The 55,639-nt window shown below is 64.1% G+C and carries 51 protein-coding genes and 5 pseudogenes (1 of these 56 cut by a window edge); 34 read left to right on the top strand and 22 right to left on the bottom strand.

What is annotated here, in order from left to right; translation table 11 throughout:
• The 3 genes in view from ubiU to ubiT are tightly spaced (at most 14 nt apart) and all read left to right on the top strand, a layout consistent with a single transcriptional unit that may run on beyond the window.
• Positions 1-772, top strand: the 3' portion of a protein-coding gene (gene ubiU, locus IN820_RS14115) for a ubiquinone anaerobic biosynthesis protein UbiU (protein WP_193681566.1). The gene continues 224 nt to the left of window position 1, outside the view; the window shows 772 of its 996 coding nt (coding positions 225-996); the start codon falls outside the window, past its left edge; its stop codon occupies positions 770-772.
• 14 nt (positions 773-786) lie between these two features.
• Positions 787-1,677 carry a U32 family peptidase gene (locus IN820_RS14110; protein ID WP_193681565.1) on the top strand — a complete coding sequence of 297 codons (891 nt, stop codon included), beginning with the start codon at positions 787-789 and terminating at the stop codon, positions 1,675-1,677.
• On the top strand, positions 1,671-2,165 hold the full coding sequence (gene ubiT / locus IN820_RS14105) for a ubiquinone anaerobic biosynthesis accessory factor UbiT (RefSeq protein ID WP_193681564.1): 495 nt from the start codon (positions 1,671-1,673) through the stop codon (positions 2,163-2,165). The genes IN820_RS14110 and ubiT overlap by 7 nt, the downstream gene beginning before the upstream one ends.
• A 194-nt stretch (positions 2,166-2,359) precedes the next feature.
• Here the strand turns inward: ubiT and IN820_RS14100 are convergent, their stop codons facing one another.
• Together IN820_RS14100 and IN820_RS14095 are read right to left on the bottom strand one after the other, a co-directional pair.
• A complete protein-coding gene (locus IN820_RS14100) occupies positions 2,360-2,746 on the bottom strand; it encodes a putative zinc-binding protein (protein WP_193681563.1) in 387 nt (128 codons plus the stop codon).
• Between the two features lie 99 nt (positions 2,747-2,845).
• Positions 2,846-3,523 carry a Crp/Fnr family transcriptional regulator gene (locus tag IN820_RS14095; protein WP_193681562.1) on the bottom strand — a complete coding sequence of 226 codons (678 nt, stop codon included), beginning with the start codon at positions 3,521-3,523 and terminating at the stop codon, positions 2,846-2,848.
• A 219-nt stretch (positions 3,524-3,742) separates the two neighbouring features.
• Here IN820_RS14095 and IN820_RS14090 point away from each other — a divergent pair.
• Together IN820_RS14090 and IN820_RS14080 are read left to right on the top strand one after the other, a co-directional pair.
• Positions 3,743-5,968 (top strand): annotated as a pseudogene (locus tag IN820_RS14090) (ribonucleoside triphosphate reductase).
• Entirely contained in the window at positions 5,965-6,660 is a 696-nt protein-coding gene (locus tag IN820_RS14080) for an anaerobic ribonucleoside-triphosphate reductase activating protein (protein WP_193681559.1), read from the top strand. Before IN820_RS14090 ends, IN820_RS14080 begins: the two are co-directional and overlap by 4 nt.
• A 130-nt stretch (positions 6,661-6,790) precedes the next feature.
• Here IN820_RS14080 and IN820_RS14075 read toward each other — a convergent pair whose 3' ends face one another.
• Genes IN820_RS14075 through IN820_RS14060 form a run of 4 tightly spaced genes read right to left on the bottom strand, consistent with a single transcriptional unit; the run spans position 6,791 to position 9,911 of the window.
• The gene (locus IN820_RS14075) at positions 6,791-8,167 is read right to left on the bottom strand and encodes a 4Fe-4S binding protein (RefSeq protein ID WP_193681644.1); all 1,377 of its coding nucleotides are present in this window, start codon (positions 8,165-8,167) and stop codon (positions 6,791-6,793) included.
• Positions 8,164-9,021 (bottom strand): FTR1 family iron permease, encoded by an 858-nt coding sequence (locus tag IN820_RS14070; protein ID WP_193681558.1) that lies wholly within the window; start codon positions 9,019-9,021, stop codon positions 8,164-8,166. The genes IN820_RS14075 and IN820_RS14070 overlap by 4 nt, the downstream gene beginning before the upstream one ends.
• Positions 9,022-9,039: 18 nt before the next feature.
• On the bottom strand, positions 9,040-9,378 hold the full coding sequence (locus IN820_RS14065; protein ID WP_193681557.1) for a cupredoxin domain-containing protein: 339 nt from the start codon (positions 9,376-9,378) through the stop codon (positions 9,040-9,042).
• Entirely contained in the window at positions 9,378-9,911 is a 534-nt protein-coding gene (locus IN820_RS14060; RefSeq protein ID WP_193681556.1) for an iron transporter, read from the bottom strand. The genes IN820_RS14065 and IN820_RS14060 overlap by 1 nt, the downstream gene beginning before the upstream one ends.
• A 257-nt stretch (positions 9,912-10,168) precedes the next feature.
• Here IN820_RS14060 and mdtD point away from each other — a divergent pair, with 257 nt between their 5' ends.
• From mdtD to IN820_RS14040, 4 genes are all read left to right on the top strand, one after another.
• Positions 10,169-11,593 (top strand): multidrug transporter subunit MdtD, encoded by a 1,425-nt coding sequence (gene mdtD, locus IN820_RS14055; protein WP_193681555.1) that lies wholly within the window; start codon positions 10,169-10,171, stop codon positions 11,591-11,593.
• A 147-nt stretch (positions 11,594-11,740) separates the two neighbouring features.
• Positions 11,741-12,061 carry a quaternary ammonium compound efflux SMR transporter SugE gene (gene sugE, locus IN820_RS14050; protein ID WP_193681554.1) on the top strand — a complete coding sequence of 107 codons (321 nt, stop codon included), beginning with the start codon at positions 11,741-11,743 and terminating at the stop codon, positions 12,059-12,061.
• Positions 12,062-12,290: 229 nt separating this feature from the next.
• Positions 12,291-12,728 (top strand): CBS domain-containing protein, encoded by a 438-nt coding sequence (locus IN820_RS14045; protein WP_193681553.1) that lies wholly within the window; start codon positions 12,291-12,293, stop codon positions 12,726-12,728.
• Between the two features lie 136 nt (positions 12,729-12,864).
• The gene (locus IN820_RS14040) at positions 12,865-14,937 is read left to right on the top strand and encodes an AsmA family protein (protein ID WP_193681552.1); all 2,073 of its coding nucleotides are present in this window, start codon (positions 12,865-12,867) and stop codon (positions 14,935-14,937) included.
• A 310-nt stretch (positions 14,938-15,247) separates the two neighbouring features.
• Here IN820_RS14040 and IN820_RS14035 read toward each other — a convergent pair whose 3' ends face one another.
• Positions 15,248-15,952, bottom strand: coding sequence for a pirin family protein (locus tag IN820_RS14035; RefSeq protein ID WP_193681551.1), 705 nt, complete (start codon positions 15,950-15,952; stop codon positions 15,248-15,250).
• A gap of 54 nt (positions 15,953-16,006) precedes the next feature.
• Between IN820_RS14035 and IN820_RS14030 the strand changes: the two genes are divergently transcribed.
• Together IN820_RS14030 and IN820_RS22680 are read left to right on the top strand one after the other, a co-directional pair.
• Positions 16,007-17,050, top strand: coding sequence for a LysR family transcriptional regulator (locus IN820_RS14030; RefSeq protein ID WP_328822104.1), 1,044 nt, complete (start codon positions 16,007-16,009; stop codon positions 17,048-17,050).
• Between the two features lie 271 nt (positions 17,051-17,321).
• A pseudogene (locus IN820_RS22680) lies at positions 17,322-17,524 on the top strand (IS630 family transposase); the annotation flags it as partial.
• Here IN820_RS22680 and IN820_RS14025 read toward each other — a convergent pair.
• The gene (locus IN820_RS14025; protein WP_193681550.1) at positions 17,490-18,446 is read right to left on the bottom strand and encodes an AraC family transcriptional regulator; all 957 of its coding nucleotides are present in this window, start codon (positions 18,444-18,446) and stop codon (positions 17,490-17,492) included. The pseudogene IN820_RS22680 and the gene IN820_RS14025 overlap by 35 nt on opposite strands.
• A gap of 139 nt (positions 18,447-18,585) precedes the next feature.
• Between IN820_RS14025 and IN820_RS14020 the strand changes: the two genes are divergently transcribed.
• The 4 genes from IN820_RS14020 (at position 18,586) to IN820_RS14005 (ending at position 21,489) form a co-directional block, all read left to right on the top strand.
• Positions 18,586-19,329, top strand: a complete 744-nt coding sequence (locus tag IN820_RS14020) for an SDR family NAD(P)-dependent oxidoreductase (protein ID WP_193681549.1) — start codon at positions 18,586-18,588, stop codon at positions 19,327-19,329.
• Between the two features lie 16 nt (positions 19,330-19,345).
• Entirely contained in the window at positions 19,346-19,747 is a 402-nt protein-coding gene (locus IN820_RS14015) for a VOC family protein (RefSeq protein ID WP_193681548.1), read from the top strand.
• Positions 19,744-20,721 carry a saccharopine dehydrogenase family protein gene (locus IN820_RS14010; protein ID WP_193681547.1) on the top strand — a complete coding sequence of 326 codons (978 nt, stop codon included), beginning with the start codon at positions 19,744-19,746 and terminating at the stop codon, positions 20,719-20,721. Before IN820_RS14015 ends, IN820_RS14010 begins: the two co-directional genes overlap by 4 nt.
• A 357-nt stretch (positions 20,722-21,078) precedes the next feature.
• A complete protein-coding gene (locus IN820_RS14005; protein WP_193681546.1) occupies positions 21,079-21,489 on the top strand; it encodes a VOC family protein in 411 nt (136 codons plus the stop codon).
• Between the two features lie 173 nt (positions 21,490-21,662).
• Here IN820_RS14005 and IN820_RS14000 read toward each other — a convergent pair.
• A pseudogene (locus tag IN820_RS14000) lies at positions 21,663-22,367 on the bottom strand (IS3 family transposase); the annotation flags it as partial.
• On the opposite strand from IN820_RS14000, the pseudogene tnpC reads away from it, so the two are divergent.
• Positions 22,362-23,099 (top strand): annotated as a pseudogene (tnpC, locus tag IN820_RS13995) (IS66 family transposase); the annotation flags it as partial. The pseudogenes IN820_RS14000 and tnpC sit on opposite strands and share 6 nt — an antisense overlap.
• A gap of 95 nt (positions 23,100-23,194) precedes the next feature.
• A complete protein-coding gene (locus IN820_RS13990; protein ID WP_193681545.1) occupies positions 23,195-24,193 on the top strand; it encodes an alpha/beta fold hydrolase in 999 nt (332 codons plus the stop codon).
• A gap of 30 nt (positions 24,194-24,223) precedes the next feature.
• Here IN820_RS13990 and IN820_RS13985 read toward each other — a convergent pair whose 3' ends face one another.
• Positions 24,224-25,159, bottom strand: coding sequence for a LysR family transcriptional regulator (locus IN820_RS13985; RefSeq protein WP_193681544.1), 936 nt, complete (start codon positions 25,157-25,159; stop codon positions 24,224-24,226).
• A gap of 190 nt (positions 25,160-25,349) precedes the next feature.
• Between IN820_RS13985 and IN820_RS13980 the strand changes: the two genes are divergently transcribed.
• The 3 genes from IN820_RS13980 (at position 25,350) to IN820_RS13970 (ending at position 29,513) form a co-directional block, all read left to right on the top strand.
• A complete protein-coding gene (locus IN820_RS13980; protein WP_193681543.1) occupies positions 25,350-26,489 on the top strand; it encodes an NAD(P)-dependent alcohol dehydrogenase in 1,140 nt (379 codons plus the stop codon).
• Positions 26,490-26,532: 43 nt separating this feature from the next.
• Positions 26,533-27,984, top strand: coding sequence for an aldehyde dehydrogenase (locus IN820_RS13975; protein WP_193681542.1), 1,452 nt, complete (start codon positions 26,533-26,535; stop codon positions 27,982-27,984).
• Positions 27,985-28,211: 227 nt separating this feature from the next.
• On the top strand, positions 28,212-29,513 hold the full coding sequence (locus IN820_RS13970) for an NAD(P)/FAD-dependent oxidoreductase (protein ID WP_193681541.1): 1,302 nt from the start codon (positions 28,212-28,214) through the stop codon (positions 29,511-29,513).
• 183 nt (positions 29,514-29,696) lie between these two features.
• Here IN820_RS13970 and IN820_RS13965 read toward each other — a convergent pair whose 3' ends face one another.
• The 5 genes from IN820_RS13965 to IN820_RS13945 form a co-directional block, all read right to left on the bottom strand.
• The gene (locus IN820_RS13965) at positions 29,697-30,434 is read right to left on the bottom strand and encodes an SDR family oxidoreductase (RefSeq protein ID WP_235989160.1); all 738 of its coding nucleotides are present in this window, start codon (positions 30,432-30,434) and stop codon (positions 29,697-29,699) included.
• A 90-nt stretch (positions 30,435-30,524) separates the two neighbouring features.
• Positions 30,525-30,845 carry a DUF190 domain-containing protein gene (locus IN820_RS13960; protein ID WP_193681539.1) on the bottom strand — a complete coding sequence of 107 codons (321 nt, stop codon included), beginning with the start codon at positions 30,843-30,845 and terminating at the stop codon, positions 30,525-30,527.
• 28 nt (positions 30,846-30,873) lie between these two features.
• Positions 30,874-31,917, bottom strand: a complete 1,044-nt coding sequence (locus tag IN820_RS13955) for an HlyD family secretion protein (protein ID WP_193681538.1) — start codon at positions 31,915-31,917, stop codon at positions 30,874-30,876.
• Between the two features lie 20 nt (positions 31,918-31,937).
• On the bottom strand, positions 31,938-33,503 hold the full coding sequence (locus IN820_RS13950) for an MFS transporter (protein WP_193681537.1): 1,566 nt from the start codon (positions 33,501-33,503) through the stop codon (positions 31,938-31,940).
• Positions 33,500-34,972, bottom strand: a complete 1,473-nt coding sequence (locus IN820_RS13945; protein ID WP_193681536.1) for an efflux transporter outer membrane subunit — start codon at positions 34,970-34,972, stop codon at positions 33,500-33,502. The genes IN820_RS13950 and IN820_RS13945 overlap by 4 nt, the downstream gene beginning before the upstream one ends.
• Before the next feature lie 210 nt (positions 34,973-35,182).
• Here IN820_RS13945 and IN820_RS13940 point away from each other — a divergent pair, with 210 nt between their 5' ends.
• Together IN820_RS13940 and IN820_RS13935 are read left to right on the top strand one after the other, a co-directional pair.
• Positions 35,183-35,803: a TetR/AcrR family transcriptional regulator gene (locus IN820_RS13940; RefSeq protein WP_193681535.1), complete on the top strand. Its 621-nt coding sequence runs from the start codon at positions 35,183-35,185 to the stop codon at positions 35,801-35,803.
• Between the two features lie 332 nt (positions 35,804-36,135).
• Positions 36,136-37,332 carry an MFS transporter gene (locus IN820_RS13935; RefSeq protein WP_193681534.1) on the top strand — a complete coding sequence of 399 codons (1,197 nt, stop codon included), beginning with the start codon at positions 36,136-36,138 and terminating at the stop codon, positions 37,330-37,332.
• Positions 37,333-37,451: 119 nt separating this feature from the next.
• Here the strand turns inward: IN820_RS13935 and IN820_RS13930 are convergent, their stop codons facing one another.
• Complete coding sequence (locus IN820_RS13930; RefSeq protein WP_193681533.1) at positions 37,452-38,351, bottom strand: LysR substrate-binding domain-containing protein; 900 nt, start codon at positions 38,349-38,351, stop codon at positions 37,452-37,454.
• A gap of 147 nt (positions 38,352-38,498) precedes the next feature.
• Between IN820_RS13930 and IN820_RS13925 the strand changes: the two genes are divergently transcribed.
• Positions 38,499-38,855: a putative quinol monooxygenase gene (locus tag IN820_RS13925; protein WP_193681532.1), complete on the top strand. Its 357-nt coding sequence runs from the start codon at positions 38,499-38,501 to the stop codon at positions 38,853-38,855.
• A gap of 12 nt (positions 38,856-38,867) precedes the next feature.
• Positions 38,868-38,951 (top strand): annotated as a pseudogene (locus tag IN820_RS22980) (oxidoreductase); the annotation flags it as partial.
• A 65-nt stretch (positions 38,952-39,016) separates the two neighbouring features.
• Here IN820_RS22980 and IN820_RS13915 read toward each other — a convergent pair.
• The 4 genes from IN820_RS13915 to IN820_RS13900 are packed head-to-tail and all read right to left on the bottom strand — an operon-like array spanning position 39,017 to position 42,713.
• Positions 39,017-40,003, bottom strand: a complete 987-nt coding sequence (locus IN820_RS13915; RefSeq protein WP_193681531.1) for an LLM class flavin-dependent oxidoreductase — start codon at positions 40,001-40,003, stop codon at positions 39,017-39,019.
• Between the two features lie 58 nt (positions 40,004-40,061).
• Positions 40,062-40,871 carry a sugar phosphate isomerase/epimerase family protein gene (locus tag IN820_RS13910; protein WP_193681530.1) on the bottom strand — a complete coding sequence of 270 codons (810 nt, stop codon included), beginning with the start codon at positions 40,869-40,871 and terminating at the stop codon, positions 40,062-40,064.
• A gap of 23 nt (positions 40,872-40,894) precedes the next feature.
• Positions 40,895-41,695, bottom strand: coding sequence for a sugar phosphate isomerase/epimerase family protein (locus IN820_RS13905; protein WP_193681529.1), 801 nt, complete (start codon positions 41,693-41,695; stop codon positions 40,895-40,897).
• Between the two features lies 1 nt (position 41,696).
• The gene (locus IN820_RS13900; RefSeq protein ID WP_193681528.1) at positions 41,697-42,713 is read right to left on the bottom strand and encodes an LLM class oxidoreductase; all 1,017 of its coding nucleotides are present in this window, start codon (positions 42,711-42,713) and stop codon (positions 41,697-41,699) included.
• Positions 42,714-42,859: 146 nt separating this feature from the next.
• On the opposite strand from IN820_RS13900, the gene IN820_RS13895 reads away from it, so the two are divergent.
• Positions 42,860-43,753 carry a LysR family transcriptional regulator gene (locus IN820_RS13895; protein ID WP_193681642.1) on the top strand — a complete coding sequence of 298 codons (894 nt, stop codon included), beginning with the start codon at positions 42,860-42,862 and terminating at the stop codon, positions 43,751-43,753.
• A gap of 14 nt (positions 43,754-43,767) precedes the next feature.
• On the opposite strand, the gene IN820_RS13890 is transcribed toward IN820_RS13895, so the two are convergent.
• A complete protein-coding gene (locus tag IN820_RS13890) occupies positions 43,768-44,922 on the bottom strand; it encodes an acyl-CoA dehydrogenase family protein (protein WP_193681527.1) in 1,155 nt (384 codons plus the stop codon).
• Between the two features lie 64 nt (positions 44,923-44,986).
• Entirely contained in the window at positions 44,987-45,835 is an 849-nt protein-coding gene (locus tag IN820_RS13885; protein WP_193681526.1) for an IclR family transcriptional regulator, read from the bottom strand.
• 249 nt (positions 45,836-46,084) lie between these two features.
• On the opposite strand from IN820_RS13885, the gene IN820_RS13880 reads away from it, so the two are divergent.
• The 9 genes from IN820_RS13880 to IN820_RS13840 form a co-directional block, all read left to right on the top strand.
• Positions 46,085-46,870 carry an enoyl-CoA hydratase gene (locus IN820_RS13880; protein ID WP_193681525.1) on the top strand — a complete coding sequence of 262 codons (786 nt, stop codon included), beginning with the start codon at positions 46,085-46,087 and terminating at the stop codon, positions 46,868-46,870.
• Between the two features lie 2 nt (positions 46,871-46,872).
• Positions 46,873-48,402, top strand: coding sequence for a 3-hydroxyacyl-CoA dehydrogenase (locus IN820_RS13875; RefSeq protein WP_193681524.1), 1,530 nt, complete (start codon positions 46,873-46,875; stop codon positions 48,400-48,402).
• A gap of 23 nt (positions 48,403-48,425) precedes the next feature.
• Complete coding sequence (locus IN820_RS13870; protein WP_193681523.1) at positions 48,426-49,628, top strand: 3-oxoadipyl-CoA thiolase; 1,203 nt, start codon at positions 48,426-48,428, stop codon at positions 49,626-49,628.
• A gap of 71 nt (positions 49,629-49,699) precedes the next feature.
• Positions 49,700-50,932 (top strand): CaiB/BaiF CoA transferase family protein, encoded by a 1,233-nt coding sequence (locus IN820_RS13865; protein ID WP_193681522.1) that lies wholly within the window; start codon positions 49,700-49,702, stop codon positions 50,930-50,932.
• A gap of 103 nt (positions 50,933-51,035) precedes the next feature.
• The gene (locus tag IN820_RS13860) at positions 51,036-52,019 is read left to right on the top strand and encodes a Bug family tripartite tricarboxylate transporter substrate binding protein (RefSeq protein WP_193681521.1); all 984 of its coding nucleotides are present in this window, start codon (positions 51,036-51,038) and stop codon (positions 52,017-52,019) included.
• Positions 52,020-52,077: 58 nt separating this feature from the next.
• Entirely contained in the window at positions 52,078-52,584 is a 507-nt protein-coding gene (locus tag IN820_RS13855; protein WP_193681520.1) for a tripartite tricarboxylate transporter TctB family protein, read from the top strand.
• 24 nt (positions 52,585-52,608) lie between these two features.
• Positions 52,609-54,084: a tripartite tricarboxylate transporter permease gene (locus IN820_RS13850; protein ID WP_193681519.1), complete on the top strand. Its 1,476-nt coding sequence runs from the start codon at positions 52,609-52,611 to the stop codon at positions 54,082-54,084.
• Positions 54,085-54,122: 38 nt separating this feature from the next.
• Entirely contained in the window at positions 54,123-54,872 is a 750-nt protein-coding gene (locus tag IN820_RS13845) for an electron transfer flavoprotein subunit beta/FixA family protein (protein WP_193681518.1), read from the top strand.
• The coding region (locus tag IN820_RS13840; RefSeq protein WP_193679831.1) for an electron transfer flavoprotein subunit alpha/FixB family protein at positions 54,873-55,639 on the top strand (767 nt) is incomplete at its 3' end. It lies immediately after the preceding gene.

The raw sequence follows: 55,639 nt of genomic DNA, 5'->3' as shown, positions 1-55,639 counted from the left end.
TCGCTGGCAGCGTGCCGTGGACCAGGCCGCCGACCTCGGCGTCGATGCGCTGATCGCCGCCGACCCCGGTGTGCTCGGCTACGCCAGCAAGCGCCATCCCAGGCTCAATCTGCACCTTTCGGTACAGGGCTCGGCGACCAACGCCGCGGCGCTGGCGTTCTATCAGGAGCGCTACGGCATCAACCGTGCCGTGCTGCCGCGGGTACTCTCGCTCAAGCAGGTCAAGCAGGTCGCGGCGAGCAGCCCGGTGCCGATCGAAGTATTCGCCTTCGGCAGCCTGTGCATCATGGCCGAGGGCCGTTGCCACCTGTCTTCCTATCTCACCGGTGAGTCGCCGAACCTCTGCGGCGTCTGCTCGCCGGCCAAGGCGGTGCGCTGGAGCGAGGAACCCGAGGGGCTGACCTCGCGGCTGAACGACGTGCTGATCGACCGCTACGCCGAGGGCGAGTCGGCCGGCTACCCGACGCTGTGCAAGGGTCGCTTCATGGTCAACGGCCAGCGTTTTCACGCGCTGGAAGAGCCGACCAGCCTGAACACCTTGGATCTGATTCCCGAACTCGCCGCCATCGGCGTCACCGCGATGAAGATCGAGGGCCGCCAGCGCAGCCCGGCTTACGTCGAACAGGTCACCCGCGTCTGGCGCGCCGCGCTGGACAGCTACCTGAAGGCGCCGCAGCGCTATGCGGTCGAACCCGGCTGGCGGCAGGTGCTGGACGGCCTTTCCGAAGGCTCGCAAACCACCCTGGGTGCCTATCACCGGGCCTGGCAATGAACGAGGAGTCACCCATGAAACTTTCTCTGGGCCCGGTGCTGTTCTACTGGGATCGCCAGCAGACGCTGGACTTCTACGCCAACATGGCCAGCCAGCCGCTGGATGTGATCTACCTCGGTGAGACCGTCTGTTCCAAGCGCCGCGCCATGATGCTCGACGACTGGCTGGGGCTGGCCCGCGACCTGGCCGAAGCCTCGTCGGCGCAACTGGTGCTGTCCGGCCTGACCCTGGTCGAGGCCGCTTCCGAGCTGTCCAGCCTGCGTCGCCTGTGCGACAACGGCGAGCTGCTGGTGGAAGCCAACGACATGGGTGCGGTGCAACTGATGTCCGAGCGCAAGTTGCCCTTCGTCGGCGGGCCGGCGTTGAACCTCTACAACGGCCACGCGCTGGCCGAACTGGTGGCCAGCGGCATGACCCGCTGGGTGCCGCCGGTGGAGGCTTCCGGTGCGCTGATCAGGAGTGCCCGCGCGCAGCTGCAGGAACTGGACGTCACGCTGCCGGAAATCGAGGTCTTCGCCTACGGCCACCTGCCGCTGGCCTATTCGGCGCGCTGCTTCACCGCCCGCGCCGAGAACCGGCCGAAGGACGACTGCCAGTTCTGCTGCCAGAACTATCCCGAGGGCATCCCGCTACTCAGCCAGGAGGGCGAGGCGCTGTTCACCATCAACGGTATCCAGACCATGTCCGCCACGGTCAGCAACCTGCTGTCCGACTACCCGGGCCTGGTCGATAGCGGCGCCGACCTGCTGCGCCTGAGCCCGCGTGCGGCCGGCATGGAAGAGGTGATCGGCGCCTTCGATGCGGTGCGCAAGGGCGCGCTGCCGCCGCTGGCGGTGGACGGCTGCAATGGGTATTGGCATGGTCGGCCGGGCATGCTGCGTGCCGAGGAGGCCGGATTATGCTGAACCCGCGCGCCCATCTGGTGAGCCTCGGCGGGCGGCTGCTGCCACTTGCGGCCAAGACGCCATTCCTGCTCCAGCGCCTGACGCTGGAGCGCAGCCTCAACCAGGTATTCGCCGAAGCACTGAGCGACGGTGCCTTCGACGTGCTTGACGGCCACTGGATGAAGCTCGAAGTCGCCGACCTCGGCCTGGCCTGGTGCCTGACCTGCGAGCGCGAGAGGCTGCGCATCGCGGCGCAGGCGCCGGTCGAGGTGACCATCCGCGGCAACTGGCGCGAGTTCCTGTTGCTGGCCAGCCGTCAGGAAGACCCGGACACGCTGTTCTTCCGCCGCCGCTTGGTCATCGAGGGCGACACCGAACTGGGCCTGGCGATCAAGAACCTGATCGACAGCCTCGACCCCGACACCCTGCCGAGCTGGCTGTGGAAGCTGCTGCAGGGAGCGGGGGAAGAAGTGGCCGCGGCCAGTCGGGCGCAGGCGGCCAGGGCCTGATCGAGGGAAATGCCGAGCGCGCGCTACTGGTGAAGCTCTGTGTCGCAGGGCGCATCACCTCGGTCTAGGTTCCCACGCGGGAGCGTGGGAACCATCGGCGCTTCTTTTCCTTTGGTTCGCCCGGTGGGCTGAAGCCCACCAGGAAGATTCGCACTTCTCTGAGTGCATCGGACCGCCGTCAACTTCGATGGATGTCACCCCACACGCAGCTGCATCCGGTCGCTGGCGATGATGTCCTTCATGTCCTCGAACAGCGCGCTGATCTCTTCCTCGCTGCAGTCTTCCCGGTAGCGTTTGCGCAGGCCGTAGCTGCTGAGGGTGATATGTACGTCCGGGCTGACGCCGTGCTGCGCCAGGCAGGCGCGCGCGCAGTGCATCGGGCAGCCGTCGATGGCGAGAATCGGGCGCCTGGAATTGGCCTTTCTTACCAGCGCGGCGACCCGGCCGCCGACGCCGGCGATGCAGGACATTTCCGCGAATCCGGCGCGGTCGAGGCGCACCGCCAGGGTGTTGGCCAACTGGGCGACGTTCGAACAACCGGAGCAGGAATAGACCAAGGGCAGGCGTGTGGTGGCGGTCATTGCAGGTTCCAGGCGGGCTCGTGACGCGGGCCATTGTCCAAAGCACGGCGCTGACCGGCTTTGACAGTAATCAAGAACGCTGGGGCGTTTCGCCGTAGATCATTCGTCATAGGCGGCGAGCTTGCGGTTGTCGAGAATCTCGATGCGCCGTCGCTGTACCGAGATGGTCCCGGCATCGATCAGCCGATGCAGGATGCGCGAGAAGGTTTCCGGTTGGATGCCCAGCTTCGAGGCGATCAGCCGCTTGGGCACGTCGAGCATGATCACCCCGCTGTCGTCGTGCTGCGACTGGGCGAGAAAGCGCACCACGCGGTGGCTGGCATTGGCCAGGGTGAGGGTGTCGATCTCGGTCATGCGCTGGTGCAGGCGGATGCTCAGGGTCGCGAGGATGTCCAGGCAGATGTCCGGATGCTGTTCGAGCAGGCGCCGATAGTGCGGGCCGTTCAGGCTCGCCACCAGGCTGGCCTTGAGTGCGGTGGCGCTCACCGGGTAGCAGGGCGTGCCCTTGAACAGCAGGGCTTCGGCGAACGACTCGCCGGCGCGCATCACCTCCACCAGCTTCTCCTGGCCGTCGCAGACCACGCGATGCAGTTTGATCTGGCCGCTGAAGAGGAAGTAGAAGCGGTCGGCCCTGTCCCCTTGGTGAAACAGCGAGGCGCCCGTTGGCAGGCGTTTCAGGTTGGCCGAGGCACACACCTCCTGTAACGCCGCCTCCGGCAGCCGGCTGAACAGATGGTGGCGGCGTAGCTCGGCGACAAGGGATTTTTCGGTGAGCATGATTCCTCCCCGGGGGTGCGCAACCGGGTCTATTGAGGCTGCATCCTAGGAGGCGGGGGCCTACGGGTTCCTTGACCACAGACAAGTCCGGCCATCTTGGGGCTGCCGTCCGTTCGATTGCCGATTGCTTTGGCGAGCTTGACTCCGGTCAATTCGATATTCGTCGTCAGCGCCTAAAGTCACACCATATTGTGTTATCGATATTTAATTTAACTACATATGGTGGTGGAGGCTGCGATGCCCTGGCAGGCTGAAATGAATCGACCGGCTTCGCTGCGCAAGCGCGACGGGCGCCTGGTAACGTTCGAGCTGGACAAGATCAGCCGCGCGATCGAGGCGGCGGGCGCGGCTACCGGCGAGTTCGGCGCCGCCGCCGCCCGGAGGCTGACCGACGCGGTGCTGGCGCAACTGGCCGACCAGCGGGTGGTCGAGGTCGAACAGGTGCAGGACCGGGTCGAGCACGTCCTGATGCAGGCCGGCCACTACGATACCGCGCGCGCCTACATCGTCTACCGCGAGCGCCACGGCCGCCTGCGCCGCGACCGCAAGACGCTGGTGGACGTCGCCGCCTCGATGAACGAATACCTGTCGCGCGAGGACTGGCGGGTGCGCGCCAATGCCAACCAGGGCTACTCGCTGGGTGGACTGATCCTCAACGTGTCCGGCAAGGTCACCGCCAACTACTGGCTGGACGAGGTCTACAGCCAGGCGATTGGCGCGGCGCACCGCGAAGGCGACCTGCATATCCACGATCTGGACATGCTCGCCGGCTATTGCGCGGGCTGGTCGCTGCGCACGCTGCTCAATGAGGGTTTCAACGGCATTCCCGGACGGGTCGAGGCGGGGCCGCCCAGGCACCTGTCCAGCGCGCTGGGGCAGATGGTCAACTTCCTCGGCACGCTGCAGAACGAGTGGGCCGGTGCCCAGGCGTTCAGCAGCTTCGATACCTACCTCGCGCCGTTCGTGCGCAAGGACCGCCTCGGTTTTGACGAGGTGCGCCAGGCGATCCAGGAGTTCATCTACAACCTCAACGTGCCGTCGCGCTGGGGCACGCAGACGCCGTTCACCAACCTGACCTTCGACTGGGTCTGCCCCGAGGACCTGCGCGAGCAGATCCCCTATATCGGCGGCGAGGAAATGCCCTTCGCCTACGGCGAGCTGCAGGCCGAGATGGAGTTGATCAACCGTGCCTACATCGAGGTGATGCAGGCCGGTGACGGCCTCGGTCGGGTGTTCACCTTCCCGATCCCGACCTACAACATCACCCACGACTTCCCCTGGGACAGCGAGAACGCCGAGCGCCTGTTCGAGATGACCGCGCGCTACGGCCTGCCGTACTTCCAGAACTTCCTCAACTCGGACATGCAGCCCAACCAGGTGCGCTCGATGTGCTGCCGCCTGCAGCTGGACGTGCGCGAGCTGCTCAAGCGTGGCGGCGGCTTGTTCGGCTCGGCCGAGCAGACCGGCTCGCTCGGCGTGGTGACCATCAACTGCGCACGCCTGGGCTATCTGCATCAGGACGATAAGGGCGCGCTGCTGGAGCATCTGGATGCGTTGCTGGAGCTGGCCCGGCAGAGCCTGGAAGTCAAGCGCAAGGTCATCCAGCAGCATATGGATGCCGGGCTCTATCCCTATACCAAGCGCTACCTCGGCACCCTGCGCAACCACTTCTCCACCATCGGTGTGAACGGCCTGCACGAGATGGTGCGCAACTTCACCGACGACAGCGAGGGACTGCACACGGCGGCCGGCCGGGCGCTGGCGATCGAGCTGCTCGACCATGTGCGGGCGCGGCTGGTGCAGTTCCAGGAAGACACCGGGCATCTCTACAACCTCGAGGCGACGCCGGCCGAGGGCACCACCTACCGTTTCGCCAGGGAAGACAGGAAGCGCTTTCCCGGCATTCTCCAGGCCGGTACGCCGGAGGCGCCGTACTACACCAACTCGTCGCAACTGCCGGTGGGCTACACCGACGACCCCTTCGAGGCGCTGCAGCTGCAGGACGAACTGCAGTGCAAGTACACCGGCGGCACCGTGCTGCACCTGTACATGGCCGAACGGGTTTCCTCGGCGCAGGCCTGCAAGACGCTGGTGCGCAACGCCCTCGGCCGTTTCCGCCTGCCGTACCTGACGGTGACGCCGACCTTCTCGATCTGCCCGGTGCACGGCTACCTGGCCGGCGAGCACGAGTTCTGCCCGAAATGCGACGAGGCGCTGCTGCAAAAACAACAGGGCTGCTGCGCCTGATCGCCTACGACTGTTCTTCCACCCCAGCAACGGAGCGACACCATGAGCCAAGCGACCCAACTGCCCGAAGGCCAACGCCAGCGCTGCGAAGTCTGGACCCGCGTGATGGGCTATCACCGCCCGGTCGCCGCGTTCAATCCGGGCAAGCAGTCCGAGCACCGCGAGCGTCAGCATTTCACCGAAGCGGCGGCGCGGTGACCGCAGCACTACGGGTCGGGGGGCTGGTCCCCCTGACCACCCTGGACTATCCCGATCATCTGGCCTGCGTGCTGTTCTGCCAGGGCTGCGGCTGGCGCTGTCGCTACTGTCACAACCCGCAACTGATCCCCGCCTGCGGCAGCGGGGAAAAGCCCTGGGCGGAGATTCTCGCCTTCCTCGAGCAGCGCGTCGGCCTGCTCGAAGCGGTGGTGTTCAGTGGTGGCGAGCCGACCCTGCAGACCGCTTTGCCGGAGGCGATCGCCCAGGTGCGCGCGCTGGGCTTCAAGGTCGGCCTGCACAGCGCCGGGATCAAGCCGAAGCTGTTCCGGCAGATTCTGCCGCTGGTGGACTGGGTGGGATTCGACGTCAAGGCACTGCCTGAGCACTGCACGGCGATCACCGGTGTGCAGGGCAGTGGCGAGGCCAACTGGAAAAGCCTGGAGGCCTTGTTGGAAAGCGGCGTGGATCACGAATGCCGCACCACCGTGCACTGGCAGCTATTGGATACCGAGCGCCTCTGGGACATGGCGCAGCGGTTGCGCAAGCGGGGCGTAGAACGCTTTGCCGTGCAGTGCGTGCGGACGGCAAAGATGCTCGACGACGCCCTGGCCGAAAACCGCGCGCCTTACGACCAGCAGAAGCTCTGGGACCGACTGGGGCGACTGTTTCCCTTGTTCGTGCTGCGCGGCTGAGGCGCGAGCCGACCCGCATGGCTGGCAGTCGGTGCGACCCGGTAGCGGTTTTCGGTGGGCTGAAGCCCACCCTACAGGTGGTTGCGGAGCGGGGAGGTAGGGTGGGCTTCAGCCCACCACTCGTAACGAATCAGCTCCAGCCCCAGAACTGCAGCCACCAGCCGTAGCCCACCAGCGCGCAGCCGGTGCCGACGCAGGCGAATGCCAGCAGGCGGCGCAGGCCGTTGGCGCCGTGGCGGCCGATCACGTTCCAGGCCAGATACAGGCTCCAGGCGATGGCGCCGAGCAGCAGCGCGGCGCGCGCCGGCTGCGCCCAGGCCAGCAGGAAGCCTTCGTAGCGCAGCAATTTCACCGTGGTGGCGGAAAGGCCGAGGAACAGCCCGGCGCCGCCGAGCGGGGTCAATGCCAGTGCCAGGTGCTGGAAGACGTTGTCGCCTCGGCGCAGCAGACGCACCGCCCCGCGCAGCAGCAGCCACAGCGTGCCGCCGATCAGCAGAGAGGCGCCGAAGATGTAGCCGAGGATCACCGCCCCGTCGAGCCAGGTGAAGGCGTCGTTGGCCTGCGGATAGTGGGTCAGCAGCCACCAGGGCGCGTTGGCCTCCAGCGGCCAGAAGATGTCGCGCTCCACCAGCCACTCCGCCGCCGTCTGCTTGAGGGCGATGAACCAGGGGCTGACGGTCCACTGGAAGGCGCCCATGGCCAGGCCGATCATGCCGAACAGCAGCAGGGTGCTGTCCCAGTGACCGCTTTGCTGTTGACCGCCGACGATGAGGATTTCTGCGTTGGGCGAACGCGGGCTCAACTGCACCGCGCCGCGCTGGCCGCTGCAGCGGCCGCAGGCGTGGCAGTCGCTGTTGCCCTGCATGCGGCGGATGTCGATCAGTGGCGCACAGTTGGGCGTCGGCAGGTGCGGCTCGCGGTTCTCCTGCCAGCGCTGCTCGTCGACCTTGTAATGCACCGGCGCCAGCCGGGCGAGCAAGGCGAACACGCCGCTGACCGGGCACAGGTGCCGGCACCAGACGCGCTTGCCGCGGCCATAGAGAAAGCCCACCAGCATCGCCGCGACGGTGGAGCCGCCGAGAATCAGCAATGCCGCTTGGGCATAGTCGTAGACGCTGATCAACTGGCCGTAGACGGTGGTCAGGATGAACGCCACGGTAGGCCAGCCGCTCCAGCGAATCCAGCGGGGCGTGCCCCTGTTCAGCCCGCGCCAGCTGATCCACTCGCTGAGCGAGCCTTCGGGGCAGAGTACGCCGCACCACAGTCGACCGAAGAAGATCATCGACAGCAGCACGAAGGGCCACCACAGGCCCCAGAAGATGAACTGCGCCAGTACCGTCAGGTTGTCGAGCATGCCGGCCTGGGCCGGCGGCAGGTCGAGAAAGGCAGGGATCACCAGCAGCGTCAGGTAGAAGCCCACCACCAGCCACTGCAGCATGCGAATGGCCTTCGCATGCTGACGCAGCAGATCGCCGAGTCGCGCCAGCCACGGCGCCTGGGCGATCACGCCGGCCTCGCAGCGAGCTGCACCTGTGCCCGGGGTTTGAGCCAGGCCCATGCCGCGAGCCAATACAACCCCAGAATCACCACGGCGGCCAGCGAGGGCATGGCGCGATAGCCGGTGAGGCCGGCGAGGGTGCCGCCCAGTGCGCTGCCGTCATCCAGCAGGGCCGACGTGTCCCAGAGCGGGTCGCCGAATACGCTGTAGAGCACTTCCGGCACGTCCATGCCCATCAGCTGGCCGCTGAAACGGTCCAGCGCGGCCATCAGCAGGGCGCCACCGAGCAGCAGCAACATCACCTCGCTGACCTGGAAGAACCGTCGCCAGCTGAAGTAGCGGCTGCCGGCCTGCAGGGCGGCGTAACTGAGCAGGGCGAGGACGAAGCCCAGCACGCCGCCGATGACGAAGCGGGTGAGGTCCTGGCCTTGCTGCTGGTTGCCGATGCCGTAGAGGAACACCACCGTCTCGCTGCCTTCGCGGCCGACCGCGAGCATGGCGAGCAACAGCAGACCGAAGCCGCTGCCCTGGCCGAGCTTTTCCGCGGCGCTGTTCTGCAGGCTGGTCTTCAGCGTGCGGCCATGCTGATGCATCCAGCCGACCATCTGCAGGATCAGCAGGCTGGCGACCAGCAGCATGGCGCACTGGAACCACTCGCCGCCGCTGCCGGCGAGCCAGTCCCCGGCCTGCAGGATGCCCCAGCCCAGCGCGACCGCCAGCCCCAGGCCAGCGGCCACGCCGGCCCAGAGCATGCGCAGGGCCTTGCCGGCGCCCGGTTGCTGACGCAGCCAGGCATGCAGGATGCCGATGACCAACAGGGCCTCGACGCTTTCGCGCCAGACGATGAACATGGATTGGCCCACGATGATGTGCTCCTCTTACTACTTGGCGACGATCTCGCCCTCGGGAAGATCCAGGTGGAACTCGTCGAAGAACGGATAGCGCCCCGGTTTCAACGGATGGATCACGACGAAGGAGGTCACGCCCGGTGACAGCACCTTCTCGACGCGCAGCGGCGTGCTTTCGAACTCGGTCGGCCCGCTGCCGGCGTTGTGCACGATGATCTTGAAGCGCTGACGGGCCGGAACCTCGAGGGTGGCGGGCTCGAAATGGCCGTCACGGATGGTCAGCTCGTACGTCGGCAGCGCTGCCTGAGCCGGGCCCGCTAGCCCGGCGAGCAGCGGCAGGACGCCGAGCAGCGAGCGCCCGGCGCGGCGCATCAGTAGCCACCCTTCTTGCCGATGCCGGCATAGGTGAACTCGTAGTTCAGTTCGCAGCCTTCGAACCAGGGCGCGACGCCGGTTTCCTTGTCGGTATGGCGGCCGAACATGGTGTGACCCGAGCCCGGCGGCAGGATCTTGTAGGTCAGCTGGTATTTGCCGGGGCCGAGCAGCTTGACGTTGTCGCCGTAGTGCGGTCCGTCGTTGGCCACCATCGGGTGGAAGTCGCCTTCGATCACTTCGTCCGAACCATTCTTGCGCAGCGCGTAGTGGATGCTCAGGTAGGGAACGAAGCTGCCTTCCTGCCAGCCGTTGCGATTGTCCTCGGTCGCGGCGATGTCAGCCTCCAGATGCACGTCGGATTCCGCCGCGGCGCGCATCATGCCGGGTGGGTCCATTTCGACCGGCTGCAGGTACACTGCGCCGACCTCCATGCCGCCGCACTGTTGCGGCTCGCCGATGGGATATTCCTTCGCCTGGGCGAGCGGGGTGAGCAGCAGCGAGGTGATGGCCAGGGTAGCGGGGATGCGCATTGGAGCCTCCGGAAAAGTGGGAATGACGGGGCGAGGGTCGCACTTGCGCCGCAGAATGATAATGATTCTCGTCAATTTTGAAAGAAATATTTTGTTACGCGTGCTCCGGGAGATGCTCCGTTTGCTGCCAGCGTCCGCTATGGTGGGCTCTGCACGCGGGGCGCGGCCTGTTGTCGCAGGTGCGCGCCGCCGCCGCTTCGGCGAACTCGGTGGCGCCGGTTCCTCTAAGCTATTGATCTTTTGCATCCGGGGACTCCATGCAACCGCCCGTTCCGCTTGACCCCCGCACCGCCCGCATTCTGCCGTGGCTGGTGGCCGTCGCGTTCTTCATGCAGACGCTGGACGGCACCATTCTCAACACCGCACTGCCGGCGATGGCACGCGACCTCGCCGAGGACCCGCTGCGCATGCAGGGTGTGGTCATCGCCTACATGCTCACCGTCGCCCTGCTCATTCCGGCCTCTGGCTGGATCGCCGATCGCTTCGGCAGCCGCCGCATCTTCGTCGCCGCCATCGTGCTGTTCTCCCTGGGCTCGCTGTTCTGCGCGCTGTCGGGCACCTTCAACCAACTGGTGGCGTCGCGGGTGCTGCAGGCCCTCGGTGGCGCGCTGATGCTGCCGGTGGGGCGGCTGGTGGTGCTGCGTGCCTATCCGCGCAGCGAGTTCGTACGGATCATGGCCTTCATCGCGCTGCCCGGGCTGGTCGGCCCGTTGCTGGGGCCGACCCTCGGTGGCTGGCTGGTGGAATACGCCTCCTGGCACTGGATATTCCTGACCAACCTGCCGGTGGGCGTGATCGGCTGCATCGCCGCGTTCCGTTTCATGCCGGACCTGAAAGGCGCCGAGCGGGTGCGCTTCGATACCTTGGGCTTCCTGCTGTTCGGCGCGGCGATGGTGCTCATCACCATTGCCCTGGAAGGGCTCGGCGAGATGCACATGCCGCATGCGCGGGTCACCCTGCTGCTGTTCGGCGGCGTGGCCTGCATGGCCGCCTACTGGCTGCGTGCCGGGCGCATCGACGCACCGCTGTTCAGCCCGGCGCTGTTCCATACGCGCAGCTTCGCGGTGGGCATCTTCGGCAATCTGTTCGCGCGGCTCGGCGGCGGGGCGCTGCCGTTCCTGCTGCCGCTGCTGCTGCAGGTGGCGCTGGGGTATTCGCCGGCGCAGGCGGGCATGAGCATGATTCCGCTGGCATTGGGGGCCATGGCGGTGAAGTCGCTGGCCAAGCCGATCATCGATCGCATCGGTTATCGCCGGCTGCTGATCGGCAATACGCTGCTGCTCGGCAGCCTCATCGCCAGCCTGGCGACGATCGATGCGCAGACCCCGACGCTGCTCCTGCTGCTGCACCTGGGCCTGATCGGCATGGTCAACTCGATGCAGTTCACTGCGATGAACACCGTCACCCTGATCGGCCTCAGCAATGCCGACGCCAGCAGCGGCAACAGCCTGCTCTCGGTGGTGGTGCAACTGTCGATGAGCCTGGGCGTGGCCACGGCCGGCGCGCTGCTCGGTGGGTTCACGGTGAGCGGGGCGCAAGGCGACGAGGTGCTCAGGGCCTTCCAGCTGACCTTCCTCAGCGTTGGCGCCATGGCCATGCTGGCGGCTGCGCTGTTCCTGCAGCTGGACAGCCGCGACCCCAGCCATTCCGAAGAGGAGGCCCCCGTCGACGTGAGCGAATGACGAGGCGTCGAATGATCGGAGTGGACGCTGCGTCAGCCGCTCTGAAAAGCTGCCGGCTGTGCTAAGGTGCCGCGACCTCTCCGTTGGGACGACCCATCGGATGCCTGATTGACGTGGGACGACCTGCCTTTTCGTGGAGCAAAAACCATGAATACGGCCTGGTTCATGCTTTTGATCGCCGGCCTGCTCGAAGTCGCCTGGGCCATCGGCCTCAAGGCCTCCGACGGCTTTACCCGTCCACTTCCCAGCCTCCTCACCCTTGTCGCCATGGCCGCCAGCTTCTACCTGCTCGCCGCGGCGATGAGGGTGCTGCCGGTCGGGACCGCCTACGCCATCTGGGTCGGCATCGGTGCGCTCGGCACCGTGCTGCTTGGCATCGCCTTCTTCGGCGAAAGCGCCTCGCCCGCCCGGTTGATCAGCGTGGGGCTGGTGCTGGCGGGGTTGGTGGGGCTCAAGCTGGCGTCCTGATCGCCCACGATCCGAATTCACCCCGCCTCGTGGGTGGATGGCTTTGTCACCGTGGTTGATCGTTTTCGCTGGCCGGCGTGGAAGTTGTCCGCGGACAAGGTTCGCCGCCGTCGAGAAAAATACGCTTTGGCCACTGGCCGCAACGCTATATCTTCTGGCTTCGGCTGGCTCGGCAAGGAAACGCCCAGCGCCGGTTTTCCGCTACGGCCAACAAGAAAGGAGCTGTCCCATGAAAACGGTTGCGCAGGTAATCAGTACCAAGCAGATGCAGGGGCTGGTGGTGATCGCCCCAGAGGACTCGGTGCTCGATGCACTGAAGCTGATGGCCGAGAAGAACGTCGGCGCCCTGCCGGTCGCGGATGGCTCGGGCCGGCTGGTCGGCATCGTCAGCGAGCGCGACTATGCCCGCAAGATGGTGCTCAAGGGGCGCTCCTCGTTCGCCACCCCGGTCAGCGCCATCATGACCACTACGGTCATCACCGTCGAACCGCGGCAGACCGTTCGCGAGTGCATGCAAATCATGACCGAGAAGCATCTGCGCCATCTGCCCGTGATCGACGAGGGCCGTACCGTCGGACTGCTCTCCATCGGCGACGTGGTCAAGGAAACGATGGCCGAACAGGACAGCCTGATCCAGCAGCTCAAGCAGTACATCCGCGGAGAATAGGCGCGGGCAGCCATCCGCTGCCGATGTTGACAGGGCTGGCGGGCTCATCGCATGGGCAATCGCCAGGCCGCTGGGGAGTCGATCGGGGCTCATGCCAGTCGAAGAAAGACGAACACAGCGCAACAGCGAGAGACCGATGAGCCGAGCCCGTGGCATTCTCCTGTGGTTCCTGGCAATCGTGGCGGTGCTGGCCGTGGCGCTGGTGGTGCTGCTGGCCACCTTCGACTGGAACCTGCTCAGGCCCACCCTCAACGAACGGGTGTCAGATACCCTTGGCCGGCCGTTCGCCATCCAGGGCGAGCTCGACGTGCGCTGGCAGCGCGACCGCGAACTGCCCGGCTGGCGCGCCTGGTTCCCGCATCCGACCCTGACCGCCGAAGACATCACCCTGGGCAATGCCGAGTGGGGCCAGGCACCTTATTTCATCCACCTGGACAGCGTCGCGGCGGACCTGCGCCCGCTGGCACTGCTGGGCAAGCGCGTGAGCATCCCGGCCATCACCCTCGGCGGGCCGTCGGCACACATCGAACGGCTCGCCGACGGCCGCGCCAACTGGACCTTCGAAAACCTGGCCGCCAGCGACGAAGCGGAAGAGGAGAAACCCTCCGCCTGGGTGCTGGACATCGGCACCATCGGTTTCGACCAGGGCCGCGTCAGCCTCGACGATCAGGTGACACGCGCCGAAGTGAAACTCGACGTCACGCCGCTGGGCGAGCCGATGCCTTACAGCCAGATTCTCGGTGCGGCCCAAGGCGGGGGAGGCGAAGAGAACGAGTTGCAGGGCGCGGCGACCCAGGATTACGCCTTCGCCTGGAATGCCGAAGGGCGCTATGGTGGCCAGCCGGTGTCCGGCGAAGGCCGGGTGGGCGGCCTGCTGGCGCTGCAGGACGCGGCGCTGCCGTTCCCGCTGCAGGTCGACCTGCGCGCCGGCAAGACCCGGGTGACGGTGGAAGGCACCCTGACCGATCCGCGCAACCTCGGCGCGCTGGACCTGCGTTTGCGCCTGTCCGGCGACAGCCTGGGCAACCTCTACCCGCTGATCGGCGTGACCCTGCCCGACACCGGCGCCTATTCCACCGATGGCCGCCTGCGCGCCGACCTGCAGGACCCGGACGGCGCCTCGTTCCACTACCAGGGGTTCAACGGCCGTATCGGCGGCAGCGACATCCAGGGCGACCTCCGCTACGTCGCTGGTGAGCCGCGCCCGCGGCTGAGCGGCGAGCTGACGTCCAACCAGCTGCGTTTCTCCGACCTGGCGCCGCTGATCGGCGCCGATTCCGAGCAATCCCGCCAGGCACGCGGTGCAACCAGCCGGCAGCCGGCGGACAAGGCGCTGCCAGTCGAGGAATTCCGTACCGAGCGCTGGCGCGACATGGACGCCGACGTGCGTTTCGTCGGCAAGCGCATCGTTCACGACGAGGCCCTGCCCATCCAGGACCTCAACGCCCACGTGGTGCTCGCCGATGGCGTGCTGAGCCTGCAGCCGCTGAGCTTCGGCCTGGCCGGCGGGCGCCTGGAAACCGACGTGCACCTGGACGGCCAGCGCACGCCGCTGGCCGGTCGGGTGCGGCTGGAGGCCCGTTCGCTCAAACTGCGGCAACTGTTCGCCAACGTCGAGAGCATGCACAAGAGCCTGGGCGAACTGAACGGCAAGGCCGATATCCAGGGCACCGGCAACTCCGTCGCCGCCCTGCTCGGCAGCGCCAACGGCGAACTGCGTCTGCTGATGAACGATGGCACCGTGAGCCGCGGGCTGATGGAGCTGGCCGGGCTCAACGTCGGCAACTACCTGGTCGGCCGCCTGTTCGGTGATGAAGAGGTGCAGATCAATTGCGCGGTGCTCGACCTGGGGATGAAGAATGGCCTGGCCGAGCCCCGGCTGTTCGTGCTGGATACCGAGAATGCGGTGATCAACGTCACCGGCCAGGTCAACTTCAGGACCGAAAACATCGACATGAACATCGTGCCGCGCTCCAAGGGCATCCGCATCATTTCGCTGCGCTCGCCGCTGTACGTCCGGGGCACCCTGAAGAGCCCGCGCCCGGGCGTCCACGCCGGCCCGCTGGCGCTGCGTGGCGCGGGGATGATCGTACTGGGCGCCACCGTCGGCCCGGTGGCCGGCCTGCTGGCCCTGGTCGCACCCAGTGGCGGCCAGGCGGACCAGTGCGGGCCGTTGCTGGAGCAGGTGAAAAAACTGCCGGCCCGATAGCGCTGGCCGCCGCGAGGCTCCAGCGCGGCCGCGAATGAACGGCAACAGCCAGGCCTATGCCCGTCCTTCGCTCGGATGGTTGAACGCCAGCAAATGCCGCGCCACCGGGCGTCCTTCGGCCCGATGGAAACGCAGCACTTCGCTCTGGACGTCGGCATCCGCGTTGACAACCGGGGTACATACCACTTTCTCGAGTTCGCCTTCCATCTGCGCTGGCATGTCGGGCCGCGGCTGGCGGACGTGCGAGCGCCACCGATTCCCGGCCCGGTGCAGGAGATGCCGCAAACCCCTGCACCCTGAGTATTGCCGCCTAGCCGGCGGCGTCCACCAGCACCAGTTCGGCATCCTCACTGGCGGTGATGCGGATGAGTTCCTCGCCGTGGATCGCGGCGCCGTCGCGCGTCTCCAGCGCCATGCCGTTGACCTCGACCGTGCCCTTGGCCGGCACCAGGTAGCCATAGCGGCTGGCGTCGGCGAAGTGGTACTCGAGCGTTTCGCCGGCCTTCAGCGTCGCGCCCAGTACCCGTGCGTCGGTGCGGATCGGCAGTGCGTCCTCGTCGCCGTCCACCCCGCTGGCCAGGGCCAGGAACTGGCCGGAACGGTCGCCCTTGGGGAAGGGCTTGGAGCCCCAGGCCGGCGGCTCGCCGCGGCGGTCGGGAACGATCCAGATCTGGAAGATCCGCGTGATGCCCGGCTCGAGGTTGTACTCGGAGTGACGAATGCCGGTGCCGGCACTCATCACCTGCACGTCACCCGCCACGGTGCGGCCCTTGTTGCCGAGGTTGTCCTCGTGGGTGATCGCCCCTTCGCGCACATAGGTGATGATTTCCATGTCCGCGTGCGGATGCGGCGGGAAGCCCGTGTCGGGGGCGATGGTGTCGTCGTTCCAGACCCGCAGCGCACCCCAGTTCACGCGCTCCGGGTCGCGGTAACCGGCGAAGGAAAAGTGATGTTTGGCATCGAGCCAGCCGTGGTGGGCTCCACCGAGGCTGTCGAAGGGGCGACGTTCGATCATGCTGTCCTCCAGGTCGAGTACGTTTCGATGGCGTCACTATAGGCAGGCGCACGAATGCTGAGAATGGAATTGATGGAAAACCATCCTTTCCATTTTCGTTGTGCTGTGTGGCAGGCTTCATGCCGATTAGGGAGAATCCTATGGGATCGATGTGATCGGATCATTTCCAGGACCGCCATGAAGAAATTGCCGGATCTCGAAGCCTGGGCGATCTTCGCCAAGGTGGCGGAAACGGGCTCCTTCGCCCGCGCCGCGGGCGAACTCGGCCTGTCGCAGGCCACCGTTTCCAAAGCCATCACGCGCCTGGAAGGGCGCATGAAAACCATGCTGTTCCATCGGACCTCGCGGCGAATGTCGCTCACCGAAAGCGGCCATGCCGCGCTGGAGCGCGCCGCCCGCATCCTGGCCGAGGGCGAGGCGGTGGAGGCCGAGGTGACCGAGCAGTCGACCAGCCTGCGCGGGCCCATCCGGATCGCGGCGCCGATGTCGTTCGGCGTCTCGCACCTGGCGCCGGTGCTGCCGGAATTCATGGCGCGCCACCCCGACGTGGTGCTCGACGTTCATTTCAGCGACGAGCTGATCGACCTGGTCGCCCAGGGCTTCGACATGGCCCTGCGCATCTCGACCCTGGCCGATTCCAGCCTGCTGGCCCGGCGCCTGTGCACCGTGCGCATCCTGCTGGTCGGCGCGCCGGCCTATTTTGAGCGCCACGGGCGCCCCGGCCACCCGCGCGACCTGGCCGCGCATCGCACACTGCAATACAGCTATTCGCGCGGCAGCGGCTGGCGTTTCCGCCACAAGCGGCATGGCGAATTCGCCCAGGCGATACCCGCATCGCTGCTGGCCAACAATGCCGAGGCCCTGGCACCGGCCTTGCGGGCGGGGCTTGGCCTCGCGCTACAGCCGGAATTCCTGGCCTGGAAGGACCTGCAATCGGGCGCGCTGGAGACGGCGATGGACGACTGGCAGGTGGAGCCGATCGCGCTGCACATCGTGACCCCCCCGGGCCGCAGCCGCCCAATCCGCGTGCAGGCGCTGATCGACTACCTGGCCGAACGCTTCGCCGCCGCGCCGTGGGCACGGGCCAGTGAAGAGTGATTCTGGACTCGACTCACAGAACTGCGGGCGTCAGCGAATGGCTGGAGAAACATCCCCGTTTCAAGCTGCATTTCACGCCGACTAGCGGACTGTCCCTTGGCGGTTCGTTTATCCCTGCGTTGCCGCGACGCGGGAGAAGCGCAAGAGCCTTTCGAACGTAGGAGCTGGAGGACGCCAGGTCCTTGCTGGTGATCCCGAGCACCATTGCCGATGATCGCCAGCAAGCTGGCTCCTACAACATAATGCCCAGTGGCTAACCAGACAGGACCCTAGCGCTTCATGGCTGAACGCCGTGGAAGGGGGCTCAACTGGAAAGATGGGCACTGTGTCGCGATGCTTCAGCAGCATGGCTGATCTGGAAATGGCTATCCGCCATTTTATCGAGGTTCATAACCAATATTTCGCCAAGCGGTTCCGATGGGCAAAACGGCTGAACCTATCATCCGGTCCGTGCATCGCGCGACGTTGGCTGCAACGCCACCGCCATCGGTTGATTATTTGGCTGTGATCTTCCGTTTCTTATCTCCCCCAGCATTCTTGCCGCATCTCGGCCAGGAGGAAGGCCGAATGCGCGCGCGTAGTCACGGCTGAACTGTGTCGCGCTCTCATAGCCGACCGCAAAGGCAGCGCTAGTGACGCTTTTGGCTCCGGCCACCAAAAGCGTCCGAGCCTGCAGCAATCGAACACGTTTTTGATACTGCAACGGACTCAATGTGGTCACAGCTTTGAAGTGACGATGAAATGCCGACACGCTCATTGCGGCTTTGAGGGCGAGGGTTTCCACCCTGATAGGCTCGGCGAAGTCCTGACGGATCCGCTGAATGGCCTGACTCACACGCGCCATGGCAGTATCCGGCGCCGCAATCTCACGCAGCATCCAGCCATGGGGCCCCTGCAAGACGCGGTACAGGATCTCGCGTTCGTAAACCGGTGCCAAAGCCGTGATCGCCTCGGGATTGTCCATCAGCCGCATCATGCGCACCCAGGCATCCATCAGCTCGGACGTAACGGAAGCAACCGAAAACCCAGGGGCGTTCTCGTAACGCCCGGCAGGTTTGGGAAGATCAGCCAACAGGGTCGTCAACACCGACGGGTCGAGTGTCAGGCTAACCGCCAGGTAGGGCTCGCCGGAATCGGCAGGATGCACGGAACCCACCGCTGGCAATTCGATGGACATGACGAAATAGGTCGCCGGGTCGTAGCGCAGCGTGCGGTCGCCGACGGTCATCGATTTGCTGCCCTGCAGGATCAGGTTGATCATCGGGTCGTAGACGGCCGCCAGTAAATGTTCAGGAATCTCACCCTGGACCATGGCCACGCGTGGGATGCCCGTTTCCGTGCGGCGGTTCTGTGCCCTGCACGTTAGTGAGCGAAGCTCGTTCAATTGGTCATTCATGACGAGCATGCTGATCCCGGCGGCATATCGGCGGCAAGCAAAAAGCAGAAATAGGCAGGATTGGGGTAGGAACGGCCGAGTGTGTGCTAGACGCGAAGTTTACTGTGGCGGCTCATCTGACTGACAGTGGAGCACCATAATGAGCGTCATCGTCATTACCGGAGGCAGCCGTGGAATCGGTGCCAGTGCCGCAGAATGCTGCGCCGGGCGTGGTATGGGGGTCATCCTCACTTATAAAAGCAATCCGGGCGCAGCCGAATCGGTGGTACGGCGTATCGAGGGGGCAGGCGGTAAAGCCGTTGCGCTCAAGCTCGACGTCGCGGACGTCGGCAGTTTCGGTAATTTTCGGGAAACGGTTCTGCTAACACTGAAGACCACTTGGGGCACGACCGCGCTCGGCGGTTTGGTCAACAACGCCGGCTATGGCCTGTTCAATCGTCTTGAGACGGTCACCGAAGCGCAGTTCGATGGCCTGCTGAGCGTCCACCTCAAGGGTCCGTTCTTCCTGACGCAGGCGTTGCTGCCGTTGCTGGCAGAGGGCGCCAGCATCGTCAGTCTGACCAGCGCCACCACCCGCGTGGCGACCGCCGGCGTCGCTCCCTACGCGGCCTTCAAGGGCGGGCTGGAGGTGCTGACCCGCTACATGGCAAAGGAATTTGGCGAGCGGCGTATCCGGGCCAATTCCGTCTCGCCCGGGGCGATTCGCACCGAACTGGGCGGCGGCCTGAATGACGAGTTCGAGGCGCTGCTGGCGGGGCAGACCGCCCTCGGCCGGGTGGGCGAGCCCGACGATGTCGCCCGCGTCATCGCCATGCTGCTGTCCGAGGACAGCACCTGGATCAATGCCCAGACCATCGAGGTCGCGGGCGGTTATGTCGTCTGAACCAGCGAGGCCCACCATGCTCGATCATGTTTTCATTTCCGTCAGCGACCTGGAGCGCTCCGTGCGTTTCTACGACGCGGCACTGACCCCACTGGGCATCACCACGCGACTCGATTACGACGGCAAGGACGGCCCCCCCGGTCATCCGGACCTGAAAGGCTTCGGCGCCAACGGGCGGATGTTCTTCTGGTTGCGCGAGGGCGTGGTCGAAGGGCGCGCCGTTCATGTCGGCTTCGTCGCCAGCAGCCGGGCAGCGGTCGATGGCGCCTATGCCGCGGCGATGGAGAGCGGCGCCAGCGATAACGGCGCACCCGGCCCGCGCCTGCATTACGACCCGGACTATTACGCCGCCAATGTACTCGACCCCGATGGCTACAGCCTCGAGTTCGTCTACAAGAACTGGCAGCACAGCCCATGAGCGCACTGCTGATCTACGGTGCCACGGGCTATACCGGCCGCATGGCCGCAGCACGCGCGAAGGCAGTGGGGCTCGACCTGGTGATCGCCGGGCGCGACGGCACGCGGCTGGCGCTACTCGCCGGCCAGCTGGATGTTCCGTACAGGGTGTTCGCCACGGATGTGTTTCCGGCGCAATCGCTGGAGGACATCGGCGTGCTGCTGAACTGCGCCGGACCGTTCGCGCGCACGGCGGCTGCACTGATGCAGGCGTGCATCGTCACCGGCATCGACTACCTGGACATCACCGCCGAGATCGACGTCTATCGGCTGGCGGAGCGCCTCGGCGCGCAGGCCGCGGCGGCGGGCGTCATGCTGCTGCCTGGCGTCGGCTGGGACGTGGTGCCGACGGACTGCCTGGCCGTGCATGCCGCTCGACGGGTGCGCAATCCCCAGTCGCTGAACGTGGCGCTGCAGGTCGCGGGCTCGATGTCGCGGGGGTCGGCCCTGAGCGTCGCCGAGATCGTTGGCGCTGGGCTGCTGGCGCGGGTCGACGGCCTGCTCGTTCCGACGCCCGATGCACAGCCGCGCCACTTCGATTTTGGCGACGGCCCGGTGCCGTGCGCGCCGCTTTCCTTTGGTGACCTGGTCACCGGCTGGCACTCCACCGGCATCCCGAACATTTCCATGTTCGTGCATTTCGCCGGCGATCCCTTTCCTGAAGGCGATCTCTCGCAGCTTCCTGAGGGCCCGGACATTCAGCAGCGTGAAGCCCATCGCGCCCGAGCAGTGGCCGAAGTGACCGGCGCTGACGGGACCGTTGCGCGTTCAGTGATCGAGACCGTCAACGGCTACACCTACACGCCGATCGCTGCCGTGGAGGCTGCGCGCCAGGTATTGAGTGGCGAGCGACGGCCGGGTTTCGAGACGCCGGCTAAGCTGCTGGGCGTCGGATTCGCCGAGTGCATTGCGGGGACGACCGTAACTGATTACTGAGTCGCTCGGGAGAGAGCGGCAATGCGTTTACTCCGGCTTCCGTAGCGCTGCCGCTTGCCTCGAACTCACGGGAAGCAGGCGGCGGAAGCTCGGCGGCTTGATGTTATGACCTCGGTCAGGTCGGACAGGCCGACCGCATCGAAACCATGCTGGTGAAACAGGGCCTGTGCGATGGCTAGCCCTTGCTCGCGGTCGAAGGCGGGGCGGCGCTGCCGGTTTTTTTTCGTTCATTTCGTCGTCTCCGCATGTACTTGGCTGGCTCCTGAAACGACCACGCGGCGCGGTTGGCACCGCCGCTCGGTGTTGATGGCGGCCCTACGAACTTGCCGGGCGACCGGCATTTTATGGAGTTACCTGATGAGCAACTTTGCTGGTTCGGCAATCGATCACGTGGGCATCGGTGTTTCGGACATTTCGCAGGCGCGCGCCTTCTACGAGCGGGCACTTGAACCGCTGGGGATCACATTGATGATGAGCGTTGAGGCCGATCCCCCTCGATCGGCGCCTCGGCGATTGGGGTTCGGTTCCGCAGGAAAGCCATTCCTCTGGCTGCATGCCGCTCCGGTCCCCAGCCACGGGGCACACATAGCGCTGATCGCGAAGAGTCGTGAAGCGGTCGACGCATTCCATGCCGCTGCCATGGCCGCTGGCGGACAGGACAACGGGGCGCCGGGCATCAGGCCCCGTTACCACTCGAGTTATTACGCGGCCTATGTATTGGGCCCTGACGGAGTGAATGTGGAGGCCGTTTGCCAAGTGGCGGCCTGAGCACCAGCGAGCGTGTCAGATTCCATTCGTACAATTGCTGCGGCAAGCTCCTGCCATAAGTTGAGGCACGCCATGGACACCCGGTGGGTGCTCCGATTAAAACGGGACGCCAACGAGGAAGACAGCCGAAAGGTATACGCATCGGACGACCCAAAGGAGCAACCATCGACCCCTTACCGAATCGGTAATGAACCGCCCCGCATTGTCCGGAGGCTCTTTGGTGTGAGGCATGCCGCCTGGGCAGACTCGATAAATTGCTGATAGTAGATCGCTTCGGCTTCCGCCAGCGGTATGTTCCCGATGGGTGCCAGCAACCGTCGATGGTTGAACCAGTCCACCCATTCCAGCGTTGCCAGTTCCACTGCTTCGCGACTCTGCCATGACCGTCTGTGGATCACCTCGGCTTTGTACAGGCCATTTATGGTTTCGGCCAAGGCATTGTCATAGGGGGCGCCCACGCTGCCCACCGACGGCTCGACGCCAGCTTCGGCCAGGCGCTCGGTATAGCGGATCGAGACATACTGCACGGCGCGGTCGCTGTGGTGGATGAGGCTGCCTTGGTCGACCGGGCGGCGGGCATACAAGGCCTGCTCCGGCGCATCGAGAACGAAGTCGGTACGGGCCGAACCGGAGACCCGCCAGCCAACGATCCGTCGGGCGAACATGTCGATGACAAAGGCCACATAGACAAAACCCTGCCAGGTACTGACGTAGGTGAAGTCCGACACCCAGAGCGCGTTTGGCCGCTCGGCGCGGAACTGGCGATTGACCCTGTTCAGCGGGCACGAGCTCGCCTTGTCGCTGATCGTGGTCTTGACCGGTTTGCCGCGTACGACGCCTTCGAGCCCCAGCCGACGCATCAGCCGCTCTACCGTACATATGTCTGGGCCTATGTTCCCAGCCCGTTCGCTGATCTACGTGCGGCGGTCTACGACTTCAGCCCCAGCCGAGCCGGCGAGCATGCTCGCACCTTCCTGGGCGACTGGAAGGGCCAGCTGGTCCCGACGACTTCGCCGGCTACAAGGCCTGCTTCGAGCAGGGCGTGACCGAAATCGGCTGCATGGCCCATGCTCGCCGCAAGTTCTACGATCTACATGTCGCCAACAAGAGCCAACTGGCCGAACAGGCCCTGCGCCACATCGGTCAGCTGTACGGCATCGAGCGCGAGGTAAGCGATCTGCTGCCTGATGAGCGACAGCGAATGCGCCAGAAAAAGCCAAGCCCCTCGCCGATGCTCTGCACCGCTGGATGCTCGCCCAGCGCCCGTTGGTGCACGAAGCACGGCCATCGCCAAGGCGCTCGACTACAGCCTCAAGCGCTGGACAGCCCTGGTGCGCTATCTCGATGACGGCATGGTGGCAATCGACAACAACTGGTGCGAAAACCAGATCCTGCCGTGGACCATCGGCCGCTCGAACTGGCTGTTTGCCGGCTCGCTGCGCAGCGGCAAACGTGCGGCTGCGCTAATGATCCTGATCCAGTCAGCGCGACTGAACGAACATGGTCCGTATGCCTACCTGAAAGATGCGCTGACTCAGCTACCGACGCAAAAGGCCAGCGAGCTCAGTGAGTTGCTGCCGCACAATTGGATCACCGCCAGCAAGGTGTGATGCCCACTCGCTTACGTTTTGCCCCCACGTAGTCCAGATTTAAAGTGGCGCTTCAAACGAGCCTACTGCCCATCAACGTCCAGAGGAAACTTCCCATGCGTATTCCCATGCTCGCAACCGTATGCGCTATCGGTTTGGCGCTGGCTGCCTGCAATGCTTCGGCCGAGTCGGCATTGAAGGTGCTCGGCCAGGACTACGGCTTCCCCCACAAGATCGACGGCTTGCCTGCCAGGCTCTCGGACTTCAAGGGGCTGCAGATCAATTCGTTCACCACCTCCGACGGCGTCAGGATCTCCTATTGGGAGGCCGGCGAGGGCGAGCCGTTGGTGTTCGTTCCGGGCTGGTCGGCCAATGGCGCGGAATATATCAACCTGATGTACCTGCTCAGCCAGCATTACCACGTCTATGTCATGGATCCGCGCAACCAGGGCCTGTCCCAGCGCGTGGAATACGGTGGCCGGATCTCCCGGTTCTCGATGGACCTGAAGGAGCTGGCGGACCATCTCGAGCTGAAGAAGGCCAACTACGCTGGGTGGTCGATGGGCGCCTCGGTGCTGTGGAGCTACATCGATCTGTTCGGCACCTCCGGCATCGACAAGGCGGTCTTCGTCGACGAACCGATCTCGATCTACTCGCACCTGGACTGGTCCGAGCAGGAACGGCTGGATGCGGGCGGCACGACCACCTCTCCCGAGCGCATGGTCGCTGGCTTCACCGGCGGCAAGCCGCTCAACGCCCTGGTCACCGATCTGCTGCCGTGGCAGCGTGCGCAGCTCATGGACTCGCCCTATTACGCGAACTCGGCGAGCTTTGCCCAGCACGTCATCAAGAACGATCCGGAGGCAGTGGGCCGGGTGCTGTTCAACCACATCGTCAATGACTGGCGCGATGTGATCCAACACAAGATCGATGTCCCTGTGGCGATCTTTTCGGGCGAGTACAGCAACAACCTGCCGAGCCAGCGCTGGATGCACAAGACGCTGCCGCAGTCGCAGCTGTTCGTCTACAGCAAGGCCGAGCAGGGCGATCATTTCCTGATGTTCAAGAACCCGGTCAAGTTCACACGCGACCTGCGCGGCTTTCTGGAGAACTGATCCGCAGGCATGCGGGACAGAACGATCGTCTTATGCGGGCTCCAGGCCGTCCTGCCTGAGCTCGGCGGGGACTTCATGGCCGCGTTCGGACAAAAAACGCCCGATGACGAAGAAGAGCGTCTGCAATTCCGGTGAAGCGTCGTCGCTGCGGTGGCGCAGAACCACCGGCGAGGTGATCGATTCGACCAAGGGCCGGTAGGCCACGCCAGGTACCGGCACCAGTTGCGCCGACGCCGGGACGATCGATACCCCGCAGCCGGCTGCGACCATCAACAGCGCGGTGTCGTACTGGTTCACTTCCTGCGGGTCGGAAAGCACGATCTGCGGCTCGGCCAGTTGCGCAAGGATGTGATCGGCCAGGCTGGGTCGCGGATTGCTGGCGTAGATGAGAAAGGACTCGTCCTTGAGTTCGGCCAGTTGCATCGGGCTGTCCCGAGAAGCCAGCGGGTGGTCCGCCGGCACCGCGGCTAGCATCGGCTCGTGCTTGAGAACGATGCAGCGAATGCCGTCGGCGTTGATGTCGACTCGGCTGACCCCGGCATCGATACGGCCTTCGCGAAGCGCTTCGATCTGTTGGTGGCTGTCCATTTCGACGATCCGTACCCTCAGCAGGGGCATCGCCTCGCGAAACTGGCGGATGATCAGGGCGAAATTCCCGTGGAAGTTCGCCGGGACGATGCCAAAGGTGAAGGTCGGGCGACGGTTGCCCAGCATCCGCTCCAGGCTGGCAACCATGGCGTCGGTACGGCGCAGGATGTCCACCGCCTGGTCATACAGCAACTGACCGGCAGGGGTCAGGGTGAGCGGGCGCGAATCCCGGTTGAGCAGCGCTGCGCCGACCTCCGTTTCCAGCTCCTGAATGCGCTGGCTCAAGGGCGGCTGCGAAATGTTTAGCGCTCTGGCCGCACGCACGAAGCTCCGGGTCCGCGCAACGGTGACGAAGTAGCGAAGTCGCTTCAGATCCATATCGAGATATCTCGCTTAGCCTGGGGTGTACAGGGTAATAGCCATTGTTTTCGTCGATCATATATCGAATTGATATGTAAGGTACGGAAACAGTGTTTTACGCGCGGGGGCCGGACGGACAGACTTTTCGTCCGTACCGGCCGGATGGCATCAAGCCATCCAACGCAAACCCTTACTCAGGAGAAGTGCTATGGACCGTCACGCGGAACATGCGCGGCAGCCGATTCGCGCCGCCATATTGCGCCGGCCCCAATCGCCCTTGGTTTTCGAGGACGCCTCGCTGGAGGGGCCGCGCGCCAACGAAGTGCTGGTACGCATGGTCGCCAGCGGTGTCTGCCACACCGACATGGTCGTGCGGGACCAGCTGTACAAGACCGCGATGCCGATGATCCTCGGTCACGAGGGCTCGGGCGTGGTGGAACGGGTCGGAGCCGCCGTCACCACGGTGGCGGTGGGCGATCACGTGGTGCTGACGTACGCCTACTGCGGCTTGTGCGCGCCCTGCGCCACCGGTCATCCGGCACATTGCGCGAACATGGGTCAGCTGAACTTCGGCGGCGGCCGTCTGGATGGCTCGTCCTCGGCATGCGATGCCCACGGCGGCGAACTGCACGACCACTTCTTCGGGCAGTCATCGTTCTCCAGCTACTCGGTGGTCAACGAACTGAACGTGGTCAAGGTCCGCAAGGACGTGCCGCTGGAGCTGCTCGGCCCGCTCGGCTGCGGCATCCAGACCGGCTCGGGCGCGGTCCTCAATGCGCTGAAGGTCCATGCCGGCGCCTCATTCGTCGCCTTCGGTGCCGGCGCGGTGGGGCTGGCGGCGATCATGGCCGCACGCGTGGCCGGTGCCACCTCGATCATCGCCGTCGACGTCAATCCGGAGCGCCTGGCGCTGGCGCTGGAGCTGGGCGCTACCCATGTATTCAACAGCCGCGAGACCGATCCGGTGGCCGAGGTTCGCAAGCTGACCGGCGGCGGCGCGGATTTCACCCTGGAGTGCAGTGGTCGCGCCGAGGTGCTGCGCCAGGCCATCGACAGCCTCGGCCTGCTCGGTTCCTGCGGCATCGTCGGTGCCACCCGGGAGGGCACCGAGGTGGCCTTCAATGTCAACGACGTGATGATCCCGGGTCGCCGGATCATCGGCATCGTGCAAGGCGATGTGGTCTCGCGGACGTTCATTCCGGAACTGGTCGAGCTCTACCGCCAGGGGCGTTTCCCCTTCGACCGGCTGGTGAAGTTCTATGCCTTCGAAGACCTCAACCAGGCCATGGCCGACAGCGAGAACGGCACCACCATCAAGCCGATCCTGCGCTTCGCCCAGGGCGCGTGACGCCCGCCAGGGCACAAAACCCATCACGATAAGAGAGCTGAACATGCAAACCCGGTTGATCATCGACAATGCCGCACGTCCGGCATCCAACGGCGCCACGTTCGAGCGCCGTCATCCGCTAACTGGCGAGCTCATCAGCACGGGCGCGGCTGCGACCATGGAAGACGCGAAGGCCATCGCCGCGTCGTCGGCCGCCGCTTTCGCCAGTTGGTCGGCGAGCGGACCTTCCGTACGCCGCGCGATTCTGCTCAAGGCGGCGGATCTGCTGGAGGCCAAGGTCAAGGAATTCAGCGATGTGATGGCCAGGGAAGTGGGCGCTTCCGCGCTGTGGGCCGGTTTCAATGTGATGGGCTCGGCTTCACTGTTGCGCGAGGCGGCCGGGCTGACCACCCAGATCCAGGGCGAAACGCTGCCCACCGACAAGCCGGGCACCGTGTCGATGACCTTGCGCCAGGCCGCGGGCGTGGTGCTGAGCATCGTGCCGTGGAACGGGCCGATCCTGCTCGGCACGCGCGCGATCGCCTACCCGCTGGCCTGTGGCAATCCGGTGATCTTCAAGGGCTCCGAGAACAGTCCGCGCACCCACGAATTGCTGGCTTCGTGCTTTATCGAGGCGGGCCTTCCGGCCGGCGTGCTCAACTTCATCACCTCGGCCGCGGCCGACGCCGGCGCGGTGACCGAGACATTGATCGCACATCCGGCGGTGCGCCGGGTCAACTTCACCGGCTCGACCAAGGTCGGACGCATCATCGCCGAGACATCGGCACGCCACCTCAAGCGCTGCCTGCTCGAGCTGGGCGGCAAGGCGCCGTTCGTGGTGCTGGACGATGCCGACCTGGAAGGGGCGGTCAATGCTGCCATCTTCGGCAGCTTTCTGTACCAGGGGCAGATCTGCATGTCGACCGAGCGTTTCGTTGTCGATGAGAAGATTGCCGACGAGTTTGTGCAACGTTTCGCCGAGCGCGCCGAGGCCCTGATGGCATCCGACCCGCGTGAAGCACCGGGTTGCGTGGTCGGCCCGATGATCGACGCACGCTCCGGCGAGCGCCTCAACCACATGCTGCAGGATGCCGTGTCCAAGGGCGCTGTGGTGGTGGCCGGCGGCGAGGCCAGCGGCGCGAGGATGCCGGCGACTATCGTCGATCACGTCAAGCCGGGCATGATCATCTATGACGAGGAGACCTTCGGCCCGGTGACCACCATCGTCCGGGTCAAGGGGGACGAGGAAGCGATCCGGGTGGCCAACGACACCGAGTACGGGCTGTCCTCGGCGGTGTTCAGCAGTAATCTCACCCGCGCGCTGGCGGCGGCTTCGCGGATCCAGGCCGGTTGCGTACACGTCAACGGTGCCACCGTGCAGAACGAGCCGCAGGCGCCTTATGGCGGCATGAAGAACAGTGGCTACGGCCGCTTTGACGGCCGCGCGGTGATCGACGAGTTCACCGAGATCAAGTGGGTCACTCTTGAGGATCCGCGTCAGGTCTACCCGTTCTAAGCGGGTGGGATCCTGACGAGTCTCTGCACGCTGTCATGGGGCTGCAACGCGGTGCGCTGAGGTGCACCGCGGTCGTTTGCAGCCTCGCTTGCTCAAGGGCGCTCGGCCCTCCAGTACGATCCAGTCTTGGTCAGGATCCATCCCGTCTCGACGCCTGTGGCGCGCCAAGTTCGCCTGAGGCCGGCAATGCCCTGGGCTCTGCATTCATGATGGAGTTGGAGTAGGTAATGACACATCGAGTCGTGATCGTTGGCGGCGGAGCCGGTGGGCTGGAGCTGGCTACGCGCCTGGGGCGCACGCTGGGGCGGAAGGGACAGGCGCATATCACCCTGCTGGACATGCGGATGACCCATCTGTGGAAGCCGCTGCTGCATGAAATCGCCTGTGGGGCGCTGGATGCGGCCGAAGACGAGCTGAACTATCTCGCCCAGGCCAGCTGGAACCATTTCGAGTTCCAGCTGGGCCGATTCAGTGGTATCGACCGCAGCGCCAAGTACGTAGAGATCGCGCCGTTGTGCGGGCCTGATGGCGAGGTGTTTGCCGAAAGCAGACGCCTACCCTATGACACGCTGGTACTGGCGGTCGGCAGCCGCACCAACGATTTCGGCACCCCGGGCGCAAAGGACCATTGCCTGTTTCTCGATTCCCCGGACGAGGCGATCGCCTTTCAGCAACGCATGTTGCGTCAGTACGTAGGGGCGCAGGCGCGCGGCGAGGTGGCCCATCGGCTTGAAATCGCCATCGTCGGCGGTGGCGCTACCGGCGTGGAACTGGCGGCTGAGCTGCGCAACGCCTCGGCCCAACTCGCGGCCTACGGCCTGGACAACATTGCGCCCGGCAATCTGCAGGTCACTCTGCTCGAGGCGGGGCCGCGCCTGCTGCCGGCGCTGCCCGAGTATGTGAGCGCCTTGGTGCAGCAGATGCTCACCCGCATGGGTGTCCGCATCCTTTGCGGTTCGGCGGTGCGCCACGTGGATGCCGACGGTATGCAGCTGGCCGATGGGTCACGCGTCCGGGCGCAACTGAAGGTGTGGGCGGCCGGCATCAAGGTGTCCGAATACATGGCTGGCATCGGTGGGCTGGAGAGCAACCGCCTCAACCAGCTGGTGGTGCGTTCGACACTGCAGACGACGCTGGACGATGCGGTGTTTGCGCTGGGCGATTGCGCCGCCTGCCCGCTCGAGGGCAGTGACGGACGTACCGTCCCCCCGAGGGCCCAGGCTGCGCATCAGCAGGCGGAGCTGCTGGCCATTTCGATCGCCAAGCGGATCCAGGGCAAGTCCCCGCTGCCCGCCTATCGCTACCGGGATTATGGCTCGCTGGTTTCGCTGTCGAAGTCGGGTGCGGTGGGAACCCTGATGGGCAACCTAATGGGCACCTTCAGGGTCGAAGGCTGGCTGGCGCGGATGTTCTACGTATCGCTGTATCGCATGCATCAGCGTGCGCTGTATGGCACCCGGCGAATGCTGCTTCGCATGTTGGGTGACAGGCTGGGACGGGGGACGGTGCCGCGCTTGAAGCTGCATTAAGGATTTGAGCAGCCAGGACGACGCGGCAAGTATAGCGCCCGCGCTTGATCACTCGGAGCGGGTTACTTAAGCGCCGGGCTGATTGGTGATGCTGAAGCGACAGTAGAGACGAAGAAAACGGCCGGTGTGATACCGGCCGCTTTTCATTTCATCACGGGCCGGGCGTGCCGGTCGCGCGGATGCCTACCAGGGCAGCGTCTTGCCCATGTGGGTGAAGCTGCCCGACGGGCCATGCTCGTCGATCAGTGCCATTTCCACGCTGCTCTTGGCGCCGGTGGGGACGTCGATCTCGCCCGCGCCGCCATTCATGTCGGTCTGCACGTAGCCAGGATGGACCGCGTTGACCTTGATCGGCGTATCGCGCAGTTCGTAGGCCAGGTGAACTGTCCAGGCGTTGATGGCTGTCTTGGAGGCGTTATAGGCCACCGGTGCCTTGAAGTCGTAGATCGGCGAGCCCGGATCGGTGTGCCAGCCCAGCGAACCCAGTTGGCTCGACAGGTTGACGATGCGCGCGGCCGGGGCCTGCTTTAGCAGTGGCAATAGCGCCTGAGTCAGCTCCACCACGGCAAACAGGTTGGTGTCGAAGGTCTCACGCCAGGTGGCGAGACTCTGCGCGGACGGTGCCTTTTCCGCAGCATCGATCATGATGCCGGCATTGTTGACCAGAATATCCAGCTTGCCGTAGCGCGACTGGATCTCGTTGACCGCCTGCTCGATGCTCTCGCTGCGAGCCACGTCGAGGGTGATCGGCTGGACCGGAAGCCCATCGGCCTGGAGGGCCTCCGCAGCAACAACTGTGCGCTGCGAATCACGGCCGGCCAGCAGCACGGTGACGCCGGTCTCGGCCAACTGACGTACGGTCTCGAAGCCAATGCCTCGAGTTGCGCCGGTAACCAGAGCGACCTTCTGAGCAATATTCATCATTTCCTCCGTATTGCCGACGGCTCAGTCGGCGAACCGGTCGAGACCGGTATCGGTTTTTAAAAATTCGAAGATAGGGTATTAGCTGGCTTAATCACCAGCGCCCAGCGTTCCGAACTCCGCGGCTACCTTTACATAGAACAACTTTACGCGCTGCTGGGTCAGATGCTCGAAGAACATCTGCGCTTCCGCTTCGGTAACGACCAGCGTCACTTGGACGGGTTGGTCCGAAAGGTCGAAGAGGTTGATCGCGTGGATGATGCCATCGTGACCCAGCCCCTCCACGGCACCGCTTAAGGTGGCCCCGCGCAACCCCAGGCGACGAGCCTCCTCTACCAACCATTGTCCGGCGGGCAGGTTGCCGATCACGCGATCCTGTTGGGTAAAAAATGTTATCTGATAGCCGTTCATGACGAGCCTCACAATGGCGGCGGATCTATTAGGACTCGGCCTGCGCTGCCGCAGTGGCAGGCGTAGGCGCTTGAGCCGAAGCAGCATCGGTGTGGACGCTTGGCCTCACGGACATGCCCACACGAAGCCGCCGCGCCTGCTCCTGTCCTGCGTCCACCTGGATGCGCACTGGCAGGCGTTGCACGATCTTGGTGAAATTCCCCGTGGCGTTGTGCGGCGGCACCAGCGAAAAACTCGCGCCGCTTGCCGCCCCTAGACTCTCGACGTGGCCTTTGAGCTGAACGCCCGGTAGCGCATCGATGGTGATATCCACCGGCTGGCCGACATGCACGTTGGCCAGTTGGGTCTCTCGGAAGTTGGCCTCGATGTAGATCTTATCCAGCGGGACCAACGTCAGTAGCGGCTCGCCTTGGCGCGCATAACCGCCTATCCGGGCATGGCGCTGTGCGACGACGCCGGCGATCGGGGCGGTGATGCTGGCATAGGACAACTTCAAGCTGGCGTCCGCCTTTTCCGCCATGGCTTTCTCCAGGTCAGCTTGCAGGATCGCCGTTCGCTGCTCGGCCGACCGCAGCCCGGCGCGATCCCGTTCATAGGCCGCGCGCTGTGTTGCCCATTCCGCCTCGGCCAACTCCAGTGCCTGCACCGTGCCCGAGCCATCCCGCGCCAGGTTTGCCGAGCGTGTAAGGTTTCTTTTGGCAAGTTTGAGCTTGGCGCTGGATGCAGCCACTACAGCGCGTGCTTGCTCGATCAGGCTCTGTTGGAGCTCCAGTTGCGCTTGAAGCCCGGCGATGGTGGCCGTTGCAGCGTCCAGCGCAATGCGCAGCGCTCTGTCGTCGATACGCAGCAGCGGCTCGCCGGCTTGAACCCGCTGGTTGTCATCTACCGTTACCGCCATGATGACGCCTGAAACCTGGGGCACGATCACGGTCAGATCGGCACGGACATAAGCATCATCGGTGCTTTGCACGGATGCGTTGGCTTCGGGACGATTGAGGATGAAAATTGCCCCCGCGACGGTTGCGGCAGCGATCACTCCGATTACGATTTGGTAGCGCAGTTTATTGGCCATGTAATTCGTACTAGCTCAATTCATGAGGCCACCCCGGCCTGGACGGTGGCTGGGGTGGAGGGGGAAATTCGGGGCACCCTGGGTGCCGGAATGTGTTGAAACTTCAGGACGAGTGGAATCAGCAGGAGCGCCAGCAGCCCAATCGCGCGATAGACGTCGGCGGTAGCTAGAACACTGGCCTGTTTAGCGACCTGCTCGATCACGGCGCCTGGCGGAAAATCGAAGCCTGCCCACTGCGGCAGCAGATTGCCTGCCTGGTCCCGCAGCGATTCGAAATGGAAGCGGCTTCGAATAGCGGTCAACTGGCCAACGAGTGCCCCGGCTACGACGGTACTGAGCACCCGCACGATGTTGACCAATCCTGCAAGGAAGGGCCCCTCCATCGGCTGCACCGTGCTGACGACGAGAAACAGCATGGCAACCATCGCCATCGGTTGGCCGATGACATGAAGAAAAGTCGGCCATAGGAATTGCTGCACCATCCATTCATCCGTGATGACCGAAGCCAGCCAGCACGCCCCAGCCATGCAGGCCAGCCCGATGGCGAAGACGTGGCGTGCATCTACCCATTGCCGATACAGCAACAGCGCTACACAAGACCCGAGAACCAGTTGCGGCAATCCCACCGTTAGCCCGAGTCTTGCGCTTTGCTCCAGCCGAAAGTCATGAAGGCTACCCAATGCGTTGGCAGGGAGATTCACGGCTGAGGACATGACGACCAGCAGTCCGGCGAGCGAGATGAAGCCTAGCCAGATGTTGCGGCGCTTCAAAAGTGCCAACCCCACGAACGGAGCCGGATGAAGCCATTCGCTGATCAAAAACAGGCTGGTGAGGATCGCGCCCGTGCCAAGAGCGGCAACGATTATTGGTGACTGAAACCAGTCCAAACGCACCCCCTGATCGATGCCAACCACCAGAAGCATCAACCCAGGCACACCCAGGAACAGGCCGAACCAATCAGCCTGCTTCAGACGCGGCAGTGCCGTAGGCATCTTGGGAATACCCCAGCCGACCATGCCCATTGCAATCAGCCCCAGCGGCAGCATGTGCCAGTAGGCCCAACGCCAATCCTCTAATTTGTCCACGCTTAAAGTCGCAAGTCCTAAGGCTACATTCGGCGAGAGCGTGGCAGTCATGGCGAATAGCGCCAGACCGTGCAGCCGGATGGATGTAGGCAGAAAACGCAGAGCGGCCATCATGAGGACCGGAACCAGCGAACCGGCACAGATACCGTGAAGAAGGCGCAAGGCAATCAGCACATTCAGGTCGCGAATGAACGGCAGGGCAGCCGCCAGCACCAATGCTGCTGCGAGCATCGTCATGTGGAAGCGCCGCATCGAGAACGTGATCGCGAACCACGCGGCAAACGGCATCGCCGCCAGCTCGCCTGCCGAATAGGCGGTCGTGAGCCAGGACGCATCATCTCTGGCAAACCCTAGCCCGCCTTGCACGTCGACGAGCACCAGGGCCGGGACGCGACCGCTCAGTCCCGCGACCATCGCTGCCAGCAGCACCCCCAATAGACCGACGGCGAGCCGCACAGTGAGCACAGGCTGTTGCGGCGAGGCGGGTGCGGCAGTACTCATGAAGAGGCCCCGTTCGTTGCTGCGTCGCCCGCCCATTGCTCTGACCAGCCGCCACCCAAGGCTCTATAAAGCGAGACGACGGCAAGCGCGGAGGCAGTCGCGCAGTCGCTTAGTTCGGCTTGATTGGCGAGCAGGCTACGACGAGCAACCAGTACGGCCGTGAAATCCGCCGAGCCTTCCTGGTATGAGCGTTGTGCTACGCCCAGGGCTATTTCGCTTTGCTCCAGCGCACGCTGCAGTTGCCGGTGCCGCTCCAGTTCGCTGGCATAAGCGCCAAGGGCATTGTCCACCTCGTGCCAGGCGCGCAGCACCACTTGCTGATAGGCGATACCAGCCAGGCGATGACGGGTTTCACTCAAGGCCAACTGGCTACGTAGCCGTCCGCCGTCGAAGATCGGCAGATAAAGCGTGGGGCCTACCGAATAGTGCCTGGAGCCCCAGCTACCCAGATCAGAGAGGTCGAACGCCTGCGCGCCAAGTGCGCCGGTCAGGCCGATGCGTGGGTAGAAATCGGCCTTTGCCGCGTCGATATCCGCCACTGCTGCTCGCAGCCGAGCTTCTGCCTGCAGAATATCTGGCCGATTACGGGCCAGTTCGGAAGGTACGCCGATCGGTAGGCGCGAGGGCATCGAGGGCAGATCGGCGAAGGTGAGTCGTTCATCCAGTTCGCGCGGTGGTTTGCCAAGCAGTAGCGCCAGCGCGTTCATCAGCGTATCTCGCTGGTGATTCAGCTGGGTTAGGCGGGCTTCGAGTCCGGCGGCATCGGCACGCGCCGATGCCGCATCGAAACGCGTGGCGGCTCCGTTGCGCTCGCGGCTTTCGGCCATGCGAACCAGGTCTCGTCCGATCCGGAGGTTTTTTTCCACCAACGAGGCCTGTGCCTGCACGCCGCGTAGCAACAGATAGTTGCGCGCTACATCCGCCGAGACCGAGGTAAGTACGGCATCCCGCCCGTAATAAGCCGCGTCCAACCTGGCCTGCGCGGACGCTTGGGTATGGCGCAGATAACCCCAGAGGTCGAGCTCCCAGCCCGCTTGCAGGCCCAACGACCACATGTCCTGGCCGTTTGTAGGGGCCCCCAATCGATGCGACGGCGAGTTTTCACTGATTGCCGAGCGTGAGTAGCCGGTCCCTAGGGCCAGAGTCGGATAACGGGAGGCACCGGCCAACCCCAGCTGAGCACGGCTTTCCTCGACACGCAGCGCAGCCGTCTGGATATCCAGGCTCTGGCCAAGCTCCGACTCGATCGCCGACAGCGTGGGGTCATTGAACAACTCCCACCAGCGAACGGGCGCTTGTGCTTCGCTCAGGGCAGGTTGATCGCCAACCTGTGCTCGGTAGGACGCCAGCGCTGCGGATGGATCAATGGACGGCAACTGGACTGACGTTACGCTTGCGCACCCCACCAACAGGGTGGTCGCCAAGGCAGGAACTATCTGGGCGAGATACAGGCACGACGCAGCTTTCATTCATATTCTCAAGCAGGTGCAGGGCGGGCAGGTCTCGATCGTCCGGGCTCTTGGACACGGGAGATGATGAGAAGGGGTGGAAACCGATCGGTATTCTAATGAGCAAAAAAACATTCAGTCAATAAAAAGGCATGCACCGATTGGGTGAATTGCTTTGCGGGTAGCAGATACCGGTCGGTATACTCCGGCGAAAACAGATTTGGTTTTCGTATGAGCAAGCCTGCCTGTCCGATCGACAAGTCCCTCGCGGTTCTCGATGCGGCTACGACCGTGTTCCTGACCCATGGCTTCAGCGCTGCGACCACGGACATGATCCAGCGCGAAGCCGGCGTTTCGAAGAAGACGATGTATGAATGCTTTCCCAGCAAGGAGGCCATGTTTGTCGCGGTCATCGAACGCCAATGCGCGTCGATGGCATCGACCATCCATGCGATACAGCCTGCCCCGGGGGATATCAGGAAAACGCTGGAGGACATAGGGCGGGCCTATCTCGAGATCGTTCTGGCCGAGGTGGGAGTGGCGCTCTTCCGCGTAGTCGTCGCTGAGGCGCCTCGTTTTCCGGATGCCGGTCGCAGGTTCTACCTGGCCGGGCCCAAAGTCGTCATCGCGATGGTGTCGGAACGCTTGAGCGAAGCCTCCGTGACGGGCGAGATTGACGTCCATGCCATTGGCATCGAGGCAGCAGCCTCGCTGTTTGTCAGCATGGTTCGCACCGAAGGGCAGATGGAGTGCCTGCTGCATCCCGGTTCACGGCCGTCCGCAGAGCAACTGGATCGCTGGGTTCGATTAGCGGTGGATGCGTTTGTCGGACGATTCGCTGTCCACAACTAGCTTCGGGGCTGAAACCGCGCGACTCCGGTCGAGCGTAACCTCGGCAAGGAGGCCACTCGCCAATTCAGGCGATGTTCAACACCGGTTTCAGCCACTGGGCGGTTGCATAAACTCAAATAACTCTGTTCCTTGTGGTGGAACAACTACATGAGCCTTATTCGGAAGATGTCCGACTGCAGGCAGGCTCCCGCTGAGCGATGGCGTTGCATCCGGTTTTCCACCTTTGCTAGAATCCGGTTCAGACATTGCGCGGATAAGCGCATTGCGTAAGCGTTAACGTCAACCAACGCACACTCGGGATATCTGTATCCCCCTGTTGTGCGTGGTTAGCAATGTCAAACTCCTCGTCGGTTGCTCGCGTCGAAACCTCCTTTTTTGGCTCATCCCTGCTTTTGGGCATCTTGCTCATCGCAGCGAATTTGCGCGCCCCCATCACATCGCTCGGCCCCGTCCTCTCGCAGGTGCAGGACTACTTCGGATTGACGCCGGCTGCTGCGGGATTGCTCAATGCGCTGCCGTTGCTCATTTTTGCATGCGCCTCCCCCCTGGCCCCCTGGTTGACCCGGCGTATCAGCCTGGAGCATGCGCTGTTCGGAGCGCTGGGCATAATTGCCCTGGGTTGCCTGGTCCGTTCGACGGGCCTCTACAGCGGCTTGTGGCTCGGGACCCTGCTGATTGGGGGTGGCATTGCGGTGGCCAACGTACTCGTCGTGCCGCTGGTCAAGCGCGATTTTCCCAGCCACACCGCCTTGTGCGTGGGCCTCTATGCGGCAACGATGGCCTTGATGGCTGCATTGGCCAGCGGGCTCGCGGCACCGTTGTCGGAACTCACGGATTACGCATGGAAAGTGTCGCTGGGAATCTGGTTCGGTCTCGCCCTGATCGCCGCTTTCTGCTGGTGGCCGCATGCCAGGAGCGCCGACTCGATTGTCCTGGGGGCGCCGCCTGTGGGCCGCAGCACCGTATGGCGCAGCGGGATCGCCTGGCAAGTCTCGATGTTCATGGCGTTGCAAACATTGACGTTTTATACCCTTATCGATTGGTTTCCAGCGATGGCGGCGTCCGTAGGCATCGGGGCTGTAAAGGCTGGAGCTTATTTATTTGCCTATCAAGCGATTGCAGTGCTGGCCAATTTAGCCACGTCGGTGGCGATAAAGCGTATGCATGACCAGCGCCTGCTGGGTTTCATCTGTTCCGCCGCGATTGTGATCGGAGTGGCCGGATTGCTGATGGCTCCAGCAATGTCTCTCGTGTGGCTGCTATTCGCTGGAGTAGGCGCCGGAATGTCGATGGTCACCTGTCTCAGCCTGTTCAGCTTGCGCGCCCGCGATCACCATCAGGCCAGTTCGTTGTCGGCGATGGGGCAATGCATAGGCTACGGACTTGGAGCATGCGGTCCGTTCTTGGCGGGTTACTTGCGCGGGCTTACCGGAAGCTGGCATGTCCCCATGATGGTCTTGCTGGGGGCCGGATGCCTCCAGATCATCTTCGCGGTTCTGGCAGGTCGTAAGCGGTATGTGAGCGAGTAAGCGAAGTCCCGGTGACGGCCCCGGAGGCTGCGCAGTCAATGGGCCGGGGCTGTAGCGGTAGCCAGCCTGCACCCATCAAACCAGCGCCGGTCGGGATGATAGACCGCGTTTTGCACTAATTAAGCGTGGCCATGTAGCTTCAGCAACTCATCGACCAGATAACGGATCTTGGGTCGCAGGTGATTGCTTTTCGACCACAGCGCGTGAACCTCTACCGGGGCAGGTTCGAATGGTTCGAGCAGCGGAACGACCGCCTGCGTTTCGATATCTTTTTCAAACAGGCATAACGGCATCTGGCAGATCCCGAGCCCTGCTCGTGTGGCCTCGATCATGGCTTCCGCGTCGTCAAATTGGTATGTCGGTGGCGGCGAGAACTTCACGGCTTGCCCGTCCTTGGTCATCTTCCATGGCATCAGACTGCCGCGGCGATAGCCCACGATGGCGCGATGCCGGGTCATGTCTTCCAGCGTCAAGGGCGTGCCGTTTTGTTCCAGGTAACCCGGCGACGCACAGGTCACCCATCGGTGTGCGGTGAGACGCCTGGCGACCAATCCGGGCACGCTGTCGACGCTGCCAAAGCGAATGGCCAAATCGATACCTTCTTCGGTCAGGTCCACCAGTTGGTCGCTGAAGGTCAGGGTCAGCTGCAACTGTGGGAAGCGCTTGCTCATGTCCAGCAGAATCGGCAATACCACCTGTTTACCGAAGGCTACCGGCATATCCACACGCAGGCGCCCGGCCGGCACGCCGAGCCGGTTGCCGAGGTTGCTCTCGGTGGCCTTGATCTCCTCCAGGGCAGCGGACCATACCGTGAAGTAGGCTTCGCCGTCGGGGGAGAGGGATAGTCGTCTCGTCGACCGATAGAACAGGCTCGTGCCAACCCTCGCTTCCAAACGGGCGATCGCCTTGCCCACGGCGGATTTGGAGAGGCCCAACCGCTCGGCTGCCTCGGTGAAGGTCGCGGAACGAGCGGTGGCCAGAAAAATGTGGATGCCGCTGAACGAGTCTTCTGAGGTCATTACAATTTCCTGGTAGCGATGAATGCTACCTATCTGTGATTTCCAGTCTGTTTATCGGCGTGAGGCTCTACCTTAGCATGACGTCCAACCCAGCAGCGCGCTCGTATCCCGAACAGGCGTTGGCTTACTCACGACAGAGGACAAACCATGAAAGACGAAGTCATCAACATTTTCACCCTCAGCCTGGCGCCGGAACACTTCCCCGAGTTCAAGCGACTGGTTGCCGAAATCGTTGCCGCGACCAGCCAGGAGCCGGGCACGCTGATGTACGAATACAGCGTCAACGACGACCACACGGTTGTGCACATCATCGAGCGCTACCGAGCGGACGCGGTGGTCAGCCATATCGAGCAGACCTTCGCGCCGTTCGGCGAGAAGTTTCTCGAACTGGTGACGATCACCAGCCTTCTGGTTTATGGCAGCCCGGACGAGCCCACCCGTAAGCACCTGGACGCCTTCGGGGCGGTCTACATGAACTCGTTCGATGGCTTTACCCGCACCTGAGACGGTGGTCCCGTAGATGTCTGCTCCAACCAGGCGTCTGCCACCAGCGGCGCCGCACTGCGGGTCGATGGTGGGGTGGTGGACGATATCCTCTGACGCCTTGCCAGGCGGCTATGGGCGCTGCGGAGGACGACCTTTTAGGCCGCGCCTCCGCAGGGCCGTCAGCGAGTCAACAGGTCTTCAATCGACTCCGCCGCCAGTTGATAGGAGCGGCAACGCGCGACCGGATCGTAGATGCGCGCATCGATCATCAGTTCGTCCGCGCCGGTGGTGGCGATGAACTGCCGCAGCCAGGCGCCGACTTCCTGCTTGTCACCGATAGCGGTACAGGCCATGGCCTGATCCAGTCCCTGTCGATCCATGGGCGTGATCGTTGCTAGGTAGCCTTCTTCCGGAGCCGGCAGCAACCCTGGACGGCCGGCGTGCAGTTTCACCACCCATTGCTGATGGGAACTGGCCAGGTACTGCGCCTCGGCGCGGGTATCGGCGGCAATCACGTTGACCCCCGCCATGGCGTAGGGCTTGTCCAGGTAAACGGAAGGGCGGAAATTGTCCCGGTAATGCGCCAGTGCGTGCATCAGCATCTGCGGGGCGAAGTGTGAGGCAAAGGCGTACGGCAGGCCCATCCGCGCAGCCAGATCAGCGCCTTGCAAACTCGAGCCCAATACCCAGACCGGCACATCGTGCCGACCCGGCAGCGCGCGTACCGGTTCCTTGCCATTGTCCTCCAGGTAATCGAGCACCCGCTGCACGTCCTGGGGGAAGTCCCGCTCCTGGCTGATGCCACGAATGGCGCGTACGGTCGGGCCGCCACCGCCCGGTGCGCGTCCGACGCCAAGGTCGATGCGCCCGGGGAACAACGTGTGCAAGGTGCCAAACTGTTCGGCCACGATCAGCGGCGAGTGATTGGGCAGCATCACGCCGCCCGCGCCCACGCGCAGCGTGCTGGTCGAGGCGGCCAAGTGCTGAATGATCAGCGGCGTGGCCATCGAACCGATGCCGGGCAGATCATGGTGCTCGGCGATCCAGTAGCGGTTGTAGCCATGCTGTTCGACATGGCGGGCCAGTCGACGAGCGTCTTCAAGGGTATCGGCGAAGCCTTTGCCTTCGCCGATCATCATGAGGTCAAGCACGGACAGTGCGGTCATAAGAACTCCAGTTGGATAAAGCGCGAGGGCTGGCGTCAATCGCAGCGCCGTCCCAGGGTTAACGCTTGAGCGGGAGGTCCGCCCAGCTCGGGTGGGTCGCCAGGCGCTGCTGGATACCGTGCATGGCATGCAGGGAACGCTGCAATTTCAGGTAGACGTCGCCGCCGTAATCCCAGCCGAGCACGCCGATTCGCCCGGCGTAGCCCATGCGTGCCAGGACGCCGAGCAGGGCGAAATTGTCCAGCTCGCCACGATCGGGCGGCTCCATGGTGGCCACGCCGCCCCAGCCCAGCGGCGAAAGCGCCGAACCTGAGGTGGTGACCTGCATCAGCCAAGGGCGCATGGCATCCAGCCGGCCCTGCAGATCACCTTCCTGGCTGGCGTACCAGTGGTAGCCGTTGAACACTGCGCCCAGCTGCGGGTGGCTGTAGTAGTTGCACAGCTCCACGACCTGGGAGGTGGTTTGCGTGACGTGGTTGCGATGCGGGTAGAGGGCCAATCGCAGGCCGCGGCGCTCGACGATGGGCAACAAGCTGTCGATCACCTTCAGAATCGCCGGCACGCCGTTGACCGAGGTCTGCACCGCCAGTTCGATCAGCTCCACGCCCTCGACGGACTCGACGAGTCGCCGGACCACTTCGTCGTTGCGCCCTTCATGCAGCACCATGTACAGCGCCGCGATATCCAGGCCGTGCTTGGCCTTGACGTGCTTCAGTTGCGAAAGATCGGTCAGCGGCTGCCCGCCCCAGGCGGCGACGGTGATGGCGTCGTAGCCAACCTCCGCGACCATCTCGCACTGGGCCTGGAAGCTGTAGACGCCCATGGAGGTGTAGAAGAACGAATCCAGGGCATGGATGGGATTTCTCATCGGCGTATCCATTGCTGCGGCCTTCAACGGGGGAAGTCCGTCATCAGCGCCCAATGAGGATTGCGCGCCAGGCGCTGCTCCATGGAACGGAAGGCGGTGAGCGAGCGATGGAGATTGCCATGCACATCGCCGCCCATGCTTTCCCAGCCGAGGAAGCCGACATGACCCGTGTAGCCGCGGCGTTCGAGCGCGCCCAGCAGCACGAAATTGTCCATTTCACCTTCATCAAGGGGCTCGATGGTCGCCGCGCCACCCCAGCCCAACGGCGAGAGCCGGCAGCCGGCGATGTTCACCTGTTTAAGCCAGGGCCAAAGTGCGTCCAGCCGCTGTTCCAGCTCGCCTTCCTGGATGGCGAACCAGTGATAGCCGTTGAACACAATGCCCAGGCGCGGGTGGTCGAAGCGCTCGCACAGCTGCACCGCTTCGGTAGTGGTCTGCATGCCGTAGCGGATATGGGGGTACAGCGCGATCTGCAGGTCGCGACGCTCGCAGATCGGCAGCAAGCGCTCGAGCATCCGGAGGTCCTGCTGCTGAACCTTGTCGCCCGAATGCAGGGCCAGTTCGATGGTGCTGCAACCTTCGATGGATTCGAACAGCGTGACAAGCCAGTCCTCCAGTCCCTGGCGGTAGATGGCATAGACGCCGCCGACATCGAGCCCCCAATCCGCCTTGACCTTCGGCAGCTCCTTGAGCTCCGGACTCCAGGACGAAACGGTCATGCCCTGGTACCCCAGTTCGGCGAGCATTTCGCACTGCACCGCCAGTGGGTAAGTGCCGAGCCTGGTCTGGAAAATGAAATCCATGGCGTGAGCAGCATGTCGCATGTCAACGACTCCGTTGCGCGGATGGGGGCGTCAGGGACGGCGCCAGGCTGGGAAAATGCGGCAGGATGTACTCGCCCATCTCGTCGATCACCTCTGAGGCGGGGCGGCGCTGCGGCTTGAAGTTCAAGGCTACATGCGCGACGCCCTGGTCCTGCTGGCGGCGCCACAGGTCGATCAGGGTGTTGCGCCCGGCCCGCATCACGCGGCCGGGTTGCAGGGGCAGGTCAGGGTCGGCATCCAGATCGAAGAAGGTGCCGTAGCCGTAGGGCTTGAAGGGTTGCCCCTGGCTTGCCAGGTGCCAGCGGTTGACGATGTCGGGAATCTTCGCCGGATCGGTGAGGTACCACAGCACGCCGTCGGTGTTCTGCGCGATCCACTCCATGGTCTGGCCCGCCATGCCCACAACCACCGTCGGCAGGCGCGGCGCCGCGGGCTTCGGTACCAGGTCCAGGTTGCCGGTCAGTTCACCGTAGTAGGCCGAGCCATGAACGGGCCAGGCGCGCTCGGTGGCGGCACGCACCACCGCCAGGGCATCGCGGAAGCGCTCGGCGCGGTTATCGAAATCACTGCCGAATGCCGGGTATTCGATCGGGCGATCGCCAGTGGCCAGGCCGAGAATGAAACGGCCACCCAGCAACTGGTCCACGCTGGCGGCCTGCTTGGCGACAATCAAGGGGTCGCGCAGTGGTAGAACGATGCCGGCGGTGCCGATGGCGATGTTTTCCGTGATGGCGGCCAGGTAACCGGCATACACCATCGGGTCGATTATCTGGCCGACGTCACCGAAGTTGGGATCGTAGAACGGCACGTCCCGCAGCCAGATGGCCGAAAAGCCGGCCTGGTCGACTTTGCGCGCCATGGCGCCATGGTCCGCCAAGGTGGGACCGGGGCTGTCGGGATAGCTTTCCAGTGGAGCGATAAAACCGAAGGTCAGATGTCCGGGTTGGAACACGCGGGCATACCCGCGGTGTTCGGCAAGCTCCTTGGGTAATGCTGGATAGGAAGCGGTGGACGGCATGGAAACCTCGCGAGAAGAACGAGCGACCCACGGTAACGCGGCCGCGGATCAGGATGCCGGGGACTATAGGCGGCTAGGCAGAAAAGAAAAATAAGCTAGAATTCCAAACATTGAGGAACAAAAGGATGTAATCCATGAGCGCCAAGATGGACCAGCTCGGTGCGCTGTCCGCCTTTGTTCATGCGGCCGAAGCGCGCAGCTTCACCGAGGCCGGGCGGCGGCTGGAGCTGTCTTCATCGGCCATCGGCAAGGCCGTGACCCGTCTCGAGGAACGCCTCGGGGTGCGGCTTTTTCATCGCTCGACCCGGGCGATCACCCTCACGGCCGAGGGCGCCTTGTTCCTCGAGCGCTGCCACCGCATCTTTGCCGAGCTGGAAGTGGCTGAGCGCGAACTGACTCAAGCAGCCGGCAATCCCCAGGGCAAGCTGCGCATCAGCCTGCCGCAACTGGGCATGCGCTTGATGCCGCATCTGATCGCCTTCCAACAGGCGTATCCCGCGGTAGAACTGGAATTGGATTTCAGCGACCGCCTGGTTAATGTCATCGAGGAAGGCTTCGATGCGGTGATGCGCATCGGCGAAGTGCAGGATTCCCGCTTGATGATGCGCAGGCTCAATGGCTTCAGCCATCGGTTGGTCGCCACGCCGGACTACCTCGCGCGCCGTGGCGAGCCCACGGTCCCTGCAGACCTGGCAGCGCATGCCTGCCTTCACTACCGCTACCCGTCCAGCGGCAAGCTGGACGCCTGGCCCCTGTTCGCTGGCGACAAATGCCTGAGCCTGGATCTGCCGCAGACCGCCGTCACCAATGCGGTGGACCCGCTGCTGGCGATGGCTGAAGCCGGGCAGGGCATTGCTTGCCTGCCGGACTTCATCGTGGCTGAGGCCATCGAGCAGCAACGCCTGGTCCCGTTGTTGGATAGCTATATCCAGGACCGGCGTACGCTCAGTATTTTGTGGCCTTCCAGCCGACAGCCGCTGCCGAAGATCAAGGCCTTCGTAGACTTCATTGCGGCGCGGCTGGCCTCCGGCCCGGGCTGAGACAGGCTCGGCTGTCAGCGCTGTGCTTCGCGGATCATGTTGCGGGCGATGATGACCTGCTGGATCTGGGTCGTGCCCTCGTACAGGCGGAACAGCCGCACGTCGCGGTAGAAGCGCTCGATGGCATATTCGCTGACATAGCCGGCGCCACCGTGGATCTGCACGCCTCGGTCGGCCACGCGACCGCACATCTCGGTGGCGAACATCTTGGCGCAGGAGGCTTCGGTGCTCACGTTCAGGCCTTCGTCGCGCTTGCGCGCGGCGTCCAGCACCATACAGCGGGCGGCGTAGATCTCGGCCTTGCTGTCGGCCAGCATGCCCTGGATCAGCTGGAACTCGGCGATGGGCTGGCCGAACTGCTTGCGTTCGATGGCGTACTGCAGCGAGTCGGCGAGCATGCGTTCGGCGGCGCCCACGGAGAGCGCGGCGATATGCAGACGGCCTTTGTCGAGCACTTTCATGGCTGTCTTGAAGCCGACGCCTTCCTTGCCGCCGATCAGGTTCCCGGCCGGCACGCGGACGTTCTCGAAAATCACGTCGGCGGTGTGGGCGCCTTTCTGGCCCATCTTGTGGTCGCGCTTGCCGACGGTGACACCAGGCGTGTTGGCCTCGACGATGAACGAGCTGATGCCACCGGCGCCCTTGATTTCACGGTTGGTTCGAGCCATCACGGTGAAGATGCCGGCTTGCGGTGCGTTGGTGATGAAACGCTTGGTGCCGTTGATGACGTAGAACTCACCGTCGCGCACGGCGGTGGTCTTCAGGGAGGCGGCATCGGAGCCGGAGTCCGGCTCGGTCAGGCAGAAGGCGCTGAGGAACTCGCCGGCTGCCAGTTTGGGCAGGTACCTGGCCTTCTGCTCCTCGGTGCCGTCGAGCAGGATGCCGATGGAGCCAATGCCGTTGTTGGTGCCGATATAGGAGCGGAACGCCGGGGACGTGCGGCCCAGTTCGAAAGCGATGTTCACTTCCTCTTCCATGGTCACGCCCAGACCGCCGAAATCCTCCGGAATGGTCAGGCCGAACAGGCCCATTTCCTTCATCTGCTCGACGATGTCCACCGGCATCGAGTCGGTTTCGGCGACCTCGTTTTCGCGCGGGATCAGCGCTTCGTTGACGAACTGGCGGATGGAATCCAGCAGGATTTGCAGAGTTTCCGGATCGCGGATCATGTGTGCTCCTCGGGGGTCCGATGGTCGGACGCGTCATGTCGACGAGGCACGACCCGCATCTCCATCAGCGGGTGCTGGCCTCGATGTTGCTCACCATGTGGACCAGTCGCGGTCCGATGTCCTCTTCCAGCTTTTCGCGCGAGAGCTGGAAACTCGGGCCGCCGCAGTTGAAAACCAGCAGCCCGTGTTGCGCATGCACCATGGGCACGGCAACCGCATTCACATCCCGGTGCCATTCGCCAATCGACAGGCAATAGCCATAGTCGGCGTAGTCCCGGAAGGCCTTTTCCAGGCTCTTGCGGACCTTCGGCCATTCCTCCGCATGCCGGGTACGGATGTGGTCCAGCAGAAAATCACATTCGCTTTCCGGCAGGCCGGCCAGACATGCACGTCCCGCCGAGCTGAGATGCAGGGGCAGATGGGTCCCCACCTGGCGCCGCATCGTGAGGTTGCCCTGACCGTGCACGACGTCCAGGTAAACCATCTGTAGCCGGTCCCGAGCCGCCATCGCCACCGCCGCACTGGCGTGGTTGGCCAACTGTTCCATCAGCGGATGCGCCACAGCCCGAATCGACAGGTTGGAGAGCATCCCGTAGCCGAACGACATCACACCGACGTCCAGCTGGTATTTGCCCTGGGGCAACTGCTTCAGATAGCCCAGGCGCGTCAGCGTGTAAGTCAGCCGGCTGACGGTCGGCCGCGGCAGGTTGGCCTTGCGGGCCAGCTCCTGATTGCTCAGCACGCTTTCACGCGGGCTGAAGCAGCGCAGCAACTCCAGGCCCCGGGCTAGAGCGGTGACGAACTGGCGATCCTTTTCCTCCTCCTCGAGGGTCGACATCGGATCGATCAGTACCCGTTCGATCTCCGAAGCTGCGTCCTTGTCCGGGGACCGATCCTTGATCTTGCGTTGCATGGTAGAGCCTCCATTTTCATAAAATCAAGTTTTCGAAATTGTATTCCGCATAGCGGACATTCGGCAACTGCGACATGCGGAAAGTTTTTTGTCTCTCAAACGTCCGTGCAATGGGCCTTTGCTGAGGATAACGACGTATCTACAAGAAGCGACATTTACAAAAAACGAAGTTGGAACCTATTATTTGGTCAAAGCGTGGAATGGAATTTCGCATAGCGGGCATTGTTGCATGATCAAACCGGAGCCGAAATGAGTCAACCAATCGATCCAGTCGTGCTGCTGGAGTACCCGGCCGACGGTGTCGCCCTCGTGCGTATCAGCCGTCCCGACGCCAAGAACGCGCTCAATGCAGCCGTTCGCCATCAGCTGGCCGAGTACTTCCGCGCGCTCGCCCGGCGCGACGACATTCGCGCCGTCGTGCTTACCGGGGGCGAGCAGTTCTTCGTGGCGGGGGCGGACATCAAGGAGTTTGCCAGCGCCTCGCCGATCGAGATGTATGGCCGTCACACCGAGCTGCTGTGGGAGCCGATTGCCCGCTGCCCGAAGCCGGTCATCGCTGCCGTCAACGGCTTCGCCCTGGGCGGCGGCTGCGAACTGGCGATGCACTGCGACATCATCGTGGCCGGCGAGTCGGCCCGCTTCGCCCAGCCGGAAGTCAAGCTCGGCCTGATGCCGGGCGCCGGTGGTACCCAGCGCCTGATTCGCGCGGTCGGCAAGTTCCAGGCCATGCGCATCGCCTTGACCGGCTGCATGGTCAAGGCGCCCGAGGCATTGGCCATTGGCATGGTCAGCGAAGTGGTGCCGGACGATCAGACCCTTGGGCGCGCCCTGGCCCTGGCCAGCGAGATCGCCGCGCTGCCGCCGCTGGCGGTGCAACAGATCAAGGAAGTGATGCTGGCCGGCGCCGATCTGCCGCTGGACAGTGCACTGACCCTGGAGCGCAAGGCGTTCCAGCTGCTGTTCGATTCCGCTGATCAGAAGGAAGGCGCCGCCGCCTTCTTCGAGAAGCGTAAACCCACCTACTGCGGGAAATAAACATGGCTCGCTCGATCAACATCATGGGGCTGGTCGGCACCGGCGTTATGGGTGCCGGCATCGCCCAGATCGCGGCGCAGGCTGGCGTGCAAGTGCGTCTGTACGATGCCCGTGAAGGCGCTGCCTCGACCGCGCGCGACAATCTCGCGGCCACCCTCGGCAAACTGGTGGCCAAGGGCAAGATCGCCCAGGACGCCGCCGACGCTGCCCTGGCGCTGCTCAAGCCGGTCGCCGCCATCGAGGAACTCGCCGATTGCGACATGGTGGTGGAAGCCATCGTCGAGAATCTGGATGCCAAGCGTGGCCTGCTGACCCAGCTGGAAGGCATCGTCGACGCCGAGTGCATCCTGGCGACCAACACCTCGTCGCTGTCGGTGAGCGCCATCGCCACCGCCTGCCGGCATCCGCAGCGGGTCGCCGGCTTTCACTTCTTCAACCCCGTTCCGTTGATGAAGGTGGTGGAAGTCATCGACGGCATCGCCACTGATCCGGCCGTCAGCGATGCCCTGCTGGAGCTGGCCCGGCGCATGGGGCACACCGGTGTGCGCGCCAAGGACACTCCCGGTTTCATCGTCAACCACGCCGGCCGTGCCTACGGCACCGAAGCCCTGAAGATCCTCGGCGAGGGTGTCGCCCAGCAAGGCGAGGTGGACCGCATCCTGCGTGAGGGCGCCGGTTTCCGCATGGGCCCGCTGGAGCTGTTCGACCTCACCGCGCTGGACGTTTCCCATCCGGTGATGGAATCCATCTTCAACCAGTTCTACCACGACCCGCGCTACACGCCGTCGCCGCTGACCCGCCAGATGCTGGTGGCCGGTCGCGTGGGCCGCAAGGTGGGGCAGGGCTTCTACCGCTATCAGAACGGCCAGATGGTCGATGCGCCGCAACCGCAACCGGTGCCGAGCGTCGAGCAGTTGCCGCCGGTGTGGGTCGCCAGCGAGAACGCGGTCGACCGGCAAAAGTTGGTTGGGCTGCTCGATGCGCTGGGTGCGCAGGTGGAGGAGGGCGATCATCCTTCCGAGCAGGCGCTGTGCCTGATCGCGCCCTACGGCGATGACGCCACCACCGCCACCAGCCGTTTCGGCGTGGATGCCGCGCGTACCCTGTGCATTGATCTGCTGACCGACCTGTCTCGCCACCGCACGCTGATGATGAATCCGGCCACCCGTCCGGACATGCGCGCTGCCGCCCATGCGCTGTTCGCCCGCGATGGCGTGGGCGTCACCGTGATCCGCGACAGTGTCGGCTTCGTGGCCCAGCGCGTGCTGGCCATGGTGGTCAACCTGGCCTGCGACATCGCCCAGCAGCGGATCGCCAGCCCCGAGGACATCGACCAGGCCGTACGTCTGGGGCTGGGTTATCCGCAGGGCCCGCTGGCCTGGGGCGACAACCTCGGCCCGCGTCGCCTGCTGACCATACTCGAGCGCATGGTGAGCGTGACCAATGACCCGCGTTACCGCCCGAGCCCCTGGCTGCGTCGTCGTGCTCAGCTGGGGCTGTCGTTGCGCCTGGATGAGCCGTCCGCCGTTTAACCGCTTTCCATAGAGGTATCGTCATGCTGAACGCCTACATCTACGCAGGCCTGCGTACACCCTTCGGACGCCACGGCGGTGGTCTGGCGCCGGTTCGCCCGGATGATCTGATTGCCGACGTGATCCGCGAGCTGATCGCCCGTACCGGCATCGACGGCGCCGCCGTCGACGATCTGATCCTCGGCAATACCAACCAGGCCGGCGAGGACAGCCGTAACATCGCCCGTCATGCCGTGCTGCTCTCCGGCCTGCCGGTCAGCGTGCCCGGCCAGACCGTCAACCGTCTGTGCGCCAGCGGCCTGGCCGCGGTCATCGATGCCGCCCGCGCCGTCACCTGCGACGAGGGCGAGCTGTTCGTGGCCGGCGGCGTGGAAAGCATGTCACGCGCCCCGTTCGTCATGGCCAAGGCCGAAAAGGCCTATAGCCGCGACTTCACGGTGTACGACAGCACCATCGGCGCGCGCTTCCCGAACCCGAAGCTCATCGAGCAGTTCGGCAACGACAGCATGCCGCAGACCGGCGACAACGTGGCCCGCGAATTCGGCATCAGCCGTGAAGCGGCCGACACCTTCGCCGCCGCGTCGCAAGCCAAGTTCGAAGCCGCCCGCCAGGCGGGTTTCTTCACCGAGGAGATCCTGCCGGTGAGCGTGCCGACCGGCCGCAAGACCCCGCCGAGCGTGATCGCCGAGGACGAGCATCCGCGTCCGCAATCCGACATGGCCGCACTGGCCAGGCTGCGCCCGCTGTTCGAAGACGGCGTGGTCACCGCCGGTAACGCCTCGGGCGTGAACGACGGCGCCGCCGCGCTGCTGATCGGCAGTCAGGCCGCCGGCGAGAAGCACGGCCTCAAGCCGATGGCGCGCATTCTTTCGGCCGCAGCTGCCGGCGTCGAGCCACGCATCATGGGTATCGGTCCGGTGGAAGCCATCAACAAGGCAGTGGCCCGCGCTGGCCTGAGCCTGGCCGACATGGACATCATCGAAATCAACGAAGCCTTCGCCTCCCAGGTGCTGGGCTGCCTGAAGGGCCTGGGCGTGGCCTTCGACGACCCGCGCGTCAATCCCAACGGTGGCGCCATCGCCGTGGGCCACCCGCTGGGGGCTTCTGGCGCGCGTCTGGCGCTGTCCACCTCGCGTGAACTGCAGCGCAGCGGCAAGCGCTATGCGGTCGTCAGCCTGTGCATCGGTGTCGGCCAGGGCCTGGCCATGGTCATCGAGCGCGTCTGAGCAAAAGGCCTTTGGCCATGTGAACCAGGCCGGCGGCGTTCCGCGTCGGCCGCGTTGGAAAGGTAAGAGACATGGGTGCATTGAGTGGGATTCGGGTGCTGGACCTGAGTCGTGTATTGGCTGGTCCCTGGTGCGGCCAGGTTCTGGCCGACCTGGGCGCCGAAGTGATCAAGGTCGAGCGTCCGCGCGTGGGTGACGACACCCGTGGCTGGGGCCCGCCCTACATGAAAACTCCGGACGGCGAGAACAGCCTCGAGGCGTCCTATTACCAGTCCACCAACCGCAACAAGCTGTCGGTGGCCGTCAACATCGCCACGCCGGAAGGCCAGGAGCTGGTGCGCGCGCTGGCCGCCACCTCCGACGTGCTGATCGAGAACTACAAGGCCGGCTCGCTGGCCAAGTACGGGCTGGACTACGACAGCCTGTCCAAGCTCAATCCGCGTCTGGTCTACTGCTCGATCACCGGTTTCGGCCAGACCGGCCCGCGCGCCGAGGAGCCCGGCTACGACTTCATCATCCAGGGCATGGGCGGCCTGATGAGCGTCACCGGCGAGAAGGACGGTGTGCCGGGTGCCGGCCCGCAGAAGGTGGGCGTGGCCGTGGCCGACGTGATGACTGGTCTGTATTCGACCATCGCGATCCAGGCCGCGTTGCTCGCCCGTGAAAAGACCGGTCGCGGCCAGCATTGCGACATGGCGCTGTTGGATGTGCAGGTGGCGGCGCTGGGCAACCAGAGCCAGAACTACCTGAGCACCGGCCGCTCGCCGGGGCGGCAGGGCAATGCCCACGTGAACATCGTGCCGTATCAGGTGTTCACCGCCAGCGACATGGATTTCATCATCGCTTGCGGTAACGACACCCAGTTCGTCGCCCTGTGCGATGCCATCGACCTGCCGGAACTGCCGCTGGACCCGCGCTTCACCAAGAACGCCGATCGCGTGCGCAACCGCGAGGCCATCGTCGGGTTGCTCGCCCAGCGCTTCCTGAAGGATACCGCCGACAACTGGGTGAGCCGGATTCACGCGGCAAAGGTGCCGGTCGGCGTGATCAACGACATCGGCCGTGCCCTGGCCGAGCCGCAAGTGCTGGCCCGCGACATGCTGGTCAACATCCCGCACGCCAGGAACCCGGACTTCAGGATGGTCGGCAGCCCGGTGAAGCTTTCCGATACCCCGGTCGAGTACCAGCGGCCGGCACCGATGCTCGGTGAACACACGGAGCAGGTGCTGAAGTCCCGGCTTGGACTTTCAGCCGATGCGCTGGAGCTGCTGAAGAACAAGGGGGTCATCGAACAGCTCGAATAACTCATCCGTTAACCGGTACTGGCTCACTGCCTGAGCTGGACGTTCGCCCGGTCATGTTGCGACTGCGCCGGGCCATCAAATACGCAACCACAAGAGAGATAATATGAACAAGTTGATGAAAATGCTGGTGGCGAGCACTGCCGTGTTCCTCCCGCTGCTCGGCGCGAGCGCCCAGGCTGCCGATTGGCCGTCCAAGAACATCACGCTGGTCGTTCCGTATGCCGCCGGCGGTACCACGGATATCCTGTCCCGCCGGGTGGCCGACCTGCTGGGCACGGAACTGGGTGTGACCGTGATCGTCGAGAACCGCCCGGGTGCCGGTACCACGGTTGCCACCGCGCAGCTGGCCCGGGTTTCCAAGCGCGATGCCGATTACCGCGTACTGATGGCCTCGCCGGGGCACACCGTTGGCGCGAGCCTGTACCCGCTGTCCTATGACCCGGTAAAGGACTTCCGCTTCATTCAGAACGTCATCGACATCCCCAACGTCCTGGTCGTACCGGCCAAGAGCAGGTTCCAGGCCTTCGAGGAGTTCTTGCAAGCCGCGAAAACCGAGAAGACATCCTACAGCTCGCCCGGTATCGGCAGCTCCATCCATATGTCGGGGGAACTGTTCAAAGCCAAGATCGGCGCGCCCCAAATGACCCACGTTCCGTTCCGTGGCAGTGGCGAGGCGCTTCCGGCACTGCTGTCGGGCGATGTCGACTTTTCATTCGAGAACCTGCCGACGGTCTATCCGATGATCAAGTCCGGGCAGCTGCGCGTACTGGCAGTCACCACCAGCGAGGCGTCGCCCTTCCTGCCGGACGTGCCGACCGTGAAGTCCGCCGGTGCCGAACAAGGCTTGTCCGACTTCGCGACGTCGGCCTGGTTCGGTCTCATCGGCAGCGCATCGATGTCCGACGAGGCCTACGAAAAATTGCAGGTCGCAGTCACCAATGTCATGCAAAGCCAGGCGTTCAAGGACTTCCTGCCTCAGCTGGGCGCTGTCGCCGGCAAGGAGTCGGGTGACGCGTTCAAGGCCATGGTCGAGCGGGATATCAAGCAGTGGGCTGATCTGGTCGAGGCCGCCGGCCTCGGCGAATAAACCACTGCAGCTTCGCAGGGCGTCGCCGTGCGACGCCCCTGTCTGACTGGGTAGATTTATGAAAAACACTGCTATTCGCCTGTCCAGGCTTGCCAGCGCCGACGCCGCTGTCAGTCTGGCTCTGATCGCGACATCCCTGACGTTTCTGTTTTACCTGGTTCCAGAGTACATCGTGGAGCCACGCAGGCTTCAGTCACCTCTACTGTCGCCCCTGATCCTTCCTCAGATCATGGGGTGGTTGATTCTGTTGCTTGGTATCGGCCTGGTGCTAGGCACGCTGTTCGGCCCGGAGCGTGAGCGGGTAGAAAAGTACAGCAAACTGCGGGACCTGCCGGTCCGTCAATGGCTGCTGCCATTGCTGGCCTTCGCCGTCTACTACTTCGGGCTGGAACTGCTGGGCGCGGCGGTCTGTGGCGTGCTGGCCACGATGTTGCTGTTCGTCGCCATGGGCGTCAGGCGCATCGGCATCTATCTGCTGGGTGTCGCGATGCCGGTCGGTATCTGCCTGGCCTTCGACTATGGCCTGAATGTTCCCCTGCCTTATGGGTCGCTCTGGGGATATTGAGTACCCGCTTGATGAGACTATGAAATGGACCAGATGCTCGAGGTGCTCAGCCTTTTCCTGAGCGTGGAAAACATCCTGATGATCGCGCTCGGCGTGGTGATTGGCGTCGTGATCGGTGCCATTCCCGGGCTGACCGCGACCATGGCGGTCGCCCTGGCCCTGCCGTTCACCTTCGGCATGGAGCCGGTCACCGCGATCCTGCTGCTGGTCGGGATCTACAAGGGCGGCATGTATGGCGGATCGATCACCGCCATCCTGATCCGCACCCCCGGTTCCCCGGCGTCGGCCAGCACGCTGCTGGACGGTTACCCGATGGCGCAGAAGGGTGAAGCCAAGAAAGCGCTGTCCATGGCGCTGTACGCGTCCTGTATCGCCGACTTCATCTCCAATCTGTCGCTGATCTTCCTGGCCGGTTACCTGGCCAAGCTGGCGCTCAGCTTCGGGCCGCCGGAGTATTTCTGGCTGATCTGCTTCTCGCTGACCATCATCATTTCCGTTTCAGGTGATTCGGTGATGAAGGGACTGGTCGCTGCTGCTATAGGTGTGATACTCGCGCTGGTTGGCATGGACCCGGTCTACGGTACCGAGCGCCTGACCTTCGACAATTACAACCTGATGGATCGCATCAACTTCATCCCACTGTTGATTGGTCTATTCGCCATTCCCGAGATACTCGAGTTCTATCTATCGCGGGCCCGTGAGCACATCCAGACCGCCGTGACCGGTGCCGACCTGACCTGGCAGGAACTCAAAGGCAGCATGCGCAGCATCATTCGAGGCAGCTTCATCGGCGTGATCATCGGTGCCATTCCGGGCACTGGCGCGACGGCCGCCTCGTTCATCTCCTATTCGGAAGCACGCCGTAATTCCCCCAACCGGGACAATTTCGGCAAGGGTGAAGTGGAAGGTGTGGCCGCGGCCGAATCGGGCAACAACGCGGTCGCCGGTGCGACCATGATTCCGCTGCTGTCATTGGGCATCCCCGGCGACGTGATCACCGCGATCATCCTCGGCGCCTTCATGATCCATGGACTGACGCCCGGACCGATCCTGTTCCAGGAAAACATGAACCTGATCTATGCCCTGTTCTGCGGCATCATGCTCAGCTCCGTGGTGTTGTTCGGTACCGGCAAACTGGCGATCCGGTATTTCTCCCGAATTGCCGATGTGCCCAAGCAGATCCTGTTCCCCATCGTGCTGATGTTCTGCATCTACGGCGCCTACGCGGTGAACAACAGCACCTTCGATATCGCGGTCATGCTGGTGTTCGGCCTGGTCGGCTTCATCTTCAACCGTACCGGATTCGCCTCGGCGCCATTTCTGATCGGTTTCATCCTGGGGCCGATGCTGGAAGACAACTTCCGTCGTTCCCTGCTGATCAGCAATAACAGTTTCGATGTGTTCGTTCGTGGCCCCATCGACTGGTTCTTCATAGCCCTGACGGTGCTCTCCCTGGGCTTTGCCTTGCGCCGCTACCTGCAATCGCTACGCACCCATTGATCGCCGCCACCTCTGTGGTGCCTGCAATCGGAGACCTTATGAAAATATTGGTAACAGTCAAAAGAGTGGTCGACTACAACGTCAAGGTTCGCGTCAAGGCGGACGAGTCCGGCGTCGATCTCGCCAACGTCAAGATGTCGATGAACCCCTTCTGCGAAATCGCCGTGGAAGAAGCCGTGCGCCTGAAAGAGAAGGGCGTGGCGAGCGAAATCGTTGTCGTCTCCATCGGTCCGACCGCTGCCCAGGAGCAACTGCGCACCGCGCTGGCACTGGGCGCCGACCGCGCCGTGCTGGTCGAGTCCAGCGAGGAACTGAATTCCCTGGCCGTGGCCAAGTTGCTCAAGGCGGTGGTCGACAAGGAGCAGCCGCAACTGGTCATCCTCGGCAAGCAGGCGATCGACAGCGACAACAACCAGACCGGGCAGATGCTCGGCGCACTGACCGGTTACGCCCAGGGCACCTTCGCCTCGAAGGTGGAAGTGGCGGGCGACAAGGTCAACGTCACTCGCGAAATCGACGGCGGCCTGCAGACCGTTGCGCTGAACCTGCCGGCGATCGTCACCACCGACCTGCGCCTGAACGAGCCGCGCTACGCCTCGCTGCCGAACATCATGAAGGCCAAGAAGAAGCCGCTGGAAGTGCTGACCCCCGATGCGCTGGGCGTCACCACCACTTCCACCGTGAAGACCCTGAAAGTCGAAGCGCCGGCCGGCCGCAGCGCCGGCATCAAGGTCAAGTCCGTGGCTGAACTGGTCGAGAAATTGAAGAACGAGGCGAAGGTAATCTAAATGGCTATCCTGGTTATCGCTGAACACAACAATGCCGTCCTCGCGGCCGCTACTCTGAACACCGTCGCTGCCGCTGCCAAGATCGGCGGAGACATCCACGTGCTGGTGGCCGGTAGCGGCTGCGGCGCCATCGGCGAGGCGGCCGCGCAGATCGAAGGCGTGGCCAAGGTGCTGGTCGCCGACGATGCCGCCTACGCCAACCAACTGCCGGAAAACGTCGCGCCGCTGATCGCCGGCCTGGCATCCAATTACAGCCACGTGCTGGCGGCTGCCACCACCAACGGCAAGAACTTCCTGCCGCGCGTCGCCGCCCAGCTGGACGTCGACCAGATTTCCGAAATCATTTCGGTGGAAAGCCCGGACACCTTCAAGCGCCCGATCTACGCGGGTAACGCCATCGCGACCGTGCAGTCCAGCGCCGCGATCAAGGTCATCACCGTGCGTGCCACCGGCTTCGATGCCGTGAATGCCACCGGTGGTTCGGCTGTGGTCGAGCAGATCGCCGGCACTGGTGACGCCGGCAAGTCCGCCTTCGTCGGCGAAGAGCTGGCCAAGTCCGACCGTCCCGAACTGACCGCTGCCAAGATCGTCGTTTCCGGTGGTCGCGGCATGCAGAACGGCGAGAACTTCAAGCACCTGTACTCGCTGGCCGACAAGCTCGGCGCGGCAGTCGGCGCCTCGCGTGCCGCGGTCGATGCCGGTTTCGTGCCGAACGACATGCAGGTCGGCCAGACCGGCAAGATCGTCGCGCCGCAGCTGTACATCGC

The sequence above is a fragment of the Pseudomonas lopnurensis genome, assembly GCF_015070855.1.
Classification (GTDB): domain Bacteria; phylum Pseudomonadota; class Gammaproteobacteria; order Pseudomonadales; family Pseudomonadaceae; genus Stutzerimonas; species Stutzerimonas lopnurensis.
Note: the sequence above shows the minus strand (reverse complement) of the source record. Positions and strands in the feature narration are given on the sequence as shown.

Excerpts from the sequence above, each read along its gene's own strand:
- IN820_RS14110 (WP_193681565.1), top strand. The coding sequence starts at position 787 with ATGAAACTTTCTCTGGGCCCGGTGCTGTTCTACTGGGATCGCCAGCAG.
- ubiT (WP_193681564.1), top strand. The coding sequence starts at position 1,671 with ATGCTGAACCCGCGCGCCCATCTGGTGAGCCTCGGCGGGCGGCTGCTG.
- IN820_RS14100 (WP_193681563.1), bottom strand. The coding sequence starts at position 2,746 with ATGACCGCCACCACACGCCTGCCCTTGGTCTATTCCTGCTCCGGTTGT.
- IN820_RS14095 (WP_193681562.1), bottom strand. The coding sequence starts at position 3,523 with ATGCTCACCGAAAAATCCCTTGTCGCCGAGCTACGCCGCCACCATCTG.
- IN820_RS14065 (WP_193681557.1), bottom strand. The coding sequence starts at position 9,378 with ATGCGCCGCGCCGGGCGCTCGCTGCTCGGCGTCCTGCCGCTGCTCGCC.
- IN820_RS14060 (WP_193681556.1), bottom strand. The coding sequence starts at position 9,911 with ATGCGCATCCCCGCTACCCTGGCCATCACCTCGCTGCTGCTCACCCCG.
- mdtD (WP_193681555.1), top strand. The coding sequence starts at position 10,169 with ATGCAACCGCCCGTTCCGCTTGACCCCCGCACCGCCCGCATTCTGCCG.
- sugE (WP_193681554.1), top strand. The coding sequence starts at position 11,741 with ATGAATACGGCCTGGTTCATGCTTTTGATCGCCGGCCTGCTCGAAGTC.
- IN820_RS14045 (WP_193681553.1), top strand. The coding sequence starts at position 12,291 with ATGAAAACGGTTGCGCAGGTAATCAGTACCAAGCAGATGCAGGGGCTG.
- IN820_RS14040 (WP_193681552.1), top strand. The coding sequence starts at position 12,865 with ATGAGCCGAGCCCGTGGCATTCTCCTGTGGTTCCTGGCAATCGTGGCG.
- IN820_RS14035 (WP_193681551.1), bottom strand. The coding sequence starts at position 15,952 with ATGATCGAACGTCGCCCCTTCGACAGCCTCGGTGGAGCCCACCACGGC.
- IN820_RS14030 (WP_328822104.1), top strand. The coding sequence starts at position 16,007 with ATGCTGAGAATGGAATTGATGGAAAACCATCCTTTCCATTTTCGTTGT.
- IN820_RS14025 (WP_193681550.1), bottom strand. The coding sequence starts at position 18,446 with ATGAATGACCAATTGAACGAGCTTCGCTCACTAACGTGCAGGGCACAG.
- IN820_RS14020 (WP_193681549.1), top strand. The coding sequence starts at position 18,586 with ATGAGCGTCATCGTCATTACCGGAGGCAGCCGTGGAATCGGTGCCAGT.
- IN820_RS14015 (WP_193681548.1), top strand. The coding sequence starts at position 19,346 with ATGCTCGATCATGTTTTCATTTCCGTCAGCGACCTGGAGCGCTCCGTG.
- IN820_RS14010 (WP_193681547.1), top strand. The coding sequence starts at position 19,744 with ATGAGCGCACTGCTGATCTACGGTGCCACGGGCTATACCGGCCGCATG.
- IN820_RS14005 (WP_193681546.1), top strand. The coding sequence starts at position 21,079 with ATGAGCAACTTTGCTGGTTCGGCAATCGATCACGTGGGCATCGGTGTT.
- IN820_RS13990 (WP_193681545.1), top strand. The coding sequence starts at position 23,195 with ATGCGTATTCCCATGCTCGCAACCGTATGCGCTATCGGTTTGGCGCTG.
- IN820_RS13985 (WP_193681544.1), bottom strand. The coding sequence starts at position 25,159 with ATGGATCTGAAGCGACTTCGCTACTTCGTCACCGTTGCGCGGACCCGG.
- IN820_RS13980 (WP_193681543.1), top strand. The coding sequence starts at position 25,350 with ATGGACCGTCACGCGGAACATGCGCGGCAGCCGATTCGCGCCGCCATA.
- IN820_RS13975 (WP_193681542.1), top strand. The coding sequence starts at position 26,533 with ATGCAAACCCGGTTGATCATCGACAATGCCGCACGTCCGGCATCCAAC.
- IN820_RS13970 (WP_193681541.1), top strand. The coding sequence starts at position 28,212 with ATGACACATCGAGTCGTGATCGTTGGCGGCGGAGCCGGTGGGCTGGAG.
- IN820_RS13965 (WP_235989160.1), bottom strand. The coding sequence starts at position 30,434 with ATGAATATTGCTCAGAAGGTCGCTCTGGTTACCGGCGCAACTCGAGGC.
- IN820_RS13960 (WP_193681539.1), bottom strand. The coding sequence starts at position 30,845 with ATGAACGGCTATCAGATAACATTTTTTACCCAACAGGATCGCGTGATC.
- IN820_RS13955 (WP_193681538.1), bottom strand. The coding sequence starts at position 31,917 with ATGGCCAATAAACTGCGCTACCAAATCGTAATCGGAGTGATCGCTGCC.
- IN820_RS13950 (WP_193681537.1), bottom strand. The coding sequence starts at position 33,503 with ATGAGTACTGCCGCACCCGCCTCGCCGCAACAGCCTGTGCTCACTGTG.
- IN820_RS13945 (WP_193681536.1), bottom strand. The coding sequence starts at position 34,972 with ATGAAAGCTGCGTCGTGCCTGTATCTCGCCCAGATAGTTCCTGCCTTG.
- IN820_RS13940 (WP_193681535.1), top strand. The coding sequence starts at position 35,183 with ATGAGCAAGCCTGCCTGTCCGATCGACAAGTCCCTCGCGGTTCTCGAT.
- IN820_RS13935 (WP_193681534.1), top strand. The coding sequence starts at position 36,136 with ATGTCAAACTCCTCGTCGGTTGCTCGCGTCGAAACCTCCTTTTTTGGC.
- IN820_RS13930 (WP_193681533.1), bottom strand. The coding sequence starts at position 38,351 with ATGACCTCAGAAGACTCGTTCAGCGGCATCCACATTTTTCTGGCCACC.
- IN820_RS13925 (WP_193681532.1), top strand. The coding sequence starts at position 38,499 with ATGAAAGACGAAGTCATCAACATTTTCACCCTCAGCCTGGCGCCGGAA.
- IN820_RS13915 (WP_193681531.1), bottom strand. The coding sequence starts at position 40,003 with ATGACCGCACTGTCCGTGCTTGACCTCATGATGATCGGCGAAGGCAAA.
- IN820_RS13910 (WP_193681530.1), bottom strand. The coding sequence starts at position 40,871 with ATGAGAAATCCCATCCATGCCCTGGATTCGTTCTTCTACACCTCCATG.
- IN820_RS13905 (WP_193681529.1), bottom strand. The coding sequence starts at position 41,695 with ATGCGACATGCTGCTCACGCCATGGATTTCATTTTCCAGACCAGGCTC.
- IN820_RS13900 (WP_193681528.1), bottom strand. The coding sequence starts at position 42,713 with ATGCCGTCCACCGCTTCCTATCCAGCATTACCCAAGGAGCTTGCCGAA.
- IN820_RS13895 (WP_193681642.1), top strand. The coding sequence starts at position 42,860 with ATGGACCAGCTCGGTGCGCTGTCCGCCTTTGTTCATGCGGCCGAAGCG.
- IN820_RS13890 (WP_193681527.1), bottom strand. The coding sequence starts at position 44,922 with ATGATCCGCGATCCGGAAACTCTGCAAATCCTGCTGGATTCCATCCGC.
- IN820_RS13885 (WP_193681526.1), bottom strand. The coding sequence starts at position 45,835 with ATGCAACGCAAGATCAAGGATCGGTCCCCGGACAAGGACGCAGCTTCG.
- IN820_RS13880 (WP_193681525.1), top strand. The coding sequence starts at position 46,085 with ATGAGTCAACCAATCGATCCAGTCGTGCTGCTGGAGTACCCGGCCGAC.
- IN820_RS13875 (WP_193681524.1), top strand. The coding sequence starts at position 46,873 with ATGGCTCGCTCGATCAACATCATGGGGCTGGTCGGCACCGGCGTTATG.
- IN820_RS13870 (WP_193681523.1), top strand. The coding sequence starts at position 48,426 with ATGCTGAACGCCTACATCTACGCAGGCCTGCGTACACCCTTCGGACGC.
- IN820_RS13865 (WP_193681522.1), top strand. The coding sequence starts at position 49,700 with ATGGGTGCATTGAGTGGGATTCGGGTGCTGGACCTGAGTCGTGTATTG.
- IN820_RS13860 (WP_193681521.1), top strand. The coding sequence starts at position 51,036 with ATGAACAAGTTGATGAAAATGCTGGTGGCGAGCACTGCCGTGTTCCTC.
- IN820_RS13855 (WP_193681520.1), top strand. The coding sequence starts at position 52,078 with ATGAAAAACACTGCTATTCGCCTGTCCAGGCTTGCCAGCGCCGACGCC.
- IN820_RS13850 (WP_193681519.1), top strand. The coding sequence starts at position 52,609 with ATGGACCAGATGCTCGAGGTGCTCAGCCTTTTCCTGAGCGTGGAAAAC.
- IN820_RS13845 (WP_193681518.1), top strand. The coding sequence starts at position 54,123 with ATGAAAATATTGGTAACAGTCAAAAGAGTGGTCGACTACAACGTCAAG.